The sequence below is a fragment of the Neisseria meningitidis genome (genome assembly GCF_022869645.1).
GTDB lineage: Bacteria > Pseudomonadota > Gammaproteobacteria > Burkholderiales > Neisseriaceae > Neisseria > Neisseria meningitidis.
Window position 1 is genome coordinate 2118959 of record NZ_CP064367.1, and the last position, 57671, is coordinate 2176629.

Sequence of the window (57671 nt, forward strand, 5' to 3'; positions counted from 1 at the left end):
CGATATGGTATTGCATCAGGTGGAAAAGCCGCTGCTGGTGTGCGTGATGGAGCAATGCGGCGGTAATCAGTCCAAAGCCTCCGTCATGTTGGGGCTGAACCGCAATACCCTGCGTAAGAAGCTGATTCAACACGGTTTGTTGTGAATATGTCGGCAACCGTCCGTATCTTAGGCATCGACCCGGGCAGCCGCGTAACGGGTTTCGGTGTCATCGATGTCAGGGGGCGCGATCATTTTTACGTCGCCTCCGGTTGCATCAAAACGCCTGCCGATGCGCCTCTGGCAGACAGGATTGCCGTGATTGTGCGGCATATCGGCGAAGTCGTTACTGTTTACAAGCCTCAACAGGCGGCAGTGGAACAGGTGTTCGTCAACGTCAACCCTGCATCGACGCTGATGCTCGGTCAGGCTAGGGGCGCGGCATTGGCGGCATTGGTCAGCCATAAGCTGCCCGTTTCGGAATACACGGCCTTGCAGGTCAAACAGGCGGTAGTCGGCAAGGGTAAGGCGGCAAAAGAACAGGTGCAGCATATGGTGGTGCAGATGTTGGGACTTTCGGGAACGCCCCAGCCGGATGCCGCCGACGGTTTGGCGGTGGCGCTGACCCACGCCTTACGTAACCACGGGCTTGCCGCCAAACTCAATCCTTCGGGGATGCAGGTCAAGCGCGGCAGGTTTCAATAGTTTCAGACGGCATTTGTATTTTGCCACCTGAAAAGAAAATGTGTATCGAGATGAAATTTATATTTTTTGTACTGTATGTTTTGCAGTTTCTGCCGTTTGCGCTGCTGCACAAACTTGCTGATCTGACAGGCTTGCTCGCCTACCTTTTGGTCAAACCCCGCCGCCGTATCGGCGAAATCAATTTGGCAAAATGCTTTCCCGAGTGGGACGGAAAAAAGCGTAAAACCGTGTTGAAACAGCATTTCAAACATATGGCGAAACTGATGTTGGAATACGGTTTATATTGGTACGCGCCCGCCGGGCGTTTGAAATCACTGGTGCGCTACCGCAACAAACATTATTTGGACGACGCTCTGGCGGCAGGGGAAAAAGTCATCATCCTGTATCCGCACTTCACCGCGTTCGAGATGGCGGTGTACGCGCTCAATCAGGATGTTCCGCTGATCAGTATGTATTCCCACCAAAAAAACAAGATATTGGACGAACAGATTTTGAAAGGCCGCAACCGCTATCACAACGTTTTCCTTATCGGGCGCACCGAAGGGCTGCGCGCCCTCGTCAAACAGTTCCGCAAAAGCAGCGCGCCGTTTCTGTATCTGCCCGATCAGGATTTCGGACGCAACGATTCGGTTTTTGTCGATTTCTTCGGTATTCGGACGGCAACGATTACCGGCTTGAGCCGCATTGCCGCGCTTGCAAATGCAAAAGTGATACCCGCCATCCCTGTCCGCGAGGCGGACAATACGGTTACATTGCATTTCTACCCTGCTTGGGAATCCTTTCCGAGTGAAGATGCGCAGGCCGACGCGCAGCGCATGAACCGTTTTATCGAGGAACGCGTGCGCGAACATCCCGAGCAGTATTTTTGGCTGCACAAGCGTTTCAAAACCCGTCCGGAAGGCAGCCCCGATTTTTACTGACTACGTAAAATTACAAAACATATCAGGCGTTTCGAGTCGAAACTCCTGATTGTTTTTTTAAATGCGAAATGGTAGATTATATGAACAGATTTCATTTGATAATCGCTGCTATTTAAGTATCTCAAAAACAATATTTTTAAGACTTGGTCGGAAAATTCGAAGCAGGTTTTGGAAGAAATACCGCAAACCCATGAATATCTGCAGACAATCTAGTTAATATATTAAAATTAATTTTCTTTAAAAACATAGCGTTATAAATAAATATTTAATATATGCTTTTCATATTTCCTTTAATATTTGACATTTTATGCTTAAATTTAAATATAAATCAAAATTAAATTTATATTTATTAAAATATTTAAAATAAAAATTCATATATTTAATATTTTCAGCAATTTTATAAAATTAATGTTTTGACATTTATATTGTAAAAAATGCTTGGCAAAGCGTAGAAAATGGCGTACATTTCGCTACATGGAATTACACGACAGGCAGGAAATGCCGTCTGAAAGGATTTTCCGGTCAATCTTGCGATTGGTCGGGGTTTCATCGGAAACGGTGAAACAAAAGTTTGCCGGCGTAGAGTTGAGCTATGCGGGCAAAGCCGCAGGCGAAAGCCTGTATTGTTTGTGAAGCGTAAATCTCTGATTTGAGGTATTGGGGCAATCCTGTGGGGGGTTGCCTCTTTTTTTATCCGCCTTTTAATGACACAATAGGCGCAAGTCTGTTTTAAATACAAGGTGCTGTCATGACCACGATTTTGGCTTTCGATATTGAAACCGTACCCGATGTGCAGTGTATCCGTACGCTGTATGACTTGCCGTCCTCGCTGCCCGACGATGAAGTGGTGCTGTTTGCCCAGCAAAAACGCCGTGCTCAGACGGGTGGGGATTTTATGCAGCATCATCTTCATCAGATTGTGGCGATTTCGTGCTGCATGCGTTGGGGGCAGGATAAAGTCCATGTCGGTACAATCGGCGAGATGGATGACGGCGAGGAAGTGGTTATCGCCAAATTTTTCGAGTTGATTGAAAAACATACGCCGCAACTGGTCAGTTGGAACGGCGGCGGTTTCGACCTGCCGGTTCTGCATTACCGTTCGCTGCTACACGGCATCAACGCCGCGCGCTATTGGGATATGGGCGACGGCGATTTCGGCGACAGCCGCGATTTCAAGTGGAACAACTACATCAGCCGCTACCACCAACGTCATTGCGATTTGATGGATTTGCTCGCGCTTTACCAGCCGAGGGCGAATGTGCCGTTGGACGATATGGCGAAACTGTGCGGTTTTCCGGGCAAGCTGGGTATGGACGGCAGCAAGGTGTGGGAGGCGTTCCACGCGGGCAGGCTGAAGGAAATCCGCAATTATTGCGAAACTGATGCGGTAAATACCTATCTGATGTATCTGCGTTTCTGTCTGGTCAGCGGCAGATTCGACGCAGACGAATACGAAATGGAAATCAAGCGGATCAGAAACTATCTCTCCGCCCAAACAGAAGACAAACCGCATTGGGCAGAATTTGTCCAAGCGTGGAAATAAAGATTGAAATTAAAACCGGTTGTTTGACGGTGCGTCCGCACTGATGTTTCGGTTTCATACGGCATATCGGTGCAGGGTTTGCCCATGCCGTCTGAAGCCTTTTCCAGTCAAACAAAATAACATTGAAAGAAAAAAATGAGCAAAACCGTGCATTATCTCAAAGACTATCAAACGCCCGCCTACCATATTCTCAAAACCGATTTACATTTTGATATTAACGAACCGCAAACCATTGTGAAGTCGCGTTTGACGGTCGAGCCGAAGAGGGTGGGAGAGCCGCTGGTGTTGGACGGTTCGGCGAAACTCTTGTCCGTCAAAATCAACGGCGTGGCGGCGGATTATGTGTTGGAAGGCGAGACGCTGACGATTGCGGACGTGCCGTCCGAACGCTTCACCGTCGAAGTGGAAACCGAAATCCTGCCGGCGGAAAACAAATCGCTGATGGGGCTGTATGCGTCCGCCGGTAACCTGTTTACCCAGTGCGAGCCGGAGGGCTTCCGCAAAATCACGTTCTATATCGACCGTCCGGATGTCATGTCCAAGTTCACGACCACCATCGTCGCGGACAAAAAACGCTATCCCGTTTTGCTCTCCAACGGCAACAAAATCGACGGCGGCGAGTATTCAGACGGCCGCCATTGGGTGAAATGGGAAGACCCGTTTGCCAAACCGAGTTATCTGTTTGCTTTGGTCGCGGGCGATTTGGCGGTCACGGAAGACTATTTCACCACCATGAGCGGCAGAAACGTCAAAATCGAGTTTTACACCACCGAAGCGGACAAGCCCAAGGTCGGCTTTGCCGTGGAATCGCTGAAAAACGCAATGAAGTGGGACGAAACGCGCTTCGGTTTGGAATACGACTTGGATATTTTCATGGTCGTCGCCGTGGGCGATTTCAATATGGGTGCGATGGAAAACAAGGGTTTGAACATCTTTAACACCAAGTTCGTCCTTGCCGACAGCCGTACCGCCACCGATACCGATTTTGAAGGCATCGAATCCGTGGTCGGACACGAATATTTCCACAACTGGACGGGCAACCGCGTGACCTGCCGCGACTGGTTCCAGCTTTCGCTGAAGGAAGGGTTGACCGTGTTCCGCGACCAAGAATTTTCCGGCGACCGCGCCAGCCGCGCCGTGCGCCGTATCGAAAACATCCGCCTGCTGCGCCAGCACCAGTTCCCCGAAGACGCAGGTCCGACCGCACATCCGGTGCGCCCCGCCCGATATGAGGAGATGAACAATTTCTACACCATGACCGTTTATGAAAAAGGCGCGGAAGTGGTGCGGATGTATCACACCTTGCTCGGCGAAGAGGGCTTCCAAAAAGGTATGAAGCTCTATTTCCAACGCCACGACGGACAGGCTGTTACCTGCGACGATTTCCGCGCGGCGATGGTGGACGCGAACGGCATCAACCTCGACCAATTCGCCTTGTGGTACAGCCAAGCAGGTACGCCGGTTTTAGATGCTCAAGGGCGTCTGAAAAACAATGTGTTCGAGTTAACCATCAAACAAACCGTGCCGCCCACGCCCGATATGGCGGACAAACAGCCGATGATGATTCCCGTCAAAATCGGGCTGCTGAACTGCAACGGCGAAGCGGTGGCATTTGATTATCAGGGCAAACGCGCGACCGAAGCCGTGTTGCTGCTGACCGAAGCCGAACAGACCTTCCAGTTCGAAAGCGTAACCGAAGCCGTCGTTCCCTCGCTGCTGCGCGGGTTCAGCGCGCCGGTGCATCTGAACTATCCGTACAGCGACGACGACCTGCTGCTTCTGCTCGCCCATGACAGCGACGCCTTCACGCGCTGGGAAGCCGCACAAACGCTCTACCGCCGTGCCGTCGCCGCCAACCTTGCCGCGCTTTCAGACGGCGTCGAGTTGCCGAAACACGAAAAACTGCTTGCCGCCGTCGAAAAAGTCATTTCAGACGACCTCTTAGACAACGCTTTCAAAGCCCTGCTTTTGGGTGTGCCGTCTGAAGCCGAGCTGTGGGACGGCGCGGAAAACATCGACCCGCTGCGCTACCATCAGGCGCGCGAAGCCTTGTTGGATATACTTGCCGTCCGCTTTCTGCCGAAATGGCACGAATTGAACCGTCAGGCGGCGAAGCAGGAAAACCAAAGCTACGAGTACAGCCCCGAAGCCGCCGGTTGGCGCACGCTGCGCAATGTCTGCCGCGCCTTCGTCCTGCGCGCCGATCCCGCGCACATCGAAACCGTTGCCGAGAAATACGCCGAAATGGCGCAAAACATGACCCACGAATGGGGCATCCTGTCCGCCGTCAACGGCAACGAAAGCGATACGCGCAACCGCCTGCTGGCGCAGTTTGCCGACAAGTTTTCAGACGACGCGCTGGTGATGGACAAATATTTCGCCCTCGTCGGCTCAAGCCGCCGCAGCGACACCCTGCAACAGGTTCAAACCGCCTTGCAGCATCCGAAGTTCAGCCTCGAAAATCCCAACAAAGCCCGCTCGCTCATCGGCAGCTTCAGCCGCAACGTCCCGCATTTCCACGCAGAAGACGGCAGCGGCTACCGCTTCATCGCCGACAAAGTCATCGAAATCGACCGCTTTAACCCGCAGGTCGCCGCCCGCCTGGTGCAGGCGTTCAACCTCTGCAACAAGCTCGAGCCGCACCGCAAAAACTTGGTGAAACAAGCATTGCAGCGCATTCGGGCGCAGGAAGGATTGTCGAAAGACGTGGGCGAAATCGTCGGCAAAATTTTGGATTGAGGCCGTCAAACAGAAAAACAATGCCGTCTGATATAGTTACACACACGTTTTATCATCACTTCCCCATCGTTTTATTACGCAATGGCAAAACGGCCGCAAAGTCATATTAATTATAGTGGATTAACAAAAATCAGGACAAGGCGACAAAGCCGCAGACAGTACAGATAGTACGGTAAGGCGAGGCAACGCTGTACTGGTTTTTGTGAATCCACTATATTGCTAGAAGTGCACCGATTAAGGTTAATTAAAATACGACCCTTATCCCAATATTAAGAAAAACAGCAATCAAAATAAACTTGATTGCTGTTTTTCAGTTTAAGCCATGAATGTAATTAGGCTCCTTATGCAGATGGCGTTACCAATAACGGCTGCTGTACGGATTGTATATTGGCATCCACATTTCCTCCTGTCGCAGCAGTATTAGAACCGAACACAGACATAGACTGTACCAAATTATTGCCAGCATTAATATACTTGGCAAAATCTGGATTACTGATAGCTGCATCATCAAAGACAAATGTATCTACACGATGGTTTTCACCATAGAAAAATCCGGAAATACGTACGTTGTCTTGTTCAGAAGCGCTAAGCACCAAATCACTTCCGGAACGGATAAAATGAACATCTGCTGCTTTAAATCCTTTAAAGTGCATAGTGTCAGAGTTTTTATCCACATGGTAATTATAGACCGTATCCTGACCGAAGCCTTTGCCGAAGACATAAGTATCCGAACCGCTGCCGCCCTCCAAGTAATCATTACCGGCACCGCCGATCAGAGTGTCGTTACCGTCTTCGCCGTTCAAATGATCATTGCCTTCGCCACCATTCAGTGCATCGTTACCATTATAGCCGTACAGGGCGTCGTTGCCTTCTCCTCCATTGAGCGTATCATTGCCATTGCCACTGTAGATACTGTCGTTGCCTGCATCACCATTCAGCAGGTCATCCCCGTCGGCACCGTACAGATAGTCATCGCCCAATCCGCCATTTAAGGTATTTCCGGATTGGTAGGCATACAATCTGTCCGAACCGTCGGTGGATTGCTGTACCAGTTCTTTGACAGTGGCAACATCCAGTACTTTGCCGTTATCGAAATGAATCTCATCGATACGGTAAGCACCTGAGCCATCGTTCTGGAAATAGGACTGAACAGTCACTTGTCCACTGTCGTCTTTTGCCTTGATAAGAAGATGGTTGCCCTCTCGGGTAAAAGTCAGCATATCGGCTGTAATACCGTCGGTAAAGCGGATGATGTCTTTGCGTCCGGTAGCGTAGTCGTAATTATAGACCGTATCCTGACCGAAGCCTTTGCCGAAGACATAAGTATCCGAACCGCTGCCGCCCTCCAAGTAATCATTACCGGCACCGCCGATTAGAGTGTCGTTACCGTCATTACCATATAAAGAAACATTTTTATTATGACCAAAGCCTACATTTTGCAGGATATCATCTGCTTGCGTACCCGATGTTTTAGCTAATAATGCAACGGTCTCCTGACCCAACACTTTCTGGTAATCTTCAAATTTACCTGCTTTTTTTGCCTCCTCCACATAATCGGCCATTAGTCTTCGACCTTCATACCAAGAACGAAGTTCGCCATATGCAAGCATCTCGGCCAAATCCACAAAAGCTTTTTGCGGATTAGTTTCTTTGACATGGTTAAATGCTTGAACAAGACCACTAAAATCCAAAGTGAACGTATCATTTTCCATTTTGAAACTGATTTGATTCAAATATGGCTGCAAACGGGTTTGGAACAACAGGTTTTGGTAGATGTTTTTGGCGAGATGGTCGTATGTATCGTTGGTTACTTTGACGATATTAAGCGCGTCTTCTTCGCTCATGTAATAAAGCGTGCTGGAATCCTGCCCCGTGTAGGCATCAAGCACGGCAATGCGGTCGCGGGCGGCGTCAATAGCTGCTTTAGCTTTATCAGAAAGGGAAACTAAAGCGTTCTTTTTTAGTTGTGCTACTTGGGATGGTGTCAGTGCAATACCTTCATTAGCCGTTTGCGTCCAATCGGTTGAAAGTCGCATTGGCGATTTTTTGCCCCAGTTCGAATCGGTTTCCGCCCATTTGTGAATCAAATTATCTAACAATGCCAACTGTGCTTCTTTAGTTTCGGCGGCAGAATAAGCTTTCAGCATATTGGCCAAATCACCGGACAATGCGGCAGCTTCGCGCAAATCGCGCAGACGACCAATGCCCGCAAGATTGGCGGCTTTTGCCTGTTCGGCAGTGAGTTCCACTTTGTCTTTGAAGCGGCTGTGCAGATTGTCGGCTGCTAAAAGTAAATCCCCCATTTTTGCGGTTGTACCGTTTGTTTTGGTATAGCTGCCTTGCTGAGCCAAAGTGTTACCGTTACCGAGATTTTTATTTACATCTTTATAGGTGAGATCCAAAGATTGGATACCCAATTCTTCAAGGGTACGCAATTCATTAGCTTGGGAAATGCCGTCCTGGTTGAGATCCTGCCATACACGCAGGGTTTAGAATGCGGCGTCTGCCGCGTTGATGATGTTGTCGCCGTTTGAATCCAATTCGGCCAAAGCCGCGTAGCCGTGTTTGGCAAAAGAACCGTCTGCCAGTTTGGTATTGTCGCCGAAGAGTTCCGCACCGTTGTCGATGATGCCGTTGCCGTTCAAATCGCGGACGAGTAAACCGTCATCGGCAGAAACCCAACCGGTGGCGGTGCGGATGCCTTGGTTGCGGTGGTCGAACAATGCACCTGAAAAGCCTTTGGTGGCAACGGTTTCTATACCGTCACCGTCCAAATCCAGGGCAAGGGGGTCGTAGACATGATATTTGCCACGGCGATAAGAATCGAATATGTTACCCCAAGGTTTCAAGCATTCGTGTCCGTTATCAAACCAGCCGCGCGTAGGATCTGGCTTACCTAACCATTTAAATTGTCGCCTTCCATCTCTTTCGGTAAGAATCCAACAACGGTTTCTGTCCAATTCTTTCCACAGATTCCAGCCGTCGGGCAGCCAGTCGTATACCCAACGAGACCAGTCTTCAAATAGCTCATACCCAAAACCTTTCCAGTTGTCAAAATTATAAAATTCCTCTGTAGATATCGTACCAGTATCTCCTGTGGCAATAGCCGTTGCTGCAATTATATCTCCAGCAATTGCTAATGGAATCCCCCAACTCTGCATATTTCCATTCTTCTCTATTAATGTACTTCCTAACCCTCCCAATGAATATAAATCCGCTAAAATATTTTGAAAACGGTTGATATTAACTTTACCATCTTTATGCTCCTGAATAGCTGAAGATATATTTCCAGAGAGACGGCTTGCAATCACAGAGGCATTTGTTCCGTTTACAATATGCGATGACGTACTACCTGGTGCAATATTACTAGCCAAATTACCAAATGCTAATAATGCACTATAACCAGCTTGTTTGTAATATTCATTACGTTTCGAGATATCTTTCTCATTTTTTGCAGAAACTAAATTAGCAACCATATTTCCAAATTCTGCTAACGCGGATGAGCGTGCGCTCATAAAATTACCAAAACTATTCCAACTCATTGAAGTAAGTCCTATATAAAAGCAAATTAAATTTTAAATATAAAATAATTAATACGATACAAACACTGTTTTCAATAAGAAAAAATGTTTTATACTTATCTAACAAGTACAAACTTTTGTTTCCATCATTAATTTCAAATATTACATTATCTATAAAATCTCCTTGAGGTTGATTATAAAAATAAATTTTAACAGGTTTTTTTGCAAATTTTATAAAATTGGCACATGGAGCATATGAATGAATACCACAAACCAAGCTTAATCTTATGGATTTATTTTTAACATCAGATGCAACTACATCAATATAAGGTGTTTCTCTAATTACCCTACCATATCTATGATTATCTTTTAATTTAGCATATCCATTTGAGTCATAAACATAATTATAACTATCATGTGGTTTTATCACCCCAGTAATCGAGGATATATTTTGTTCCTTTATTTGATGCTCAAATTTATAAAATTTTATATTTATCATACTAATATGAATTACCATCCATATAATAATAGAAATCGGCAATAAAAACAATAATTTGTTTTTTATGTTTTTTTCTAAAAATAATAAATTTACAGCAAGAAAGACGTTTGCAAAAAACAAAAACGCAAAAAAATCAAATAGAAAAACAAAATAACCAAACACTATATTAATTACTATCAAGGCTATATGTAAAACTATAAATACTAGTAAATAATTTTTATTTTTCATATGTCTCATTAAATAAAATATAGCTGGTATGATTTAGTGAATATCAATTTAGTGGCATAGAGTGTATACTCATCGTATTCACTCTCTCAGTCTTCAGGCTGCCTGAAAAGCCTTTGGCGGTGACTGTTTCTATGCCGTCGCCGTCCAAGTCTAGGGCGAGGGGATCGTAGACGTGGTATTTTCCATCACACGCAGAAAATTTTTTGCATTGTTTAGTATCACCACTACCAATCATTGTTACTCTCCTTGAGTTTAAGTCAAACAAAAAATGAAATTCAAATACTCTCTCTTAACTTATTGAGATCAATCATCAATATAAATAAAAAATATAAACTACCAGAATAACCAAAGCCACGAAAAATTTTTTCCAATATTTCACTATTTAAACAAAAAGCACCGCATACCCACGTTGATGATTCCGAAATAAAACACATCCATATTTCCATTACTGCCAACCATGACACTACTATCCTAATCAAAAATACTTTTTTATCTGCCCAAGCACTTTTTATATTTAACAATACAATATGATTTTGTAATTTAAAATCTAAGCTTTGCATTTTTCTAACCAGTGCAAACAAACAACCAAGCGCAATAAAAAAAGATTGGTAGGACTGGTAAAAAGGTAGAAATAGAATATTTAAGACCAATGAATAGATCCACATATACCTATTTGTTAAATTATTAATAAATTCTTTTTTGTTATCCATAAAATTTCCATAAAATATTGCGCTGATATTGCACTGAGTTTATTAGCAAACAACGTAAAGAAAATATTTATTATGATAAGTGTTTTTTAAGTTTCATTTTCAAATGATGGCGCGTAATAAAAAGTTTCACAAATCCGTTTTTCAGACTATCTAAGTATCTATTTTACAATCTATTTCAATAATCGTTATGTCTTAACAACTCTTCTTGGCATTATAGATGCTCACTCATATCATTTAATGATACTCTTGATTAATCTTTATGCGATTTAGCGAAATTAAAATTTCTCTTTTTTGTTTGAGGCTGTACTAGATTAGCAGATATGTTACCCCCGAAATATGAAGATAACACACTGCAAATTAAAGAAAAAAGTACAGAAAGAGCTGCTCCGTTTTTTTGTACTCGAAGTTACCGCCCGTTCTGCTGCCGATATTTTGGGTATCCATCCCAATTCGGCAGTCCTGTTCTACCGCAAAATCCGTATGGTCATCAGCCATTATCTGGCCTTGGCTGCCAATGAGGTTTTCGAGGGCTCTGTCGAGTTGGACGAAAGCTATTTCGGCGGACGGCGTAAAGGCAAACGTGGTCGCGGTGCGGCAGGAAAAGTGGTTGTCTTCGGCATTCTGAAACGTAACGGACGGGTCTATACCGTTGTCGTAGATAATGCCAAGTCCGATACTTTAATGCCTGTTATCAAACAGAAAATCATGCCGGACAGCATTGTTTATACCGACAGCCTGAGCAGTTACGACAAGTTGGACGTAAGCGGTTTTATCCATTACCGCATCAACCATTCCAAGGAATTTGCTGACCGTCAGAACCACATAAACGGCATTGAGAACTTTTGGAATCAGGCAAAACGCGTCTTGCGCAAATAGAACGGAATTGATCGCAAATCTTTCCCGCTGTTCTTGAAAGAATGCGAATTTCGATTTAACTTCGGCACACCGTCCCGACAGCTAAAAATTTTGCGGGATTGGTGTGGAATTTAGGGCTAATCTAGTACAGCCCCCTTATTTTTTAAGGTTTTGTACTTTATCTTAAGCATCCCAACTCAGCTTGAAACTATAAAACCGCGTGTCTGCCTGCCGAAAGTTCGCACCCTACACACGCAGGCTGCGCTTGTTTTTTTGGGATGTAGGGTAGGCATTATGCCCACACAGTTTCAGGCTGCCTTGAAATATGAAACGCGTGGGCAGCAAGTGCCCACCCTACGCTTGCTCCATAAGACATAATCAACTGTGCAATAAATTGTATAAGAGGATTATATTTGTACATAATTTTTATCTCTATGTTTCTGATTGGTTTATGATATTCGAAGCCTCCTTAGAATTTAAGTAGATAGTTTTCCTTGTCACTTCGCGCGTTGCTTGTCATTGATAATAAGTCACTTTACTCCTTTCTTGAAAAATCGTCAAGAACAGTTATCAATCTTTAAAATCTATTTAAAACAAAAATATACAGATATTTCAGGCTGCCTGAAACACAAAAAATAACATTATCCGACCGCAACAGAGTTCGGAGCAGCCTGCACCTTAACCCTGTTCCTTAACGGTATGCAGGAGGCACGAGAGGTGCGAGGCATCCTCATCTAACTCGATTCCTAAGCCGTTTTACCTTCCTGAAACGAGAACTTTTCCATACTTTCTCTTTACAATTCCCATATATATCCTTACAATGCGTTCTGCTGTTTTATTTATATATTTCTTTCTACTTAATATATTCCTTTTCCAGCCAGCCGTTATCCACATCCAATCTAACTATATTTTATTTATGTCTATCGTATCCGCACCGCTCCCCGCCCTTTCCGCCCTCATCATCCTCGCCCATTACCACGGCATTGCCGCCAATCCTGCCGATATACAGCATGAATTTTGTACTTCCGCACAGAGCGATTTAAATGAAACGCAATGGCTGTTAGCCGCCAAATCTTTGGGATTGAAGGCAAAGGTAGTCCGCCAGCCTATTAAACGTTTGGCTATGGCGACTTTACCCGCATTGGTATGGTGTGATGACGGCAACCATTTTATTTTGGCTAAAACAGACGGTGGGGGTGAGCATGCCCAATATCTAATACAGGATTTAACTACGAATAAGTCTGCGGTATTGTCTTTTGCCGAATTTTCTAACAGATATTCGGGCAAACTGATATTGGTTGCTTCCCGCGCTTCGGTATTGGGCAGTTTGGCAAAGTTTGACTTTACCTGGTTTATTCCGGCGGTAATCAAATACCGCCGGTTGTTTTTTGAAGTATTGGTGGTGTCGGTGGTGTTGCAGCTGTTTGCGCTGATTACGCCTCTGTTTTTCCAAGTGGTGATGGACAAGGTGCTGGTACATCGGGGATTCTCTACTTTGGATGTGGTGTCGGTGGCTTTGTTGGTGGTGTCGCTGTTTGAGATTGTGTTGGGCGGTTTGCGGACGTATCTGTTTGCACATACGACTTCACGTATTGATGTGGAATTGGGCGCGCGTTTGTTCCGGCATCTGCTTTCCCTGCCTTTATCCTATTTCGAGCACAGACGAGTGGGTGATACGGTGGCTCGGGTGCGGGAATTGGAGCAGATTCGCAATTTCTTGACCGGTCAGGCGCTGACTTCGGTGTTGGATTTGGCGTTTTCGTTTATCTTTCTGGCGGTGATGTGGTATTACAGCTCCACTCTGACTTGGGTGGTATTGGCTTCGTTGCCTGCCTATGCGTTTTGGTCGGCATTTATCAGTCCGATACTGCGGACGCGTCTGAACGATAAGTTCGCGCGCAATGCAGACAACCAGTCGTTTTTAGTAGAAAGCATCACTGCGGTGGGTACGGTAAAGGCGATGGCGGTGGAGCCGCAGATGACGCAGCGTTGGGACAATCAGTTGGCGGCTTATGTGGCTTCGGGATTTCGGGTAACGAAGTTGGCGGTGGTCGGCCAGCAGGGGGTGCAGCTGATTCAGAAGCTGGTGACGGTGGCGACGTTGTGGATTGGCGCACGGCTGGTAATTGAGAGCAAGCTGACGGTGGGGCAGCTGATTGCGTTTAATATGCTCTCGGGACAGGTGGCGGCGCCTGTTATCCGTTTGGCGCAGTTGTGGCAGGATTTCCAGCAGGTGGGGATTTCGGTGGCGCGTTTGGGGGATATTCTGAATGCGCCGACCGAGAATGCGTCTTCGCATTTGGCTTTGCCCGATATCCGGGGGGGAGATTACGTTCGAACATGTCGATTTCCGCTATAAGGCGGACGGCAGGCTGATTTTGCAGGATTTGAACCTGCGGATTCGGGCGGGGGAAGTGCTGGGGATTGTGGGACGTTCGGGGTCGGGCAAATCCACACTCACCAAATTGGTGCAGCGTCTGTATGTACCGGCGCAGGGACGGGTGTTGGTGGACGGCAACGATTTGGCTTTGGCCGCTCCTGCTTGGCTGCGGCGGCAGGTCGGCGTGGTCTTGCAGGAGAATGTGCTGCTCAACCGCAGCATACGCGACAATATCGCGCTGACGGATACGGGTATGCCGCTGGAACGCATTATCGAAGCAGCCAAACTGGCGGGCGCACACGAGTTTATTATGGAGCTGCCGGAAGGCTACGGCACCGTGGTGGGCGAACAAGGGGCCGGCTTGTCGGGCGGACAGCGGCAGCGTATTGCGATTGCCCGCGCGTTAATCACCAATCCGCGCATTCTGATTTTTGATGAAGCCACCAGCGCGCTGGATTATGAAAGTGAACGAGCGATTATGCAGAACATGCAGGCCATTTGCGCCAACCGGACGGTGCTGATTATCGCCCACCGTCTGTCCACTGTTAAAACGGCACACCGGATCATTGCCATGGATAAAGGCAGGATTGTGGAAGCGGGAACACAGCAGGAATTGCTGGCGAAGCCGAACGGATATTACCGCTATCTGTATGATTTACAGAACGGGTAGAAGGCGGGGGATGGGCGTGTAGGCTGCTTTTTTCGTAACGTTCTGCGTTTTCAGACCGTCGTTTACTGGGTTTACTGACTGAAATGAAACCAAAGTGCAGGCTGCCGGAAAGACTTTTTCTGTCTTTTTAGGCAGCCTGCACTTCTTTTTCACTCATCTAGAGACCTTTGCAAAATTCCCCAAAATCCCCTAAATTCCCACCAAGACATTTAGGGGATTTTCCATGAGCACCTTCTTCCGGCAAACCGCCCAAGCCATGATTGCCAAACACATCGACCGGTTCCCACTATTGAAGTTGGACCAGGTGATTGATTGGCAGCCGATCGAGCAGTACCTGAATCGTCAAAGAACCCGTTACCTCCGAGACCACCGCGGCCGTCCCGCCTACCCGCTGTTGTCCATGTTCAAAGCCGTCCTGCTCGGACAATGGCACAGCCTCTCCGATCCCGAACTCGAACACAGCCTCATCACCCGCATCGATTTCAACCTGTTTTGCCGTTTTGACGAACTGAGCATCCCCGATTACAGCACCTTATGCCGCTACCGCAACCGGCGGCGCAAGACGACACCCTGTCCGAATTGCTCAAACTGATTAACTGCCAACTGACCGAAAAAGGCCTAAAAGTAGAGAAAGCATCCGCCGCCGTCGTTGACGCCACCATTATTCAGACCGCCGGCAGCAAACAGCGCCAGGCCATAGAAGTTGACGAAGAAGGACAAGTCAGCAGCCAAACCACACCGAGCAAAGACAAAGATGCCCGTTGGATAAAGAAAAACGGCCTCTACAAACTCGGTTACAAACAACATACCCGTACCGATGCAGAAGGCTATATCGAGAAACTGCACATTACTCCCGCCAATGCCCATGAGTGCAAACACCTGTCGCCGTTGTTGGAAGGGTTACCCGAAGGTACGACCGTCTATGCCGACAAAGGCTACGACAGTGCGGAAAACCGGCAACATCTGGAAGAACATCAGTTGTTGGACGGCATTATGCGCAAAGCCTGCCGCAACCGCCCGCTGTCGGAAGTGCAAACCAAACGCAACCGATATTTGTCGAAGACCCGTTATGTGGTTGAACAGAGCTTCGGTACGCTGCACCGTAAATTCCGCTACGCTCGGGCAGCCTATTTCGGACTGATTAAAGTGAGTGCGCAAAGCCACCTGAAAGCGATGTGTTTGAACCTGTTGAAAGCGGCCAACAGGCTAAGTGCGCCCGCTGCCGCCTAAAAGGCGGCCCGGATGCCTGATTATCGGGTATCCGGAGAGGATTAAGGGGGGATTTGGGTAGAATTAGGCGGTATTTGGGGCGAAAACAGCCGAAAACAGCTGAAAACAGCTGAAAACCTGTGTTTGGGTTTCGGCTGTCGGGAGGGAAGGGAATTTTGCAAAGGTCTCAAATAGTACGGAATCGATTCACTTGGTGCTTCAGCACCTTAGAGAATCGTTCTCTTTGAGCTAAGGCGAGGCAACGCTGTACTGGTTTAAATTTAATTCACTATACTGCTGAAGTCGTGAATTAAATGCTAAATATCTAGCAAAAAAGTGCGGTCAAAATTTACCGCACTTTTCGTTTCGAACAATCGAATTATTTAATCACGCCACATGCCATACGTGGGCCGCCACCGCCAAGTGGAGCTGGATGATCGGAGTGATTATCACCACCCGTGTGGATCATAATAGAGTGACCGCGAACATCATCTAAATGTTTAAGACGTGGTGCTAAAACAGGATTTGTTGCTGTGCCATCATGCAATACAGTTAATGCAGGTAAATCACCTAAGTGTGCATCATCTTGCCATGGGTAACCATGTTGTTTTGCACCTTTAGGATCCCAGTGACCGCCTGCGCCTAAACCAGCTGTCAATTTACCTTCTTTTTCTTTTGGCTCACAGCTTGGGTTTTCATGGATGTGGAAACCATGTAAGCCTTCGCTTAATCCTTGTAAATCAGGGGTAAACACAAGACCATAGTTAGATTCAGTAATAGTCACTGTACCCACATCTTTGTTACCGTTTACTGGATCAAGTTGTTGCACTTTCACTTCAATAGAAGCACCTTTAGGTATCGTATTATGCTCGTGTGCTTGCGCAACACTAACTGAACATACTGCACTAACCGCTAGTGCTAATAAGGTTTTCATATTCATTGCAATCTCCTTTATTGCAGTAAAAACTCGCGACTATTTTAGTCAATTTTGTTTTAAAAGCCGATAAATTTTTACGAAAATTTTACATTAATTGTTATTTGCAGAAAATTAGAACCCGTTATCACGTCTTGGATAAATGCCAAAACCATTGTGATTCCGAGAATTAAAAAGAAAAATTTCGGAATCCTCATCCTTTTCTGAAACCTGATTGCGGTATCCATGGCTTTGTCTTTGTCATTTAAGTTTGTGTTCATGTTTTTGACCTTCTTTGCTTTTTAAATCCTTTTTAAATTGCCGACTTCTTCCGTTCCAAATGTCCCATTTGAACATTATCCCGCCGCCTAAAATACGACCCAAATTCATCGGTTGTTCTTGCTGCGATACCTGCAAACAACAGTTCAATGGGTTTATTTTGTTTATTCTAACCTATTACCGTTTAAATAAATTTCCAAAGGCTTGGGCAAACCGTAATCTTTCAAATGCGCCGGCTTTATCCAAATGCCGTCTGAAGGGCTTTCAGACGGCATTTGTGCTTCAAAGGGCGTAATCAATAGCAGCCGGTGCGTCAGGCGGTGGGTCAGGGCGGTTTGTTCGTCCATATCTGCCATGGTCAGGGAGAATTTGGCGGCAAAGTCGGAAAGCCCGTTCAAACTTTCAAAACACGGCACGCAATACAGCCCGCCCCAAATGCCTTTGGCGGGGCGTTTTTCCAGCAAAATCGCGCCGTCCCGGTTGCGGACAATCAGCCAGTAAAGCGGCAGGGTCGGTACTTCGGCGGCGGTTTTTTTGCGCGGCAGCTCGGCGGTGCGGTTTTGCTTTTTCGCTTCGCAGATGTCCGCCATCGGGCATTGGTGGCACAAGGGTTTCGTCCGTTTGCACACGGTCGCGCCCAAATCCATCAAACCTTGTGTATAGGCAGGCATATCGGCGTTTTCAGACGGCAGCAGGCTTTCGGCAAGTGTCCAGAGCGAGTTTTCAAATTTTTTGTCCTGCGGATTGCCGTCGCGGGCGAACACGCGGCAGAGTACGCGTTTGACGTTGCCGTCCAAAATGGTTTCGCGGCGGTTGAAGGAGAAGGCGCAAATGGCGGCGGCGGTGCTTCTGCCTACGCCGCAGAGGGTTTCCAAGTCTTTGCGCTCCGACGGAAACGTGCCGCCGAATTGTTCGACGACTTGTTGCGCGGCTTTGTGCAGGTTGCGCGCGCGGCTGTAATAGCCCAAGCCCGCCCACAACGACAACACTTCGTCTTGCGGCGCGGCGGCAAGCGTCTGAACGGTCGGGAATTTTTCTAAGAAACGCGGATAGTAGTCCAACACGGTGGCGACCTGCGTTTGCTGGAGCATGATTTCGGAAAGCCAGACGCAATAAGGGTTTTTGACCTGCCAAGGGAGGTGGTGGCGACCGTGTTGTTTTTGCCAGCGGATGAGCCGTTCGGAGAAGGGGATGGGTGTGTTCATTAATATCAATCGGTGGTTTTATTTATATTTAAAACAGTATGTTATTGTATAACATTGTGAAAATAATTCTTATTGACTTATTTTTTGTAGGGGCATATAACTCATATAAGGAAACTTTATTGCGGTATTGAAATTATTTATCAACAAGCAAGGAGTATCAGCATGAAAGCAATGGTTTATCACGGCGCAAACGACATCCGTTTTGAAGAAAAACCCCGTCCGCAGATTATCGATCCGACCGATGCGGTGGTGAAAATCGTCAAAACCACGATTTGCGGTACCGATTTGGGTATTTGGAAAGGCAAAAAAACCCGAAGTCGCCGACGGCCGTATTCTCGGTCATGAAGGCATCGGTATTGTAGAAGAAGTCGGCGAGGCTGTAAAAAACATCAAAGTCGGCGATAAAGTCATTATTTCATGCGTCAGCAAATGCTGTACTTGCGACAACTGCAAAATCCAACTTTATTCGCATTGCCGCAACGGCGGCTGGATTTTGGGCTACATGATTGACGGCACGCAGGCAGAATACGTCCGCACGCAGGCAGAATACGTCCGCACGCAGGCAGAATACGTCCGCACGCCTTATGCCGACAACAGCCTCGTGCCGCTGCCCGACAACGTCAACGAAGAAGTCGCCCTGTTGTTGAGCGACGCTTTGCCGACCGCACACGAAATCGGCGTGCAATACGGCGATGTCAAACCCGGCGACACCGTATTCATCGCAGGTGCCGCTCCTGTCGGTATGTCCGCCTTGCCGACCGCCCAACTGTACAGCCCCGCCGCCATCATTGTTTGCGATATGGACGAAAACCGTTTGAAACTGGCGAAAGAGTTGGGCGCAACCCATACCATTAACCCTGCTTCCGGCGATGTAAGCAAGCAAGTTGCCGCTATCGTCGGCGAAGACGGCGTGGACTGCGCGATCGAAGCCGTCGGTATCCCTGCAACTTGGAATATGTGCCAAGACATTGTGAAACCCGGCGGCCATATCGCCGTTGTCGGCGTACACGGTCAATCCGTTGATTTCAAACTGGAAAAACTGTGGATTAAAAAGCTTGCCATCACTACCGGCCTGGTAAACGCCAATACCACCGAAATGCTGATGAAGGCAATTTCCAGCAGCTCCGTCGATTACACCAAAATGTTGACCCACCGTTTCAAATTCAGCGAATTGGAAAAAGCCTACGACGTGTTCAAACACGCCGCCGAAAATCAAGCGATGAAAGTGGTTTTGGAAGCGGATTAATCGGCGTTGAATCAGTTGTTTTTTAAGCGGATGCCGTCTGAATGCGTTTCAGACGGCATTTTTTCAGCCGCGTAGTATGGGCTGTCCGGCTGCTGTCGAATGAACTGAACGTTATTTTTATTATGCGGAAGGCGGATGGGCATTTTAGGGGCGGTATGTCTGATCAGTGCTGCCGTGTATGCCGACTGTGCCCTCAATCGGCAAAATGCCGTCTGAAACGGGAAAGGTTTTTCAGACGGCATTTTTACGATGCGAATCAGGCTTTGGGTTTCAACGCCGCCGCTTCTTTGGCGAGGCGGGTGATGGTGTCCCAGTCTTTGTTTTTCACGGCTTCTTTCGGTGTCAGCCAAGAGCCGCCGACGCACAGGACGTTGGGCAGTGCCAAGTACTCGGGCGCGGTGGCGAGGCTGATGCCGCCTGTCGGGCAGAAGCGAACATCGGCGTAAGGGCCGTACAGGGCTTTGAGCATGGCTTTGCCGCCGACGACTTCGGCGGGGAAGAGTTTGAGGGTGTCGATGCCGTGTTCCAAAGCCAGTTGGATTTCGCCCGGGGTGGCAACACCGGGAATCAGGGGGATGCCGCTGTTGTGGCCGGCTTTGGCGAGGGATTCATGCAGCCCCGGGCTGATGGCGAAAACCGCGCCTGCGTCTTCGACGGCTTTGAGCTGTTCGGGATTGGTTACCGTACCTGCGCCGACGATGGCGTTGGGCACTTCTTTGGCAATCAGGCGGATGGCATCGAGGCCGACAGGGGTGCGCAGGGTGATTTCGAGGGTAGGGATGCCGCCTTCGACAAGGGCGTGGGACAAATCGATGGCGGTGCTTAAGTCGTCAATCGCCATTACCGGCACAACTGCGCCGGCGGTCAAAATTTCGCGGGGGGTCAGTTTGGACATTTCGGTTCTCCGGGTGGAATGGGGTATTTTATTAAGATGGGACAGGTTGTAGGTCGGATTCAAGAAACCGACATCTTGGACGGCTGTGTCGGATTCGAGAATCCAACCTACGTCTATCTTAAAACGCTTGAATAATTTTTCAGACGGCCTTCGGTCTGAAAAGGCCGTCTGAAACGCGCATCAGGCAAATTCGCCGCCGAAACTCATGGCACCGGTTTCCGCGCTGCTGGTCATGCTGCGGAAGTTGGCGAAGAGTTCGCGGCCGCAGCCTTGTTGGTTCGCGCCCAAGTCGATGCTTTCGACTTCGCGGGCATTCCATTCGGTTTCGTTAATCAGGACGTTGAGTTCGCCGCTAACGGAGTCGAAGCGGATCAGGTCGCCGGTACGGATTTTGGCGATGTTGCCGCCCATCAGGGCTTCGGGCGTCATGTGGATGGAGGCCGGAACTTTGCCGGATGCGCCGGACATACGACCGTCGGTCAGCAGTGCCACTTTGAAGCCGCGGTCTTGCAGGATGCCCAAAGGCGGGGTCAGTTTGTGCAATTCGGGCATACCGTTGGCGCGCGGGCCTTGGTAGCGGACGACGCAGACGAAATCGCGTTCCAACTCGCCGCGTTCAAACGCAGCCAATACTTCGCGTTGGTCGTTGAACACGATGGCAGGCGCTTCAATAATGCGGCAGCCTTCGCGCACGGCGGACACTTTAATCACGCCGCGTCCGATGTTGCCTTTCATCAGGCGCAGACCGCCGTCGGGGGAGAACGGGTTGTCAGCTTTGCGCAGGATGTCGTCGTTGCCGCTGGTTTCGGGGGCTTCGCGCCATTCGAGTTTGCCGTCGATGAGGAAAGGCTCTTTGGTGTAGTGGCGCATACCGTGTCCGACGATGGTATCGACATCGTCGTGCAACAGGCCTGCATTCAGCAATTCGCGGATAACGAAAGGTAGGCCGCCGGCAGCGGTAAAGTGGTTTACGTCGGCTTTGCCGTTGGGGTACACACGGATCAGCAATGGGATGATGGAAGAAATTTCGTCAAAGTCGTCCCAGTTCAAAATCACGCCGGCGGCGCGTGCCATGGCAACGAGGTGCATGGTGTGGTTGGTTGAGCCGCCGGTTGCCATCAGGCCGATTAGGGCGTTGATGAAAGATTTTTCGGTCAACATTTCACCCAATGGTTTAATCGTGCCGTTTTTGATGCCGCGCGCGAGGTGTCCGGCGGCATAGCGGGTCAGGGCTTCACGCAGGTCGGTGTAAGGGTGGACGAAGGCGGCGGCAGGCAGGTGTACGCCCATCATTTCCATCATCATTTGGTTGGAGTTTGCCGTGCCGTAGAAAGTGCAGGTGCCCGGGCTGTGGTAAGAACCCATTTCGCTTTTCAAAAGTTCGTCTCGTCCGACTTTGCCTTCGGCGAAAAGCTGGCGGGTGCGGGCTTTTTCTTTGTTGCCGATGCCGCTGGACATCGGGCCTGCGGGGACGAAGATACCCGGAATATGACCGAACGAAAGCGCGCCTATCATCAAACCCGGCACGATTTTGTCGCATACGCCCATAAACAGGCTGCCGTCAAACATTTGATGCGACAGACCGATAGCGGTACTCATGGCGATCACGTCGCGGGAAAACAGCGACAATTCCATACCGGCGTAGCCTTGCGTGATGCCGTCGCACATGGCGGGTGTGCCGCCGGCGACTTGGGCGGTCGCGCCGTTTTTCTGCGCTTCGTCTTTAATTTGGTCGGGGAAGTCTTTAAACGGCTGGTGTGCGGAAACCATGTCGTTGTAGGCGGTGATGATGCCTAAGTTGGGGACGGTTTCCTGGAGCATTTCGATTTTGATGCTTTTGGGCATAGAGGCATAGCCGTGCGCCAAGTTGGAGCAGCCGAGCTGGTTGCGCTCTAAGCGTCCCATTTGTTTGGCACTGTGGATTTTCGCCAGATATTTTTCACGCGTCGGACGGCTGCGTTCAATAATGCGCCCGGTGATTTCGGCGAGTTTGGAGTGGATAGGAGTAGTGTTCACGGTCGGTCTCCTGTCGGAACGGGGGGTATTGGGGATTTGTTTGTGCGTTTCTGATTTTTTGTATTGGGTGTGGGGCATTTGGCGTTTCAGACGACCTTTCAAACCTTACAAGGGGTCGTCTGAAAACCTCACTATAGTGGATTAACTTTAAACCAGTACGGCGTTGCCTCGCCTTAGCTCAAAGAGAACGATTCTCTAAGGTGCTGAAGCACCAAGTGAATCGGTTCCGTACTATCTGTACTGTCTGCGGCTTCGTCGCCTTGTCCTGATTTTTGTTAATCCACTATATTTTAAAAGGTATACCGTCTGAAAGTGGGAAGCGGGTGTTATTATAGTACAAAATTTGTAATTTTGTTACAAAAAAAATCAGACATCGAAAAGAAATTTGATTTAAATCGCAGAATCTTTCGATTGTTGTAACGGAATAGGGGAAACCTGCCCGATTTTTGGACTAGGTCAAATAAATTGTAAAAATGGGAATAGACAAAAAGTGTAGCGGTGTGTAGTATTACTACTCATTATGCCGCCTGCCTTTGTTTCCGATATTGCGATGCAGCGTGATGGGGAAAACAGGTTTCAGACGGCATCGAAAAATTCTTTCCTGACGAGATAATGCGATGAGTACACAAACAAATTTTGATTTGGTGTTGTTCGGTGCGACCGGCGATTTGGCAATGCGCAAACTTTTGCCCTGCCTGTATCAGGCGCACGTGGCCGGTTTGCTTCATCCCGAAGGTCGTATTTTGGGTGTGAGCCGCAGCGAATTGGATACCGAAGGTTTTCTGGCGAAGGTGGAAACCAGTTCCAAAATCCATGTGAAAGAAAATTTTTCCGATGAGGCTTGGGCATCGTTTGTCGAACGTCTCGCATATCTCAAAGTCGATGTTACGCAGCCGGACGATTTTGCTGCTTTGGGCGATTTGGTCAAAGCGCGCAAGAATACTGAAAATGTCGTGATCTACCTCTCAACTGCGCCGAAATTCTTTGCGCAAGCCTGCGAGAACCTTGCTGCGATCGGTTTGAATGCCGACAACGTGCGCGTGGTTTTGGAAAAACCGTTGGGTACGGACTTGGCTTCTTCCCAACAAATCAATACTGATGTTGCGCGTTATTTCAAAGAAGGGCAAATTTACCGCATCGACCACTACCTTGGCAAAGAAAGCCTGCAAAACCTGCTTGCGCTGCGTTTTGCCAATGTAATGTTCGAGCCGCTGTGGAACAATAAATATATCGAAAGCGTGCAGTTGACCATCGCCGAACAGCTCGGTGTGGAAGAGCGCGGTGAGTTTTACGACATTACCGGCGCGTTGCGCGATATGGTGCAAAACCATTTGATGCAGATGTTGTGCATGACTGCGATGGAAGCCCCCGCCAGCTTGGATGCCGACGCGGTGCGCGATGAAAAAGTCAAAGTCATCAAGTCATTGAAGCCGCTGACCGTCGAATCTGTCAATGAAAACGTCGTGCGCGGACAATATACCGCCGCCAAAGGCATGAACGGCTATCTTGAAGAAATCAACGTTCTGCAAGACAGCTTTACCGAAACCTACGTCGCCATTAAAGCCGAAATCGAAAACGAACGCTGGAAGGGCGTTCCCTTCTACCTGCGTACCGGCAAGCGCATGGCGGGCAAAGTGGCGGAAATCGTTTTGAACTTCAAAGATTTGAACAGCCATATTTTTGAAGGCAGCCGCACCGCGCCCAACCGGCTCGTTATCGAGTTGCAACCATATGAATCCGTGCGCCTCTATACGCAGATGAAAACCCCGGGGGCAGGAAATAAGGTCGAAACCGTGCCGCTGGCAACCGATTTGGGCAAAGCATTGGAAAGCCGCCGCGCGGAAGCTTACGAGCGCCTGCTGCTGGATGTGATTAACGGCAAACTCGCTTTGTTTAACCGCCGCGACGAACTTGAAGCCGCGTGGGAATATGTGATGCCGATTTTGGAAAACTGGACAAATAACACCACGCCGCCGCACGGCTACGGCGCACACTCGTGGGGGCCTGAAGCCGCGCGCGAACTATTGGCGCGCGACGGACACAAGTGGCACGAAGAGCAGTAATACAATAATGCGTTCAGACGGCATGGGGTTTGAAATGCCGTCTGAACGTAAGTAAAGCAGTATAGTGGATTAACAAAAATCAGGACAAGGCGACGAAGCCGCAGACAGTACAAATAGTACGGCAAGGCGAGGCAACGCTGTACTGGTTTAAATTTAATCCACTATAAAAAGCAGTCCCGATATTTGGTATCAAAAGCATAAACAACTGTTCGGCCGACATATTGCTCAACCCGTTTCCATAACGGAATATGCCGTCTGAAATAAAAAAAGGACACAAATATGTTTGTTTGGCACGAATACGAAAATGCGGCAGAAGCGGCGCAGTCTTTGGCTGACGCAGTGGCGGATGCTTTGCAGGGCGCACTGGACGAGAAGGGCGGTGCGGTGTTGGCAGTTTCCGGCGGACGTTCGCCGATTGCATTTTTCAACGCCCTGTCGCAAAAAGATTTGGATTGGAAAAACGTCGGCATCACCTTGGCAGATGAACGCATCGTGCCGACCGTCCACGCCGACAGCAATACCGGTTTGGTGCGCGAATACCTGTTGAAGAACAAAGCGGAAGCGGCAATGTGGATTCCTATGGTGGAAGACGGAAAAACTGAAACCGAATTACATCCCGATGCTGTTGTCGATTATGCACTGAAACATTACAAACAGCCCGATGTTTTGGTTTTGGGTATGGGAAACGACGGGCATACGGCTTCGATTTTCCCGAAAGCTCCGCAGTTTCAGACGGCAATCGACGGTTCGGCAGGTGTCGCGCTGGTGCATACCACGCCCGTTACCGCGCCGCACGAGCGCGTCAGTATGACCTTGGATGCGATTGCCCATACGGGGCATGTGTTTTTGGCGATACGGGGCGAAGAGAAAAAAGCCGTGTTCGACCAAGCCGCACAAGGCGAAAACCGCGAATATCCGATCAACCTCGTTTTGAACCATCAAGGAGTGAACTGCCATGTCTTCTACGCCGAATAAACAAGCCGGATATCCCCGACTGGTCGCCGATATCGGCGGGACGAATGCACGCTTTGCGCTGGAAACCGCGCCGCGCGTCATTGAAAAAGCCGCCGTGCTTCCGTGTAAAGACTACGATACGGTTACCGATGCGGTGCGTGCCTATCTGAATCAAAGCGGTGCAACAGCCGTACGGCACGCGGCATTTGCCATCGCCAACCCGATTTTGGGCGACTGGGTGCAGATGACCAACCACCATTGGGCGTTTTCCATCGAAACCACCCGTCAGACTTTGGGGCTGGACACCCTCATCCTTTTGAACGACTTTACCGCGCAGGCATTGGCGGTAACGCAGACTTCAAGCAAAGACCTGATGCAGGTAGGCGGGCAAAAGCCTGTCGAATTTGCCCCCAAAGCCGTTATCGGCCCCGGTACCGGCCTGGGCGTGAGCGGATTGGTGCACAGCCACGCAGGCTGGGTGGCTTTGGCGGGCGAGGGCGGGCATACCAGTTTCCCGCCGTTTGACGATATGGAAGTGCTGATTTGGCAGTACGCCAAAAACAAATACGGCCATGTTTCCGCCGAACGCTTTTTGAGCGGCGCGGGCTTGAGCTTGGTTTACGAGGCTTTGGCTGCAAAACAGAAAGCCAAACCCGCCAAACTGATGCCGTCTGAAATCACGGAAAAGGCTTTGAGCGGCGCGTCGCCTTTGTGCCGTCAGACTTTGGACATCTTCTGCGCCATGCTCGGCACGGTTGCTTCCAACCTCGCCCTGACGCTGGGCGCGCGCGGCGGCGTGTACCTGTGCGGCGGCATTATTCCCCGCGTGTTGGAATATTTCAAAACTTCCCCGTTCCGCAGCCGTTTCGAGAACAAGGGCAGGTTTGAAGCATATCTTGCCGCGATTCCCGTGTATGTCGTCTTGAGCGAGTTTCCCGGAATTTCCGGTGCGGCTGCGGTTCTCGACAACCATTTGAGAAACGTTTAACCACAGCGGCTCCTTGCAGCGGGGCTGCATTATCGAAGGGCATATCATTATGTTAAGCAAAATCAGCGAATCACTGGCAAACCTTTCCGGTGCGGAACGCAAAGTCGCCGAATGTGCATTGGCGGAACCCAAATGGTTCGTCCATGCCGCCGTTGCCGAAATTGCCGAACGTGCGTCCGTCAGCCAGCCGACCGTCATCCGATTCTGCCGCAGCTTGGGTTATAAAGGGCTGCCCGAGTTCAAGCTCGCCTTGTCCGCCAGCATCGGTCATGAGGGTATGCCCTATGTCCACGAAGAACTCAACGCCGACGACGATATGGCAAGCGTGGTCGAGAAAGTGTTGGGCAATGCCGCCGCCTCGCTGTTGGGCGAACGCCGCTTCCTGAAAGAGTCGGAGCTGGAAAACGCCATTGCCACGCTGATGCACGCCCGTCGCGTCGAGTTTTACGGTGTCGGCAATTCCGGCATTGTGGCACAGGACGCGCAGCATAAATTTTTCCGTTTCGGCATGTCCACCGTCGCCTATGTCGATACGCACACGCAGCTGATGGCGGCATCTGTTTTGAGCGATCAGGATGTTTTGGTTGCCATTTCCAACACGGGTTCGTCTATCGAACTTTTGGATGCGGTCAGCATCGCCAAAGAAAACGGCGCGTCTGTCATCGCACTGACCCGCAACGATTCGCCTCTGGCGCAACTTGCCGACTGCGTGTTGAGCGTTGCCACACAGGAAAATGCCGAACTCTACACGCCCATGGTTTCCCGCCTCTTGCAGCTTGCCGTCATCGACATTCTCGCCATCGGACTTGCCCTGCGCTTGGGCGATGCTGCCAGCCTGCAATTGCAGAAAAGCAAAAAAAGCATACACAACAAGCACATCGATTACGACAAAGATTGACCTTCAGACGGTATCCCACAAATGCCGTCTGAAATGCCGAACAACGGTCGTCGGCGGCTTGCGGCAGTTTCCGGCAGCCTTTTCATCCCACAACAAAAAACCTCATTCAGGAGCATATAGATGAAACACCTTCACGACTTACCCGCATGGTCGAAATTGTGGAACCACTTTGACGACAGCAAAACATTGCATATGCGCGAAATGTTTGAGCAAGATCCGCAGCGTGCGGAACGCTACTGGCTGCAGGTCGGCGGACTGACGCTGGACTACTCCAAAAACCGCATCAACGACGAAACCATGTCGCTTTTGTTCGAGTTGGCGCATGAAGCCGGCGTGCCGGAGCGGATGCGGCAGATGTTCCACGGCAAAAAAATCAATACGACGGAAAACCGCGCCGTCCTCCACGTCGCCCTTCGCAACCGCACCAATTCGCCGATTGTGGTTGACGGTGAAGATGTGATGCCCAAAGTCAACCGCGTTTTGCAACGTATGGGCGAATTTGCACACGAAGTCCGCAGCGGAAGCTGGCTGGGCTATACCAACCAAGTCATTACCGACGTTGTCAACATCGGCATCGGCGGATCGGATTTGGGCCCGCTGATGATGTGTACCGCGCTCAAACCTTTCGGTCATCCGCGCCTCAATATGCACTTCGTCTCCAACGTGGACGGCTCGCAACTGCGCGACGTATTGTCCAAAGTCCACCCCGAAACCACGCTGTTCATCATCGCCTCCAAAACATTTACCACGCAGGAAACGCTGACCAACGCGCTGACCGCGCGCGAATGGTTTTTGAATCATGCGGGCGACGAAGAAGCCGTTGCCAAACACTTCGCCGCCGTTTCCACCAATCAAAAAGCCGTCGCCGAATTCGGCATCGACACCGCCAATATGTTTGAATTTTGGGATTGGGTCGGCGGTCGGTACAGCCTGTGGTCCGCCATCGGATTGCCGATTATGCTGTATCTCGGCGAAGAAAACTTCATTGAAATGCTCAACGGCGCGCACCTGATGGACCAACACTTCATCAACACACCGCTCGAGCGCAACCTGCCCGTCATTCTCGCCCTCATCGGCATCTGGTATATCAACTACTACGGCGGCGGCAGCCACGTCATCGCGCCTTACGACCAACATTTGCACCGCCTGCCCAAATTCATCCAGCAGCTCGATATGGAAAGTAACGGCAAACAGGTTACGTTGGACGGCAAAGCAGTCGGACACGAAACCTCGCCGATTATCTGGGGCGAAACGGGCATTAACGGCCAGCACGCCTTTTTCCAACTGCTGCACCAAGGCACGCACATTACCCCCATCGACCTGATTGCCTCGCTTGAAAAACGCAGCAACCTGCCCGGACACCACGAAATCCTGCTTGCCAACGTCTTCGCCCAAGCAGAAGCCTTTATGCGCGGCAAAACCCCCGACGAAGTCCGCGCCGAACTCAAAGCGCAGGGTATGGATGAGGCGCGCATCGAAGAGCTGGTCCCGCACAAAACCTTCTCCGGCAACCGCCCGACCAACCTCATTCTCATGGACAAGGTCAACCCGCGCAATATGGGCAGCCTGATTGCCATGTACGAACACAAAACCTTCGTACAAGGCATCATTTGGGGCATCAACAGCTTCGACCAGTGGGGCGTGGAACTCGGCAAACAACTGGCTAAAACCATTTTGGGCGAACTGACCGGCGAAACCGGGTCGCAAAAGCACGACAGCTCGACCGAACGCCTGATCAACCTCTACCTGCAGACCAACCGCAAATAAAACCTGCGGAAAAATGCCGTCTGAACGCCGACCGTTTCAGACGGCATTTTTATCGAACAGGAAAACCGTCGGTAAACTTGCAGAGCGTGTGCAATCCCGATATGATGGTTTGCATAAATTTAAACATATATGTTCCGCAGCTATGGCACTGATTAAAGAGCCGTTGGACAAAGCGAAACAAAGGAACGAAGAACTTGAAGCGGCAGAAGAAGCGGCGGCGCAGGAGGCATTGGGTCGGGAGCAGGAAGTCGACCGCGTATCCGAATGGGAAGAACGCTACAAGCTGTCGCGCAGCGAGTTCGAGCAGTTCTGGAAAGGATTGCCTCAAACCGTACAGAATAAGCTGCAAGCCTCACAGAAAACATGGAAAAGCGGGATGGATAAAATCTGTGCCAACAATGCGAAAGCTGAAGGTGAAACGCCAAACGGCATAAAATTCAGCGAACTGGCATGCAAAACGGCGGAAACCGAAGCACGCTTGGAAGAGCTGCACAACCGTAAAAAAGCCCTTCTCGACGAAATGGCCAGGGAAGCGGACAAGAAAGAACTGCCAAAGCGGCTCTGAACAGCGCGGTTCAGGCAGTGCCCGCCGATATTGCCGAAACCGTTATGCCCGAGTACCGCAACTGACAAAACGGTTTGAATGCCAAATGCGCCGACGGCGACGAATACGGCGTGGCACAATCTGACTGCCGTACCAGAGAAATCAATGCGAAAACCAAAGAAATCCAAGGTTATCTGATTGACTGAAACTTGGATGCGGGAATGTCGGCGGCTTTTGCGTTTTTGTCGTTTTTATAGTGAATTAAATTTAAACCGATACAGCGTTGGCTCGCCTTAGCTCAAAGAGAACGATTCTCTAAGGTGCTGAAGCACCAAGTGAATCGGTTCCGTACTATTTGTACTGTCTGCGGCTTCGTCGCCTTGTCCTGATTTTTGTTAATCCACTATATCTTTTTCCACTTATCTGCGCTTTCACTATTTGCCCTTTCAGGCTGCGGGCATAGGGACGGAACAGGTAGCGGTCAAATCCTGTTTCATCCAAATAAACACGTTGGTAGTCGGAAAATTCGGCCAGCTGTGTCAAATAATGCGTTACTTTGGCCGGGTCTTGTTCTTTGTAAGTGGTGGTCTTTTTTTGCGCGTTATCCCCATCTGTTTGAGTGCATAGCAAATGGTGGCTGCCGTACAATCAAAATGTTTGGCGATTTCATGCAGATAGGCATCCTGGTGTTGCCCAACATATTGAGCCGGTTTTTGCCTATCCGATTTGACGGCATTTAGACCGGTAACTTGATGTTTTAGGCTGCCTGTTTGTTTTTTAAGGCGAATTCACAGGTAAAGCGTGTTTCTTGACAAGTTAAACGTTGCTGCGGTTTGGCTGATGTTTTTGCATTGTTCGTAATATAGTGGATTAAATTTAAACCAGTACGGTGTTGCCTCACCTTGCCGTACTATTTGTACTATCTGCGGCTTCGTCGCCTTGTCCTGATTTAAATTTAATCCACTATAGTTTAAAGCTTTGTTTCTTAAGTCCGCAGAGTATGCCATGGTTAGACCTTCAAAGTTGAGTATTGTACTATTTTGTTTTTGGGGCTGTCCTAGATAACTAGGATAAACTCGATTTTACTAATTGTTTTAAAATGGAAATTTGAACTTTTATCTCACTGTTGTTAAAACGCCGTTCGTACCCCTTTAAATACAGCTCAAAATGCGCTTTGGGAATGCCGTCAAACTTGCGTAAATGACGTTTTGCCCGGTTCCAAAAGTTCCCAATTCCATTGATATGGTTTTGTCGTTCAGCAAAATAACTTTCATCTGCTTCTACTTTGCCGTCAAACATTTCCAAATGCGGACTGTTTTGATAAATAAGTAATCGTAAACGATGAAAATAATAGGCTGCGGTATTTTTATTAACGCCTACTAACTCTGCTGCCGTTCTTGCAGTTACACCTGCGACAAACAGTTCAATGAGTTTATTTTGTTTATACCGGCTTAGACGACTTTTTCTCATAGGGGCAACTCTAACTTAATTTGAATTTCCCTAGTTATCTAGGACAGCCCCTTGTTTTTAATTGACTATAATCCGCTATATTGTGAGAAGCTGGATGACGGATGAGGGATAAAATAAATGCCGTCTGAATCTTCAGACGGCATCGGGAGATGATTTTCAGTTCTCGACTTCCGGTTCGGTTACATTGGAAATTACAGAAGCGTCGGAGAGTTCGGATTCGTCTTCGGCAACACGTTCCAGCGATACCAAGGTTTCGCCTTCGTCCAAGTTAATCAGTTTCACGCCTGCTGCGGCGCGGCCGGTTTCGCGGATTTGTTCGACTTTGGTGCGGATAAGTACGCCGCCGCTGGTAATCAGCATCAAATCGTCGGTTTCGCCGACCAAGGTTGCGGCGACCAAATCGCCGTTTCGCTCGCCGGTGTTAATGGCAATATTGCCTTGCCCGCCTTTGTTTTTGCGGCTGTAATCGGCAATCGGGGTGCGTTTTCCGTATCCGTTGGCGGTGGCGGTTAAAACTTGCAAACCGCTTTCTTCGGTTTCAGGGGCGAAGGTAATCAGGCTGACGATTTTGCCGTCGGCAGGCAGGCGCATACCGCGCAAACCGCCGCTGCCGCGACCGGACGGGCGAACACCGTGTTTGCCGCTCGGCAGTGCGTTTTCGCTGTCGGCGGTTTCATCTTCGATGCCGTCTGAAATTTCGGTTTCGATGTCGGCATCTTCCGCTTCGTCGTTGCCGGATTTTTCCCAGTATTCGTTGAAGCGGATGGCTTTACCTAAGTTGGAGAACAGCATGATGTCGTCCGCACCGCCTGTTTGCGCAGCGCCGACGAGGTAGTCGCCTTCTTTGAGCGCGATGGCTTTAATGCCTTGGGCGCGGACGTTTTTAAAGGCGGAAAGTTGGACTTTTTTCACCAGTCCCTGCGCGGTGGCGAAGAAGACGTATTGGTCTTCGGGGAACTCGCGTACTGCCAGAATCGCGCTGACTTTTTCGCCTTCTTCCAACTGGATGACGTTGTTAATCGGACGGCCGCGGCTGTTGCGTCCGCCTTCGGGCAGTTTGTAAACCTTAATCCAATGACACTTGCCCAAATTGGTAAAGCACATCAAATAATCATGCGTGTTGGCAACAAACAGGGTTTCGATAAAGTCTTCGTCTTTGGTGGCAGCCGCCTGTTTGCCGCGCCCGCCGCGACGCTGCGCCTGATAGTCGGTGGTCGGCTGGGTTTTGATATAGCCGCCATGTGTCAGGGTAACGACCATTTCGCGTTGCGGAATCAGGTCTTCATCGGCAATGTCGCCACCGAACGGGTTGATTTCGCTGCGGCGTTCGTCGCCATAGTTGGTTTTGATTTCTTCCAGTTCGTCGCGGATGATTTGGGTAATGCGTTCGGGTTTGGAGAGGATATCCACAAAGTCGATGATTTTACCCATCAGGTTTTTGTAGCTTTCGACAATTTCTTCTTGATCGAGGCCGGTCAGGTTTCGCAGGCTCATGCGTAAAATAGCATCTGCCTGAATCTCGCTCAGGTAATAACCTTGTTCTTTCAAGCCGATGTTTGCAGCCAATCCTTCCGGACGCATCATTTCCAAATCCAGACCGGAACGCGTCAGCATTTCTTCAACGAGGCTGCTGCGCCAAGGGTGCGCAAGCAGTTTGTCTTTGGCCTCGGCTGCGTTGGGCGATTCTTTGATGAGCTTGATGATTTCATCGATATTGGACAGTGCGACGGCTTTGCCTTCGGCAATATGCCCTTCATGGCGTGCCTTCTTCAGCCGGAAAAGCGTACGTCGGGTAACGACTTCGCGGCGGTGGCGCAGGAATTCGGAGAGAATCTGTTTCAGGTTCAACAGGCGCGGTTGTCCGTCGACCAAAACCACCATATTGATGCCGAAACTGTCTTGCAGCGGAGTCAGTTTGTAGAGTTGGTTTAAGACGACTTCGGCATTTTCGTTGCGTTTCAGCTCGATAACGACGCGCATACCGGATTTGTCGGATTCGTCGCGGAGCTCGGAAATGCCTTCCAGTGTTTTTTCCCGAACCAAATCGCCGATTTTCTCGACCAGCTTGGCTTTGTTGACCTGATAGGGGATTTCGTCGATAACGATGGCTTCGCGTTCGCCGTTTTTGCCTATGGGTTCGATATGGGTCTTACCGCGCATAATGACGCGGCCGCGGCCTGTTTTATAGCCTTCGCGCACGCCGCTCAAGCCGTAGATGGTTGCCCCGGTCGGGAAGTCGGGGGCTTGGATAATGTCGATCAGTTCGTCGATTTCGGTGTCGGGTGCATCGAGCAGGCGCAGGCAGGCATTGACGGTATCGGAAAGGTTGTGCGGCGGGATATTGGTCGCCATGCCGACGGCGATGCCGGACGAGCCGTTGACGAGCAGTGTGGGGAAACGGGTCGGCAGTACAAGCGGCTCGTGTTCGCTACCGTCGTAGTTCGGGCCGAAATTGACGGTTTCTTCCTCAATGTCTGCCAGCATTTCGTGGGAAATTTTCGCCATGCGGATTTCGGTGTAGCGCATGGCTGCGGCGGCAAGCCCGTCCACCGATCCGAAGTTGCCCTGTCCGTCTATCAGCACATAACGCATAGCGAAATTTTGCGCCATACGGACGATGGTGTCGTATACGGCGGTATCGCCGTGGGGGTGGTATTTACCGATGACGTCGCCGACGATGCGCGCCGATTTTTTGTAGGCGGCATTCCAGTTGTTTTTCAATTCGTGCATCGCGTACAGTACGCGGCGGTGTACCGGCTTGAGACCGTCGCGAACGTCCGGCAGCGCGCGCCCGACAATGACGCTCATGGCGTAGTCGAGATAGCTTTTGCGCATTTCGTCTTCAAGGCTTACCGGCAGGGTTTCGAGGGCGAATTTGTGGTCGTGGCGGATGGTTGCGTCGGTCATGGTTTCAATGTTTCGTATGGCAAAAAATTGTTGCTTATTTTAGCATATTTTGACGCGGAACGGTGCGGCGGTTACGCCGTCTGAAACACGGTGCGGATTATAATGCCGAGGAAATTTCGTTGCGGAGTTTGTCGAGAAACCTGCCTTGGCGGACTTGTTGTGCGGCGGTGTCGTAATCTTGTCGGGCAAACGACTGTTTCAGACCGCAGAACAGTTTTTCTTGTTCGTCGCGGATTTCGTTGTCGAGATTTTTCAAGGATTCAAGGTCTTTGCCCGCCCGTGCCTCCATCAGCGTTTCGCGCCATTCCATTTGCTGCATAAGGAATTCGGAGGCGAAAGAGGTATGCTCCGGCGCGTCGGCATCGATGCCCGATGTTTTCAGCAGGTAGGCGGCGCGGTCGATAGGGTTTTTCAAGGTGCGGTAGGCATCGTTGATGGTGGAAGACATCATCACTGCCTGCTTTTGCTCAAAGGCGGAAGCTGAAGCGAATTTATCGGGATGGAAACGGGCGGCCAAGGCGCGGTAGGTTTGTTCCAAGTTTTCGGTGTCGATATCGAAAGCGGGTTCAATCCGGAAGAGGGTGAAATATTGGGACATAGTAGGATGATAAATGTAAGATTTTGGCAGAAAACTGTTTTTGCCTTATAATCTGCAGCTTCTTAAACGAAAGGACTGAATATGGGCGGCAAAGTGCAGCACAATAAAGGCAAAATACGCGACAATGCTTTAAAAGCCTTAGTGAAATCCGATTTGTTCCGGCACAAGGTGGAACGGAAAAGGAAAGGCAAAGGCAGCTACAACAGGCAGGAAGCGAAAAAATGGCGGGACGGTTTTGATACTGTCCCGCCATTTTTATGTCTTAAACATGGAAGCTTTCGCCGCAGCCGCAGGAGTCTTTGACATTGGGGTTTTCAAATTTGAAACCTTCCTGCAAACCTTCTTTGGTGTAATCGACTTGTGTGCCGTCCAGATAAACCAGGCTTTTCGGGTCGATATAAATGCGTGCGCCGTGTCCTTCAAAAATCAGGTCGTCGCCATCGGCTTCATCGACAAATTCAAGGTTGTACGCCATCCCCGAGCAGCCGCTGGTTTTCACACCCAAGCGTACGCCCAAGCCTTTGCCGCGTTTGGCGAGATAGTCATTGATGTGTTTTGCGGCATTCTCGGTAAGGGTAATCATATTTCTTCCTTGTTGTATCGCCCCGGACAGACCTGAAGCGGCGGGTGGTTCGGACGGCATTGCGGGACGATGCCGTCTGAAGGGCTTTATCTGTTTTCCTGACGTTTGCGGTAGTCGGCAACGGCCGCTTTTACCGCATCTTCAGCCAAGATGGAGCAGTGGATTTTTACCGGCGGCAATTCCAACTCCTCGGCGATTTCGCTGTTTTTGATTGCCAGCGCGTCATCCAGGCTTTTGCCTTTAACCCACTCGGTAATCAGGCTGGACGAAGCGATGGCGGAACCGCAGCCGTAAGTTTTGAATTTCGCATCTTCGATGATGCCTTCATCGTTCACTTTGATTTGCAGGCGCATCACGTCGCCGCAGGCCGGTGCGCCGACCATGCCGGTGCCGACAGATTCGTCGTTTTTGTCGAAAGTACCGACGTTGCGGGGATTTTCGTAGTGGTCGATTACTTTATCGCTGTATGCCATGATGTGGTTTCCTTAATGTTTTGATGATTTAAGTGGTTTGTTTGCCGGTTTTCAGACGGCCTGAGTTAGATTTTGCACGCTCCGCCTTCACAGCCGTCGTCGTTTTCCGAATCGACGCCGCCTTCCACGGTAACGCCGTCGAAATCGTCAAGCAGGTTGTCGAGGTTGTCCAAATCTAAATCTTGTTCGTTCATATTTTTCTCTTGATTGCTTTGTTTTTGGAATGCCGTCTGAAGGTTCGGATGGCATGTTGGTACGCTTTAATGCGCCGCCCATTCAATCGAGTTCAAATCAATCCCGTCTTTGAACATTTCCCACAACGGCGACAGTTCGCGCAGTTTGCCGATTTTGGATTTAATCAGTTCGGCGGCAAATTGCACTTCTTCTTCAGTGGTCATGCGACCGAAGGTGATGCGCAGGGACGAGTGCGCCAATTCGTCATTTCTGCCCAATGCGCGCAGGACGTAGCTGGGTTCGAGCGAGGCGGAGGTGCAGGCGGAGCCGCTGGATACGGCGAGTTCTTTCACTGCCATAATCAGGCTTTCGCCTTCGACGAAGTTGAAGCTGACGTTTAGGTTGTTCGGGACGCGATGTTCGAGGTCGCCGTTGATATAGACTTCTTCGATGCCTTCGATACCTTTGAGGAAAATATCGCGCAGTTTGCGGTAGTGCGCCATATCTTGTTCGAGTTCTTCTTTGGCGATGCGGAAGGCTTCGCCCATACCGACGATTTGGTGGGTCGGCAATGTGCCGCTGCGGAAGCCGCGTTCGTGGCCGCCGCCGTGCATTTGGGCTTCGAGGCGGACGCGGGGTTTGCGGCGGACGTACAGCGCGCCGATGCCTTTGGGGCCGTACACTTTGTGCGCGGACATCGAGAGCAGGTCGATTTTGGCGGCTTCGACATCGACAGGCACTTTGCCGCAGGCTTGTGCGGCATCGACGTGGAAGACGATTTTGCGTTCGCGGCAGATTTCGCCGATGGCGGGAATGTCTTGCACCACGCCGATTTCGTTGTTTGCCCACATTACGGAAACGAGGATGGTGTCGTCGCGGATGGCGGCTTTGAGTTCTTCCAAATCAATCAAACCGTTTTCTTGAACGCCGAGGTAGGTTACTTCAAAACCTTGGCGTTCGAGTTCGCGCATTGTATCTAAAACGGCTTTATGTTCGGTTTTGACGGTAATGAGGTGTTTGCCTTTGGTTTTGTAGAAGTTTGCCGCGCCTTTGATGGCGAGGTTGTCGGACTCGGTCGCGCCGCTGGTGAAGACGATTTCTTTGGGGTCGGCATTAATCAGGGCAGCGATGTCGGCGCGGGCTTTTTCGACGGCCTCTTCTGCTTCCCAGCCGAATGCGTGGCTGTTGGAGGCGGGGTTGCCGAAGGTTTCGGTCAGATAGGGAATCATTTTTTCGGCAACGCGTTTGTCAACGGTGGTGGTGGCGGCGTAGTCGAGGTAAACGGGGGTTTTGACGGTCATGGTTTGCTCTTTCTTTTTCGGGTGTTATTTAATGGATGTGTGTAAATTGGACGACGCGGCTGCCGTCGCCGTTGTTTTTCTGTTCGATGATGCTTTGCAGGGTAACGCTGCCGAGGTAGTCGTTGATGGTTTTGTTTAAATTCTCCCAAAGGTCGTGCGTCAGGCAGGGCGCGCCGTGGTGGCAGTTGGCTTTGCTGCCGCATTGGGTTGCGTCCAGCCGGTCTTCGGCGGCGGCGATGATTTGGGCGATGTTGATGCGTGCCGCCGGTGCGGCGAGGATGTAGCCGCCGCCGGGCCCGCGCAGGCTTTCAACAAGTCCGGCGCGGCGGAGTTTGCCGAACAATTGCTCGAGATAGGAGAGGGATATGTTTTGGCGTTCGCTGATGGCACTGAGTTTGACGGCGCCGGTTTGCGCGTTCATCGCCAAATCCAGCATAGCGGTAACGGCAAAACGCCCTTTGGTGGTCAGTCTCATGGTGGTGGTTGCCCGTGTCGGCTTTTTTTATAGTGGGCGGAATTGTCCAATATCTGAGTGTTTCAGTCAAGTATGGGGGCGGATTGCGCGATTGGCTGTTTAAATCGGCAGATTGATTGATTTTTAATATTTTGATTTTAATATATTATTTTTGAATTCTAAACCTTATGCCGCTTGAAGTGGGAGCGGCGGCGGGTGCAGTAAATGTTGAAATGATTTGCCTTATAATCAATATTGATATACATTATCTATTTCATATAAAGTTATTCAGGTATTCAGGGGGCGACAAATGAAACGTGATTTGAGCAAAATGACCTGCATCGAAGACTTGCGCCGCGTTGCCAAGCGCAAAATGCCGCGTATGTTTTACGATTACATCGATTCGGGTTCGTGGACAGAAACTACCTACCGTGAAAACACTTCGGATTTCAAAGACATCCGCTTCCGACAAAAGGTATTGGTCAATATGGAAGGCCGAAGCCTGGAGACCAAAATGATCGGGCAGGATGTGAAAATGCCGGTGGCGATTGCGCCGACGGGTTTCACGGGTATGGCACACGCCGACGGTGAAATTTTGGCGGCGCGGGCGGCGGAGAAGTTCGGCATTCCGTTTACGCTGTCCACGATGTCTATCTGCTCGATTGAAGACGTTGCCGAGAACACTTCCGCACCATTTTGGTTTCAGCTTTATGTGATGCGCGACCGCGAGTTTATGGAAAACCTGATTAAGCGCGCGAAGGATGCCAAATGTTCGGCATTGGTATTGACCGCTGATTTGCAGGTTTTGGGGCAACGCCACAAAGACATCAAAAACGGCCTGTCCGCGCCGCCGAAACCGACCATCGCCAATTTAATCAATCTGGCGACCAAGCCCGAATGGTGTATGAAAATGCTGAACACGGAACGCCGCACGTTCCGCAATATCGTTGGACACGCCAAAAACGTCGGCGATTTGTCCTCGCTGTCTTCATGGACTTCCGAACAATTCGACCCGCGCCTGAGCTGGGACGACGTTGCACGCATTAAAGATTTGTGGGGTGGCAAGCTGATTATCAAAGGCATTATGGAACCTGAAGATGCGGAAAAAGCAGCGAAAAGCGGTGCGGACGCATTGGTCGTTTCCAACCACGGCGGCCGCCAGCTCGACGATACCGTGTCCGCCATCAAAGCCTTGCCCGACATCGTTAGTGCAGTCGGCAGCGACATCGAAGTTTGGATGGACAGCGGCATCCGCAGCGGTCAGGATATTTTGAAGGCGTGGGCTTTGGGTGCGAAAGGTACAATGATAGGTCGGGCGTTTCTGTATGGTTTGGGTGCGTATGGTGAAGAAGGCGTAACCCGTGCGCTGGAAATCCTGTATAAAGAAATGGATATATCTATGGCGTTTACGGGACACCGCGATATTCAAGATGTCGATGCTTCGATTTTGAGAGGCAAAGATTGGGGCAGGGAAACGGTTTAGATACTGAAAAATACGATGCCGTCTGAACACAGGGTTCGGACGGCATTAAAATTTGGCTGTATTTTAATAATGTGTTGATTAAATATCTGACAAAACGCCCTTTTGTAAAGGAAGTTTTGTCAAACGGGGTTGCCTGCAATGCACTACTTCATTTTTTCAAGCGATGCCGCACCTAAAGGGAATGACTCCGTAAATTGTCCATTTTTCTGATGATCAGTAAAAAACGGTAAACCGATCAAACGATAATGCGGTGTATCTTTTTGCAGGATCTTATCCATCCCATATTCCACAGTGATGGCTTCTAAAAATTCTTCTTTCCATCCATCAGTTTCCACTAAATGCTCACCTTTGGGCTCAATGAAAATTTGGTAATGCAAAAAGTCCTTCACGCCATTGGAAGAAGATTTTTGTTTATCTTTCAGCAATAAAATAAAGTCCGGCATAAATCCTTCACCATCGGCAAAGTTATTCAATTTAAACACTTCTTCATTACGGATTAAATGAACGTCATATTTAGATTTCAAATCGCCCAAACGCGCTGAAATAAATTGAATTAACGCTTCTTCCAAACCCGTTCCGGCAAAATTATTCATCACATACCAATCATTTTGCGTGGCAATAGTCGTTTTTACATCATCTTTTTTGACCCATTTTTGTTTTGGCGTGCCGAAAATTTCCCATAATTTTTTAGGTGTAAATTCTTTTGTACCGATAAACGGCATATCACTTTCATTCAGATGTTTTTCAACCATTTCCAAGATTTTCAGGCAGCCTGCAAGTTTATCGTCCAAGCGAACCTGTTTGTCTTGCCCTAATCCTAAAAATTCAATTTGCCAGTCTTTCAACAAGTTATTTTGCAATTCATTGCGATTTTGAATGTCGAGCTTGCTTTGCAAACGGTTGAAATGGAATAAAGATTGACTATTTTTCCCTTTGATATGTAATGCTTTATTGAAAATGTGCCGCTCCATTTCACTCATTTTTATGGTTTGAGTAAAATTATTTTGTGTGCCGATTTGTCGGGCTGTTTCATCATTTTCATCGGCTGTAAATTGCGTTTCCTGCAACAGTTGATTACCGTGAACTTGGAATGAAAGCGTTTGCGGATTGGCTTGCAGGCTGTCTGCATTATTGCTTTTGGCGTTTGGGTTGGGGATTTTTTTATTCGCCCAAATTAACAACTCTCTAAAATCCTTATTATCGGCAAATTCAGATTTGAGTTTAAATGTTGCCAACACCTTATCATCGTCTTTTTCAGGCAAATAACCGTCTTTTCGCAACTCATTTTTCAGTTCTGAAATATAGCGGGATTGCTCATCGTGCGTGTAATAAAACAATTCTTCCAAGATACGCAATTCGTGTTGCATGTCGTTGTCAAATTTGCGTTTATTCGGCTGTTTACCTTCAAACGCAAATGGAAAATAACGCACGCCACGACCAATCAACTGCTTTTCCGATACGGTAGCGGCAGCCGTTTTGCCTGATTTTTTATTTGAACCACCGCCATTTTGCCCTTCATACAAACGCACAATATCAAACAAATTCAGAACGTCCCAACCTTCGGTTAATCTATCTACCGTAAAAATGGCACGGATTGGATTATCAGCCGCTTCCAAATTGTTTAGCAATTTTTCGGTTTCGCTGTCGGTTTTTTCAGTTTTGTTTTTGTTGGTTTCGGAGTTGGTAATAATCACATTATGTTTTTGATAATTTTGTTTCACCCAATTTGCCAAATGTGCAAACCCAAATTTATTGTCCTGCATAAATTTTAGGGCTTGTTCGGTTCGGGTTTTGCCTTGTTCGTTGGCGTTGTCGCTATTATTCAGGCTGCCTGAAAACGTATCTAAAAACTCAAAATCATCCGCTTGTACATTTTCTGCCCAATTTAAAAATGCCGAATAATCCGCTTTTGATTCATCAATCGTCTTACTTCTAAACAACATCACAGGCTTGAAATTGGCAATGCCGTATTTCAACGCGATTTGATGGCGATACCAAGCAAATAATAAAGCGTGCAACACCCGCTCTTTCTTATTCAGCGTACTGGATACCAAATTGATTTCTTTGGTATAACCTTTTTGCAAAAACTCTTTTAAGCCAAATTTTGTGATGATTTTGTCCGCATATTTTTGTTGCACGTCAGCATTTTCAGGCAGCGTGGCGGTAAATTCCAACAGCACATTTTGGCCGGGATTGCCATTTTTATTGAGCAACAATTCCAAAACCATATGCTCCCAGCCTTTGCGTTCAATTTCGGCATTGCCTGCATTGGCTTTTAATTCCACTTCCAAATCCAACTCGTCTTGTTTTTTGCCTTTGGTTTGTGCGTTTAAATGGTGTGCTTCATCGCCCAGCATCACAAGGTTCAATTTGTGCAAATCTGCCAATGTGGTTTGGTTTTCTCGCTCGGTGTGGATATCGTTATACAGTTTTTGAATGCTGGTAAATTTAATTTCAATGCCGTCTGAATGTGGGCTGAACATTTCCACTTTGCGAATAGGAATTACCGTATCACCTTGCAAAATCTTCTCGGTAAATAAAAATTTTGCGTGCGCCGGGTCAATAAAATTATTTTCCGTTTTATCCACGATATTATTTTGATTGACGAAAAACAAAAAATGCCGATAACCTTTTTCAAAATAATACAAAATCAACGCCGCCATCATCATCGTTTTGCCAGCACCTGTTGCCATATTGAACAGCAAATGGGTAGGGCGGTTTTTGATGTCAGGGAAATCCTTTAATTTTGAAGCGCGGTCAAAAATCACAAAGTTTTCTAAAGCCGATTTTTGCCATTCAAAAAACGGATATTTTAAATTGCGTTCTACAAATTCAGGCAGCGCGAAAAAATCTGTCTGTTCTATTTCTTCCAGCGTTGATTTGCGGTCTTCCACCCAATCAAATAACGTTTTATTATTCGCCATCTTTTTTCTCCGCTTGATTTTTTGCTGATTGATAGAATTCACGGCTTAACGCTTTATCGTCATCATTTAAGCAACCTGCAAATTGCTCATCATCCATTTCGGATAATGAAACATACATTTGATTTAAATCCAACATTTCAAGCACCATTTGTTTTTGTTCGTCTAATGCCAAGGATTGAAATTCAGGCTCTTGAATGATTTGACTAAATTCATTTACGCTGACGTTGTATTTCAAGAAATAGCGTTCGCATAAACCTTCAAACAGCGTTTTGATGCCGTCTGAATCTTCGCAAGCCAAAATTTGTTGTTTTGCGGTTTCGTTAAATGGGGCAAGTTCGGCATAAACAAACTCGCCACCACCTTGCCAATTCACGGCTTTGGAAATACCGCCTTGCTCGCCATCAATCACTTTTTTCAAGCGTTCAACGGCAAGCGTTTCAATATAATCCATTTGTTCAATACCGATATATTGGCGGTTCATTTTGTGGGCAACGGCGGCGGTTGTGCCACTGCCTAAATGGTAGTCTAGGACGATGTCGTTTTCGTTGGTTGTGATGGTAATAAAATCTTGGATAAGTTCTTCTGGTTTAGGATTTTTAAATGCCTTTTCACCAAAAAGATTTTTCATCTGTTCAGTTCCATTACCACTACTGTATTCAGGTTTATAAAAAATAGTTTTAGGTTTTTTTGTAGGTAAATCATCTAATTCAGGTCTTTGTTTTTTATACAAGGAAATTCCATTTTTAGATTGGCTAACAATAATATCCGTCTGCAGCCTTGCCTTATTCTTTATTGAATACCCCCAACGCCAACGCCCCCATTGTTTATTAGCAATAGGTAAAATAAAATTGTATCCAAGATTTTCGTATTTCTCTTTTAGTTTTTGAATAAAATCATCATTGAATACTTCTAAATCTTTATTATAGATTTGAGAAAATTCTTCATCTGTAATTGTACTAACTGTGTTATTTTTTACCAAAAAAGGATAGAACATTTCAGGTCTATCTTCTCTTTTATCTTCGGTTCCTGTTGCTCGCATTGGAGCTCCTTTTTTATAAAACCCAATTTCATCTTCTTCCCATTTCTCTAAAAAATTATCTTCATCTATTGGAAATTCATAAAAAGTAGATTTATCTTTATTTTTAGCAAAGACTAGTGTGTATTCGTGAGTGCCTGCAAAAGCATATTCATCATTATTACCTTTTAAATTCATAATAGTGGGTAAATTTCCGATAAAATTTTCAAATCCAAAAATTTCATCTAACAAAATCTTTAAATAAGCATTTCCGTCATCATCAATGGAAATAACAATAATCCCATCATCAGTTAATAATTCTTTGGCAATTGATAAACGATTTTTCATAAATGTAAGCCAAGTAGATAATTTAAAGTTAGTGTTATAACCAAAACTATCTTGTTGTTTCTTTTTAACAAAATAATAAGGCGGATCAATATAAATCAGCTTCACTTTGCCTTTAAACTGCTTGGCAAGCGAATGCAGGGCAATCAGATTATTGCCTTTGATAATAAGATTTTCGGCCGGTGTGCCGTCTGAATGGCGTTTGATTTCGCCAACCGCTTGTTTGCCGTCTGCGGTATAGCGAGAGAATTTTGAGAATGCTTTTGCGTCAAAAAGTCGGTCAATTTCATCAAAAGCAAGCGTTTGATTAAAAAAGATTTCTTGTCTTTTTCGGGTTAATTTGGTGTATAATTGGCTGGCTGGCTGTTATTGCGTTTAAAATAAATTTCTTCGCCTTCCTCGGTGCTTTGTCCGCCATTTAACACACAATCTTTAAACGGAAAATCCAACACAATATCACTGCTGTCTTTCAAAAAGCGGTTGCTGTCCGTCAAACCAATGCGGTTGGCGTATTTTGTGTAGGAATTATTGACGCTGTGTTTGTCCAAGAAAAAACGGAAATCCTGCAATTTAAACACCAGCACACCATTCACTTCCACAAAGAAATGGCGTTTTAACTCATCATTACTCAATAACAAACCGATAATGGTCGGGTCGGTTTTTTCCACCAAATCCAACAGGATGTTTTTGGCTAAAATGGTTTTTTCTTCGTTCGCCCATACTTTTTCGTGTGGTAGTAGGGCTTGGGTTAATTCGGTTTGAATGTCTGTCTTCATCGTTATAAATCCTCATCAGTTATTTTAATGTGCCATTCTTGTGTAACGGCAAATGGCTTTGCAAATAGATTCTAATAAAATCAATTATTTGATGTCTTTGCTGTTTCCGGGGGCGTTCGCAAAGTTGCGATAAGCGGGGCGGGTGTCCGAGTGTGTCGTGATTTTGCGGAAATATAGTGGATTAACAAAAATCAGGACAAGGCGACGAAGCCGCAGACAGTACAAATAGTACGGCAAGGCGAGGCAACGCTGTACTGGTTTTTGTTAATCCACTATATCAACACATTATTCAAACACAGCCCGTATTTTTAACCGTCGTTCAGGCGGCGGATGCCGCCGTGTTCATCAGGCGCAAGGCTTTCAGACGGCATATTTCCTTTTGATATTCCGCTAGACCGACAAAGCGGCCGTTTTCCGTGTAAACGCGTACCGGCGTATCGGAAGGTAGGTCTTCCTCGAAACGCGGCCGCTGCCCGCAGCGGAGCATATGGACGGCATAATCGTTTAAAACGGTTTGGGGAAAATGGGCAACCAATACGTCGCAGGGCAGCAGCAGGCTGTCGCGTTCTGTTTCGTCCAAGTTTGCCAAGGCTTCGAGCGTGTGGCTTTGGGCGATGGTAAAGCCGGCGGTTTCGGTGCGGCGCAGGGCGGTCAGGTGGGCGAACGTGCCGATGTGTTTGGCGATGTCTTCGCTGAGGGTGCGGATATAGGTGCCTTTGCTGCAACGTACGTCGATGACGGCTTTGGGCGCGTCAAATTCGGCAATATCGATGGCGTAAACGGTAATGTCGCGCGCCTTGCGTTCGATGACGATGCCTTTGCGGGCGTATTCGTACAGCGGTTTACCTTCGTGCTTGAGCGCGGAAAACATCGGCGGCACTTGGCGGATGTTGCCTGTCAGTGCTTGGCAGGCCGTCTGAAATTCGGCTAAGGAAATATCGGCGCGGGCGGTGGCAACGATTTCGCCTTCGGCATCGCCCGTGCTGCTGGCTTCGCCGAGTTTCAGTGTGGCGGTGTAGGCTTTGTCGGCATTAATCAGATATTGGGCGAACTTGGTCGCTTCGCCGAAGCAGACGGGCAAAAGCCCGGTTGCCAAAGGATCGAGCACGCCGGTATGTCCGGCTTTTTCGGCGCGGAACAAGTGCCTCGTTTTTTGCAGGGCGGTGTTGCTGGAAAGGCCTTCGGGTTTGTCGAGAAGAAGAACGCCGTTGACCGGGCGTTTGGCGGGTTTATTGGTCATATTAATTAGGGAATATTAATGTTCAGACCGTCTGAAAGGGTTCGGACGGCCTGCGTGTCAGCTTAATTCTTCATTCAATAATTCACGAACAGAGTGTTTTTCATCAATTAGATCAACGCTGATTGCATCAAAGCCATTTCGTTTTAATGAGTCAAAACTAATGATTCGACCATCAATTAAGGGGACTTGTCCTTCAGAATTGACGAAATCTTCATATTCATCTTCATAGTCTATATTGTAATAAAGATGGATCAGAACTCGGTAAGTATACTCATCCAAATCAGTTAACGTTCTGTTTTGCTTTTGATTTGGACTATATTTGTCGCAAAACATAGCGTTATAGCCATGTTCCGCGCCATCAAACAATACGATTTCATCGCCGCTTACAGCTTCTACTGCCACAATTTTTACCGGAGCCTTATCAGTATCGGTCATCAATCCATCAAAAGGCTCTCCATAGTAACGGATGTGGAAAGTATCTCTACCTTGGCAGGATAATGAAAAGCAACGATGCACGCCTTCAATTTGCAGGCTGTCACTATGTGCATAGGCGGCTAAATGTTCGGGAATCAGATTGTTCATTTTAGCAGTATCAGTCTTCAACCGGTTTTTCCGCCGCCACTTGATCGATAAGGGCGGACAGGTTCAAACCGCGTTCCAACGATTCGTCGTATTTGAAATGCAGCTCGGGGATTTTGAACAGCTTGATGCGTTTGGCCAATTCGCTGCGGAGGTGTCCGCGTGCGTGTTCCAGCACTTCTTCCGTAATTTCGCGCGCATCTTGGTTTAAAACGGTGTAGAACACGGTGGCGTGGCTGTAATCGCGGGTAACTTCGACCTCGTTGACGGTGATGAAGCCGGCGCGGGGGTCTTTCAGTCCGGTACGGACGAGTTCGGCAAGCTCGCGCATGATTTGTTCTTTGACACGGTCTTGGCGGGCGTAGCCGCGTTGGGGTTTTCTCATGAATATCCTCAGATTTCAGATTTGGTTTCAGACGGCATTTTTGCCGCCGGGGCGGTTGCGAAAGGGCGTATTATAGCCTAATCGGCGGGATTTTAAGGTAATACATTGATAAGAACGGATATAGTTATTATACTTGGCAACCCGAACGGCACGTGCCGTTTTCTGTAACGCATACATTGTAAAGAAAGCCATGTCCAACGAAAACCGTACCTGTTCCTTTTGCGGAAAATCCAAATCACACGTCAAACATTTAATTGAGGGCGAAAACGCCTTTATCTGTGACGAATGCGTCTCAAACTGTATTGAAATATTGCATGAAGACGGAAATGACGGCACGCCTTCGGAAAGTGCCGGACAGACATCGGAAGAGCCCGGCAAGCTGCCCACGCCCGCCGAAATCGTCGCCAACCTCAACGACCACGTTATCGGTCAGGAACAAGCCAAGAAAGCCTTGGCGGTGTCGGTGTACAACCATTACAAACGCCTGCGCCACCCGAAAGCCGGAGCTAATGTCGAATTGTCGAAATCCAACATCCTGCTTATCGGCCCGACCGGATCGGGTAAAACCCTGCTGGCGCAATCTTTGGCGCGCAAACTGGATGTGCCGTTCGTGATGGCAGATGCAACCACGCTGACCGAAGCAGGTTATGTCGGCGAAGATGTCGAGCAAATCATCACCAAACTCTTGGGCAAATGTGATTTCGATGTCGAAAAAGCCCAGCGCGGCATTGTCTATATCGACGAAATCGATAAAATTTCACGCAAAAGCGACAACCCGTCGATTACCCGCGACGTATCTGGCGAAGGTGTGCAACAAGCCTTGTTGAAACTGATTGAAGGTACAGTGGCCAGCGTTCCGCCCCAAGGCGGCCGCAAGCATCCGAATCAGGAATTTATCAACGTCGATACCACCAACATCCTGTTTATCTGCGGCGGCGCGTTTGCAGGCTTGGAAAAAGTCATCCGCCAGCGTACTGAAAAAGGCGGTATCGGTTTCGGTGCGTCCGTTCACAGCAAGGACGAAAATGCCGACATTACCAAGCTGTTCGGCATCGTCGAACCGGAAGACTTGATTAAATTCGGTCTGATTCCGGAATTAATCGGACGTTTGCCCGTGATTGCAACACTAGAAGAACTGGATGAGGACGCGCTGATTAATATTTTGACCGAGCCGAAAAATGCTTTGGTCAAGCAGTATCAAGCCTTGTTCGGTATGGAAAATGTCGAGTTGGAATTTGAAGAAGGCGCATTGCGTTCCATCGCGCGTCAGGCAATGGAGCGCAAAACCGGCGCGCGCGGCCTGAGGTCCATCGTCGAACGCTGCCTGCTCGATACGATGTACCGCCTGCCTGATTTGCAAGGCTTGAAAAAAGTGGTGGTCGGTAAGGCAGTCATCGAAGAGGGCAGGGAACCGGAATTGGTGTTCGAGTCCTGATGGCAAACAAAACCGCTTCGGAACGTTGAACCACGTTTCCGAAGCGGTTTTTTGTTTTTGATGCCTAGGGGCGGTTTGCGGCGGCAAATTCCGTCAGCACGTGTTCCAAACGCCGCAAACCTTCCGCCGTATCCTCATCGTTCAACAGCAGCGAAGGCGCGAAACGCAATACGTCCGCACCCGCAACCAAAATCATCACGCCGTGTTTCAAGGCGGCGGCGGTTATTTCGGATGCGCGTCCGCGATAAGGCGCGTCCAACACGCAGCCGAGCAGCAGTCCCATCCCGCGAACCTGTGAGAACAAGCCTGTTTTCCTGCCCAAATCCAGCAATGCCGTCTGAAGTTTCTGCCCCTGGCTGCGGACGTTGTGCAAGGTTTCCGGCGCGTTGATGATGTCGAAGGCGCGGCTGCCGACCGCGCACGCCATCGGGTTGCCGCCGAAAGTCGAGCCATGCGTGCCCGGTTGGAAGGCGGCGGCAATCGTTTCTGTCGCCAGCATCGCGCCGATCGGAAAGCCGCAGCCCAAGGCTTTTGCCGAACTCAAAATATCGGGAACAACGCCGTAATGTTCATAGGCAAACAGCCTGCCCGTATGCCCCATCCCGGTTTGAACTTCGTCCAAAATCAACAACGCATTGTGCCGGTCGCACAGACGGCGCGCGGTTTGCAAATATTCCGCAGTGGCGGGCAGGATGCCGCTTTCGCCCTGTATCGGCTCGATGATGACCGCGCAGGTCTGTTCGCCGACGGCAGCTTCCAGCGCGGCAATATCGTTGAACGGAACGTGCGTAATGCCTTGCGGCAGGGGTGCATAATCCTTGCTGTATTTCGGCTGACCGCCGACGGACACGGTAAACAGCGTGCGTCCGTGAAAACTGTTGATACAGGCGACGATTTCGCTTTTTCCTCCGCCGAAACGGTCGCGGGCGTATTTCCTCGCCAGCTTCAACGCCGCCTCATTCGCTTCCGAGCCCGAGTTGCAGAAAAAAACCTTGTCGGCAAAACTGTTTGCAACCAATTTTTGCGCCAATTCCTGCGCCGGCCGCGTCGTATAGATATTGGAAATGTGCCACAGCTTGTGCATCTGCGCGTTTAAAGCATCGACAAGGGCAGGGTGGCAGTGTCCCAGCGCATTGACGGCGATGCCGCCTGAAAAATCAATATATTCACGCCCTTCCGTATCCCAAACGCGGCTGCCTGAAGCGCGTTCGGGAATCATCGGTGCAAAGGCGAAATTGGGGGTCAGATAGTTTTGCATAATTGCTCCTGATTGCGGTTTTGCTCGGGATTATGCACCGTTTTTCAAAGCAGATAAAGGGAAATTGCCGACAATATCGGGCAGCGGTAAAAATAAACCGAAATATTTTCAATCGGATAGATGGAAAATCAAAAAAAATTCGATAAAATGCTTGAGGCGCGGCAGCGTTTTGATTTAGAATCTCCCCAATATTTTTATCTTCAGACGGCATTTCATCATGCAAGGCAAAAAATTTACAACCGCTTATTGCTATTGGTACCACACAGACGTGCGGTACTTTTTTGCGCTTGCTTGAAATCCATCCCATACGCAAAACAGGCCGCTCGAAAACGGGGCGGCTTTTTTGTTACCTTCACACAGGTCGCCCGATTCGGCAACACACGACAGAATCAGGAAAATGACCATGAATGCAATGCCCCAAACCGCCGCACAAAACGAAACCCTGCACACTTGTAGCATTATTGTCGATGATGCACGGGATTTTTCCCCCATGCTTCTCGATGCAGGGCGGGACGACACACTCATCAGCGAATCGATGATTCCGCAAATCCGCACCGTTGCCGCCCTGATAGCCGCCGAACGGCACGATTTCAGCCGCAGCAGCCCCGCCGAGTTTACCGATGCCGCCGATTTTTTTGCCGCACGGATTTTGGTTTTGGGCGTGCGCCGCTTCCATCTGGACGTATCGCTGCTTCAGATTTTGAAAACCGCCAACAGCCGCGCCCGCCGTTTTGCCGAAAAACACCGCCTGTTTTTCACACCCGCGCAAGCCGAATTGAGCCTGAACAAACACAAAAACCGCCGCCTGCTGACCGTAGAAACCGAACACGAAGTCGAAAACAAAGGCAACCCAGTCGCCAACAGCCTCGCATTTGTCCGCAAACTGCACACCCTGCCCCTGTAAACATCACGATTTGCCGGCAGAATGCTTGCCAAAATTCCCGACGGCGATACAATAAAACCGATTTTCCACCCAAACAGGACACACATGAAAAAAATCATCGCCTCCGCGCTTATCGCAACATTCGCACTCGCCGCCTGCCAAGACGACGCGCAGGCGCGGCTCGAACAGCAGCAGAAACAGATTGAAGCCCTGCAACAGCAGCTCGCACAGCAGGCAGACGATACGGTTTACCAACTGACTCCCGAAGCAGTCAAAGACACCATTCCTGCCGAAGCACAGGCAAACGGCAACAACGGGCAACCCGTTACCGGTAAAGACGGGCAGCAGTATATTTACGACCAATCGACAGGAAGCTGGCTGCTGCAAAGCCTGGTCGGCGCGGCGGCAGGCGCGTTTATCGGCAACGCGCTGGCAAACAAATTCACACGGGCAGGCAACCAAGACAGTCCCGTCGCCCGGCGCGCGCGTGCCGCCTACCATCAGTCCGCACATCCCAATGCGCGCACCAGCAGGGATTTGAACACGCGCAGCCTCCGTGCAAAACAACAGGCGGCGCAGGCGCAGCGTTACCGCCCGACAACGCGCCCGCCCGCCAATTACCGCCGCCCCGCCATGCGCGGTTTCGGCAGAAGGCGGTAAATCCGGCGTGCCAATGCCGTCTGAAGGGCTTTCAGACGGCATTTTTGTATTTGTTAGGGACATTGTTATGTTGCCGTTTGATTTTTAGACGGCATTTTGTTTCCAAGAGTTTGATGTCGGGATGGCAATTCTGATTTACGTGCGTTGGCAGGGCGGCATTGTCATGCCGCCGTTGGGTTTTCAGACGGCATCATATCGAACCGTCAGGTCGTGGGGTGAGCATTCTTGCCCACCGTTGCAAGGGCGGGATTTTTTGGTGAACAGGAATGCCCACCCTGCATCTGAAACCCTTCTGCGTCATTCCCACGCAGGAAGGAATTTAGATATTTGAATTTACAGAAATTTTCAATCGTTGCCAAAGCGGAAAAGGGTTTTTATAGTGGATTAACAAAAATCAGGACAAGGCGACGAAGCCGCAGACAGTACAAATAGTACGGAACCGATTCACTTGGTGCTTCAGCACCTTAGAGAATCGTTCTCTTTGAGCTAAGGCGAGGCAACGCCGTACTGGTTTTTGTTAATCCACTATATTGCAGATTAATCCTTTGGGTATCAAAGCCGGGCGGTGCTGAAACATTGCAAAAATGCCGTCTGAAACTCGAAATCGGTTTCAGACGGCATTGGTTTATGCGGCAGGTTGGGGCTTAGCGGTCTTTGTAACGGCGTTCGCCTTTGCCTGCAAAAGAATCGCCGGCTTTGCGTTTGCCTTTGAAGCCTTCGCCGGTTTTTTTGAAACCGTCTCTCTTAAAGCCTTCTTTCTTGAAACCTTCGCCGCGCGTTTTGCCGCCGAAGCCTTCTTTGCTCGGTTTATGATCGCCGCGCCAACCGCCGGATTTACGATCGCCCCAGCCGCCTTTGCCTTTCGGCTTGCCGCCTGCGGATTTGCGTTTGCGGGTCGGTTCCATGCCTTCGATGGTCAGTTCGGGCAGTTTTCGGTTAATGTATTTTTCGATTTTGTGGACTTTGACGTATTCGTTCACTTCGGCAAACGTAATCGCAATACCCGTGCGGCCTGCGCGGCCGGTGCGCCCGATGCGGTGGACGTAGTCTTCCGCCTGTTTCGGCAGGTCGTAGTTGATAACGTGGGTAATGGTCGGTACGTCGATACCGCGTGCGGCAACGTCGGTGGCAACCAAAATTTTGCAGCGGCCTTTGCGCAAATCCATCAGCGTGCGGTTGCGCCAGCCTTGCGGCATATCGCCGTGCAGGCAGTTGGCGGCGAAACCTTTTTCGTACAATTCATCCGCGATGACTTCGGTCATGGCTTTGGTGGACGTGAAAATCACGCATTGATCGATGTCGGCATCGCGCAAGATATGATCGAGCAGGCGGTTTTTGTGGCGCATATCGTCGCAGTACAGCAGTTGTTCTTCGATTTTGCCTTGGTCGTCCACGCGTTCGACTTCGATGATTTCAGGGTCTTTGGTCAGTTTGCGCGCCAGTTTGCCGACCGCGCCGTCCCAAGTGGCGGAGAACAACAAAGTCTGACGGTCTTCCGGCGTGGCTTCGACGATGGTTTCGATGTCGTCGATAAAGCCCATATCCAACATACGGTCGGCTTCGTCCAAAATCAGCACTTCCAAGCGGGCGAAATCGACTTTGCCGCTTTGCATCAAGTCCATCAGACGGCCCGGCGTGGCGACAATCAGATCGACCGGTTTGCTCAGGGCGCGGGTTTGGTAGCCGAACGATGCACCACCGACGATGCTGACGGTACGGAACCAACGCATATTTTTGGCATACGCCAGCGCGTTTTTCTCGACTTGAGCCGCCAATTCGCGGGTCGGCGTCAACACCAACGCGCGCGGGCCTTTGCCCGGTTTTTCGCTGCGTTTGGTCAGTCGCTGCAAAGTCGGTAACAGAAAGGCGGCGGTTTTGCCGGAGCCGGTTTGCGCCGAAGCCATGATGTCGCGGCCTTCCAAAGCAAACGGAATGGCTTGCGCCTGAATCGGCGTCGGGCTTTCGTAACCCTCGCTGCTGACGGCGGACAAAATGTTTTTATCAAGGTTCAAATCGGCAAATTTAATAGACATGGCTATCCTTGGAAGACAACAACGCTCGCGTCCGAAAGGTTCAGACGGCCTGAAGCAGGGGAGGGTAACGATACGGGGAATGTGAAGTTACAGGGTTGTCGCAAGCGGCTTGCTTGTGGTTTACATCGACGGCAACCTGCACAGATACGCTTTGCAAAATCAAAGCAACAGAAGAAACGCGCCCGTAAGGGCGGTTTAGGTTGGAAGGCGATGGCTTCGTATGACAAGATAAGCGACGGATGGTATAGGGTTTGCCCGAAACGGTCAAGCAATCGGGCGTTAATTACAGTAAAATTGCCGTTTTCCACTTTATTCCGCCTGAAACCAATGACCGACATCACACCGTTTGCCAACCGCTTGGGCAAAAACATCAAACACCTTATGAAATGGGCGAAACGCAACGGCATCGAAGCCTGGCGCATTTACGACCGCGACATCCCCCAATTCCCCTTTGCTGTCGATGTTTACGGCGACCAAATCCACCTTCAGGAATACGATACCGGCTGGCTGATGCGGTCCGAAGAATACGAAGCGTGGCTTGCCGAAGTCTTGGAAGCCGTCGCCTTCGTTACCGGTTTTGCGCCCGAACAAATCCGCCTCAAACGCCGCGAACGCCAAAAAGGTTTGCAGCAATACGAAAAAACCGGCAAGGCGGGCGACGATTTCGTCATCACCGAAAACGGCCGCAAGTTTTGGGTCAACCTTGATAAGTATTTGGATACGGGGCTTTTTTTGGATCATCGAAACACGCGCAAAAAAGTCGGCGAAACGGCGGCGGGCAAACGTTTTTTAAACCTGTTTTCCTACACCGGCAGCTTCACTGTCTATGCCGCCACCGGCGGCGCGGCATCCAGCGAAACTGTCGATTTGTCCAACACTTATCTCGATTGGGCGAGACGCAATTTTGAATTGAACGGCATCGATACGGAACGGCACAAAATCGTCCGCGCCGACGTGTTCCAATATCTTCAGACGGCATATGGGGAAGGCAGGCAGTTCGACCTCATTGTGATGGATCCGCCCAGTTTTTCCAACAGCAAGAAAATGTCCGACATCCTCGACATTCAGCGCGATCACAAAAAGCTGATTGACGGCGCGGTGAAGCTGCTCGCTTCAGACGGCATTTTGTACTTTTCCAACAACCTGCGCAGCTTCGTCTTAGACGACTTGGTATCGGAACAATACGCCGTCAAAGACATTTCCAAACAATCCGTTCCCGAAGATTTCCGCAACAAAAAAATCCATCGGTGCTGGGAAATCCGCCACAAATCTTAAGGGTGCGAAAAAGCCGCCGGAATCTTCCGGCGGCTTTTTCGATTGCGCTTTATCAGGCGATAGAGGCTTCGACAAAGGCGGTCAGCTGACCTTTTGCCAATGCGCCGACTTTGGTGGCGACGACGTCGCCGTTTTTGAACACCATCAGGGTCGGAATGCCGCGCACGCCGAAACGGGACGGGGTGGCTTCGTTGTCGTCGATGTTGATTTTGACTACTTTCAGACGGCCTTCAAATTCGGCGGCAATGTCGTCCAAAATCGGGGCAATCATTTTGCACGGGCCGCACCACGGAGCCCAAAAGTCCAGCAGGACGGGGAGGTCGGATTTCAAAACATCTTGCTCGAAGGCGGCATCGCCGGTGTGTACGATCAATTCGCTGCTCATTATTTTTCCTTTTCGGTTGGGATTGGCACGATAGCGTGCAGGATAGGGCTTGGGCATAAAAATTTCAAGTGGGCGGGCGGGATAATAGTTTTTCTGTACCGCCCCAATCGCCTTTGCAAATTCTAAAAAAACGGTTCGGACAGTATTTTATTTTTGAAAATTACTTTTATTATCAAAATGTAAGGAATGTTTTTGAAGCTGTACAGAAACGCACGGGCGGTGTATGCTCCGTTTAAATAGATTCTTAAAGTATGAATGTTCAAAACCAAACCCGAAACCCTATAAATAAAAGGAACCCTGCCATGACTGATTTTTCCGTTTGGGAAACTGCTCCCTTTGGTGCAACCGTCGATCATATCCTGCAACGCTACCACAATGTACACCGTGCACAATTTGAAGAATTGGTGCCGCTGGCGCAAAAAGTGGCCCAAGTTCATGCCGATACCTTTCCGGCGGAAATTGCCGAGCTGCTTGCCTATATGCAGAACGAACTGCTGATGCATATGATGAAAGAGGAAAGGATGCTGTTTCCGATGATTAATCAGGGTGTCGGTCGGGGTGCGGCGATGCCCATCAGCGTGATGATGCACGAACATGAAGAACACGACCGCGCCATCGCAAGGCTCAAAGAGCTGACCGATAATTTCCAAGCGCCCGAAGGAGCCTGCGGAAGCTGGACGCGGCTTTACGCTTTGGCCAAAGAAATGGTGGAGGATTTGAACGACCACATTCATTTGGAAAACGATATTTTGTTTGCCCGCGTACTCGATTCTTAAGGGATAGGAGCCGGATATGTCAATGCCGTCTGAAACACGGTTTTCCGCTTCAGACGGCATTTCCACGTTTCAGCCCAACAATTCGGGCGGAATGCGGCACACGGGAATCGGGTTGATTTTGTGCTGCATCGCGCGGTGCAGCCGCGTATAGATTTCCAGAACTTCGCGCTGCCGCCCTTCAAAATCTTCGGGTTTGCGCGTGCCGTACACGCCCATTGCCCACTCCAGTTCGGGATAGCTTGCGCCCATCTGTTCTTCGTCGGTGCGTTCCGTATCCCACAGGCCGTCGGTCGGCGGGGCTTTTTGAATCGCCTCGTCCACGCCCAATGCTTCGGCAAGCCGGTAAACCTGGGTTTTGGTCAGGTCGGCAATCGGGCTGATGTCCACGCCGCCGTCGCCGTATTTGGTAAAAAATCCTACACCGAAATCTTCAATTTTGTTACCTGTCCCCGTAACCAGTAGTCCGTGTATCTGCCCGTAGTAGTACAGGGTCAGCATACGCAGGCGGCTTCTGGCGTTGGCGAGGGAAAGCGGCTGATTGTCAAATGCCGTCTGATGAACGCCGACGGTTTGTTCAAAGGTCTGGAAGGTGTCGGTCAGATCGACCGTTTGTGCGCTTACATTGGCATATTGCCGTTGCAGATTGCGGATGTGCAGCCTTGCCCGCTCAAGCTGGTCGGGGTGTTGGCGTATCGGCATATCCAGAAGCAGCGTGGTGCGGCCGGTGCGGGCGGCGAGTGCGGAGACGACGGCGGAATCGATGCCGCCGGAAACGCCCACGACAAACCCTTTTGCATTTGCCCGGGCGGCGTATTCGTCCAACCATCGGACAATATGTGTGATAACTGCCTGCGTATCCATTTTTCCTCCTGTCGAAAATATCCGCATCATAGCTTGTCGGCGGTGTAATTTGAATAGATTGAGGGCGGGTTGATGAATATTTTTCCCATTCCCCGCTTAAAAAAGTCATACGGGAAAAGGCGGGCGGCAAGATGGCGCGTGTTATAATATTGTTGACAATTTAGGCGGACTAATACCGCCTTAGGCTTCAAAACATATTCATATTTTTTATTATTTGATTGATTCTATGTCTGATTTTTTTCATTCTGACGTGTTGTCCGTTTCCGAGTTGAACGCATTTGCCAAAAGTCTTTTGGAAAACCACCTTGCCGGCCTGTGGATTGCGGGCGAAGTGTCCAACCTGACCCGTGCCGCCAGCGGACATTATTATTTCTCGCTCAAAGACAGCCGCGCGCAGGTGCGTTGCGCGATGTTCAAAGGTGCGGCGGCGCGTTTGGCGAAGCCTTTGAAAGAAGGCGACCATATCGAAGTATCAGGAAAAATCAGTATTTACGAGGCGCGGGGCGAATTTCAAATTACCGTGAATGAGGTGCGGCTCAAAGGTTTGGGGCAGCTTTACGAAGCCTACGAGCGGTTGAAGGCACAGTTGCAGGCGGAAGGCGCGTTTGCGGCGGAACGCAAAAAGCCGTTGCCTACCCGTCCGCAATGTATCGGCATCGTCACCAGCCTGGCAGCAGCGGCATTGCGCGATGTCGTTACCACCTTGAAACGCCGCGCGCCCGAAATTCCCGTTATCGTTTATCCGACACCTGTTCAAGGCGCAGGCAGCGAGTTACAAATTGCCCAAGCGATTAAAACCGCCTCGCAACGCGCCGAATGCGACGTGTTGATTGTCTGTCGCGGCGGCGGCAGCATTGAAGACTTGTGGGCGTTTAACGAAGAACCGGTCGTGCGCGCAATCGAAGCCTGCACGGTTCCCGTCGTCAGTGGCGTGGGACACGAAACCGATTTTACGCTTGCCGATTTTGTCGCCGACGTGCGCGCGCCCACGCCGACCGGTGCGGCGGAGCTGGTCAGCCCCAACCGCCAAGAATCGCTACATCGTCTCGCTCAGGCGCAAGGCCGTCTGAAAACCGTTTTGGAACAACGCTATTTCGATGCCAGCCAAAAACTCGACTGGCTTGCGCGGCAAATCCGTCATCCGCGCCAAAAACTTGATGAGCAGCGCGCTTCAATCGGCAAGCTGGCGCAAACGCTGTCTTACTCGATGAAGCAAAACCTCCGTGCCCACACCGCCCGTTTTGAACGCCAAACCCAAGCCCTGCAACATTACCGTCCTGATGTTTCCGTTTGCAAAAACAACATCGTCCGCCTTCAGACGGCATTGCCCGCCGCCTTCAGCCAACTGCTTACCCACCGCCGCCAAAGCCTGACCGCCCAAGCCGCATTGCTCGAAGCCGTTTCGCCGCAGCACATTCTGGAGCGCGGCTTTTCCGTCGTCAAAAACACACGCGGACAAGTCATCCGCAACGCCGATGTTTTGAAGCAGGGGCAGAAGCTGCACATTACCTTCGCCGACGGCGAAACCGACGTGCGCGTAAGCAAAGAACAAGGGCAGCAGGATTTGTTCGATTGCATTTAAACCCAATCGGAAAAACCGCTCCCCCTCCGCCGTCATTCCCGCAAAAGCGGGAGTCCGGAAGCGGAAAGCCGCCGGGGTTTATCAGAAATG

43 protein-coding genes and 10 pseudogenes (1 of these 53 cut by a window edge) are annotated in these 57671 nt (G+C 49.4%); 24 read left to right on the top strand and 29 right to left on the bottom strand.

The window, feature by feature from the left end:
- From IUJ45_RS10645 to pepN, 6 genes are all read left to right on the top strand, one after another.
- A protein-coding gene (locus IUJ45_RS10645; RefSeq protein ID WP_002213092.1) for a Fis family transcriptional regulator crosses the window boundary here: on the top strand, positions 1-145 show its 3' portion. The gene continues 95 nt to the left of window position 1, outside the view; the window shows 145 of its 240 coding nt (coding positions 96-240); its start codon lies off the left edge, out of view; its stop codon occupies positions 143-145.
- Positions 146-147: 2 nt separating this feature from the next.
- The gene (gene ruvC, locus IUJ45_RS10650) at positions 148-684 is read left to right on the top strand and encodes a crossover junction endodeoxyribonuclease RuvC (RefSeq protein WP_002245102.1); all 537 of its coding nucleotides are present in this window, start codon (positions 148-150) and stop codon (positions 682-684) included.
- Positions 685-734: 50 nt separating this feature from the next.
- Entirely contained in the window at positions 735-1604 is an 870-nt protein-coding gene (locus tag IUJ45_RS10655; RefSeq protein ID WP_002246253.1) for a lipid A biosynthesis lauroyl acyltransferase, read from the top strand.
- A 498-nt stretch (positions 1605-2102) separates the two neighbouring features.
- On the top strand, positions 2103-2237 hold the full coding sequence (locus IUJ45_RS11025) for a hypothetical protein (protein ID WP_002230645.1): 135 nt from the start codon (positions 2103-2105) through the stop codon (positions 2235-2237).
- Between the two features lie 115 nt (positions 2238-2352).
- Positions 2353-3147, top strand: a complete 795-nt coding sequence (locus IUJ45_RS10660; RefSeq protein ID WP_002246252.1) for a 3'-5' exonuclease — start codon at positions 2353-2355, stop codon at positions 3145-3147.
- Positions 3148-3282: 135 nt separating this feature from the next.
- The gene (gene pepN / locus IUJ45_RS10665) at positions 3283-5886 is read left to right on the top strand and encodes an aminopeptidase N (protein ID WP_002246251.1); all 2604 of its coding nucleotides are present in this window, start codon (positions 3283-3285) and stop codon (positions 5884-5886) included.
- Positions 5887-6227: 341 nt separating this feature from the next.
- Here pepN and IUJ45_RS10670 read toward each other — a convergent pair.
- The 5 genes and pseudogenes from IUJ45_RS10670 to IUJ45_RS10680 all read right to left on the bottom strand — a co-directional run bounded on the left by IUJ45_RS10670 (position 6228) and on the right by IUJ45_RS10680 (position 10844).
- Positions 6228-8846: pseudogene (locus IUJ45_RS10670) on the bottom strand (calcium-binding protein).
- Positions 8835-9197: pseudogene (locus tag IUJ45_RS11265) on the bottom strand (calcium-binding protein); the annotation flags it as partial. The pseudogenes IUJ45_RS10670 and IUJ45_RS11265, both read right to left, overlap by 12 nt.
- A gap of 217 nt (positions 9198-9414) precedes the next feature.
- A complete protein-coding gene (locus IUJ45_RS10675; RefSeq protein WP_002220794.1) occupies positions 9415-10134 on the bottom strand; it encodes a hypothetical protein in 720 nt (239 codons plus the stop codon).
- A 94-nt stretch (positions 10135-10228) separates the two neighbouring features.
- Positions 10229-10354 (bottom strand): annotated as a pseudogene (locus tag IUJ45_RS11270) (FrpA/C); the annotation flags it as partial.
- A 55-nt stretch (positions 10355-10409) separates the two neighbouring features.
- Complete coding sequence (locus tag IUJ45_RS10680) at positions 10410-10844, bottom strand: hypothetical protein (protein WP_002246249.1); 435 nt, start codon at positions 10842-10844, stop codon at positions 10410-10412.
- A gap of 336 nt (positions 10845-11180) precedes the next feature.
- Here IUJ45_RS10680 and IUJ45_RS10685 point away from each other — a divergent pair.
- The 3 pseudogenes from IUJ45_RS10685 (at position 11181) to IUJ45_RS10695 (ending at position 15979) form a co-directional block, all read left to right on the top strand.
- A pseudogene (locus tag IUJ45_RS10685) lies at positions 11181-11834 on the top strand (IS1595 family transposase).
- Positions 11835-12519: 685 nt separating this feature from the next.
- Positions 12520-14749: pseudogene (locus tag IUJ45_RS10690) on the top strand (type I secretion system permease/ATPase).
- 223 nt (positions 14750-14972) lie between these two features.
- Positions 14973-15979, top strand: a pseudogene (locus tag IUJ45_RS10695) (IS5 family transposase).
- 358 nt (positions 15980-16337) lie between these two features.
- Here the strand turns inward: IUJ45_RS10695 and sodC are convergent.
- Together sodC and mutY are read right to left on the bottom strand one after the other, a co-directional pair.
- Complete coding sequence (sodC, locus tag IUJ45_RS10700; RefSeq protein ID WP_002220801.1) at positions 16338-16898, bottom strand: superoxide dismutase family protein; 561 nt, start codon at positions 16896-16898, stop codon at positions 16338-16340.
- A 416-nt stretch (positions 16899-17314) separates the two neighbouring features.
- On the bottom strand, positions 17315-18355 hold the full coding sequence (gene mutY / locus IUJ45_RS10705) for an A/G-specific adenine glycosylase (RefSeq protein ID WP_002245965.1): 1041 nt from the start codon (positions 18353-18355) through the stop codon (positions 17315-17317).
- A 162-nt stretch (positions 18356-18517) separates the two neighbouring features.
- Between mutY and IUJ45_RS10710 the strand changes: the two are divergent.
- Positions 18518-19601: pseudogene (locus tag IUJ45_RS10710) on the top strand (zinc-dependent alcohol dehydrogenase family protein).
- Between the two features lie 11 nt (positions 19602-19612).
- On the opposite strand, the gene IUJ45_RS10715 reads toward IUJ45_RS10710, so the two are convergent.
- The 3 genes from IUJ45_RS10715 to edd all read right to left on the bottom strand — a co-directional run bounded on the left by IUJ45_RS10715 (position 19613) and on the right by edd (position 22512).
- Complete coding sequence (locus tag IUJ45_RS10715; RefSeq protein ID WP_153317799.1) at positions 19613-19843, bottom strand: hypothetical protein; 231 nt, start codon at positions 19841-19843, stop codon at positions 19613-19615.
- A 14-nt stretch (positions 19844-19857) separates the two neighbouring features.
- A complete protein-coding gene (locus tag IUJ45_RS10720) occupies positions 19858-20496 on the bottom strand; it encodes a bifunctional 4-hydroxy-2-oxoglutarate aldolase/2-dehydro-3-deoxy-phosphogluconate aldolase (protein WP_002225133.1) in 639 nt (212 codons plus the stop codon).
- 180 nt (positions 20497-20676) lie between these two features.
- Positions 20677-22512 (bottom strand): phosphogluconate dehydratase, encoded by a 1836-nt coding sequence (gene edd / locus IUJ45_RS10725; protein ID WP_002246988.1) that lies wholly within the window; start codon positions 22510-22512, stop codon positions 20677-20679.
- 617 nt (positions 22513-23129) lie between these two features.
- Here edd and zwf point away from each other — a divergent pair.
- The 6 genes from zwf to IUJ45_RS10755 all read left to right on the top strand — a co-directional run bounded on the left by zwf (position 23130) and on the right by IUJ45_RS10755 (position 29747).
- Positions 23130-24575 carry a glucose-6-phosphate dehydrogenase gene (gene zwf / locus IUJ45_RS10730; RefSeq protein ID WP_002246984.1) on the top strand — a complete coding sequence of 482 codons (1446 nt, stop codon included), beginning with the start codon at positions 23130-23132 and terminating at the stop codon, positions 24573-24575.
- Positions 24576-24854: 279 nt separating this feature from the next.
- Complete coding sequence (pgl, locus tag IUJ45_RS10735; protein WP_002213145.1) at positions 24855-25550, top strand: 6-phosphogluconolactonase; 696 nt, start codon at positions 24855-24857, stop codon at positions 25548-25550.
- Positions 25531-26517 carry a glucokinase gene (locus IUJ45_RS10740; protein ID WP_002249393.1) on the top strand — a complete coding sequence of 329 codons (987 nt, stop codon included), beginning with the start codon at positions 25531-25533 and terminating at the stop codon, positions 26515-26517. Before pgl ends, IUJ45_RS10740 begins: the two co-directional genes overlap by 20 nt.
- 49 nt (positions 26518-26566) lie before the next feature.
- Complete coding sequence (gene hexR, locus IUJ45_RS10745; protein WP_002213148.1) at positions 26567-27415, top strand: DNA-binding transcriptional regulator HexR; 849 nt, start codon at positions 26567-26569, stop codon at positions 27413-27415.
- Positions 27416-27535: 120 nt separating this feature from the next.
- Positions 27536-29182, top strand: a complete 1647-nt coding sequence (gene pgi / locus IUJ45_RS10750) for a glucose-6-phosphate isomerase (protein WP_002245967.1) — start codon at positions 27536-27538, stop codon at positions 29180-29182.
- Between the two features lie 13 nt (positions 29183-29195).
- Positions 29196-29747 carry a lysozyme inhibitor LprI family protein gene (locus IUJ45_RS10755; RefSeq protein ID WP_010981215.1) on the top strand — a complete coding sequence of 184 codons (552 nt, stop codon included), beginning with the start codon at positions 29196-29198 and terminating at the stop codon, positions 29745-29747.
- A 345-nt stretch (positions 29748-30092) separates the two neighbouring features.
- Here IUJ45_RS10755 and IUJ45_RS10760 read toward each other — a convergent pair.
- The 5 genes and pseudogenes from IUJ45_RS10760 to hscB form a co-directional block, all read right to left on the bottom strand.
- Positions 30093-30568: pseudogene (locus tag IUJ45_RS10760) on the bottom strand (IS630 transposase-related protein); the annotation flags it as partial.
- A gap of 18 nt (positions 30569-30586) precedes the next feature.
- A pseudogene (locus tag IUJ45_RS10765) lies at positions 30587-30694 on the bottom strand (IS5/IS1182 family transposase); the annotation flags it as partial.
- Positions 30695-30791: 97 nt separating this feature from the next.
- Positions 30792-31196 (bottom strand): DDE transposase, encoded by a 405-nt coding sequence (locus IUJ45_RS10770; RefSeq protein WP_002237096.1) that lies wholly within the window; start codon positions 31194-31196, stop codon positions 30792-30794.
- Positions 31197-31352: 156 nt separating this feature from the next.
- Complete coding sequence (gene gyrA / locus IUJ45_RS10775; RefSeq protein WP_002245969.1) at positions 31353-34103, bottom strand: DNA gyrase subunit A; 2751 nt, start codon at positions 34101-34103, stop codon at positions 31353-31355.
- 97 nt (positions 34104-34200) lie between these two features.
- Entirely contained in the window at positions 34201-34701 is a 501-nt protein-coding gene (hscB, locus tag IUJ45_RS10780) for a Fe-S protein assembly co-chaperone HscB (protein ID WP_002235901.1), read from the bottom strand.
- Positions 34702-34782: 81 nt separating this feature from the next.
- On the opposite strand from hscB, the gene IUJ45_RS10785 reads away from it, so the two are divergent.
- Positions 34783-35004, top strand: coding sequence for an alternative ribosome-rescue factor A (locus tag IUJ45_RS10785; RefSeq protein ID WP_002222321.1), 222 nt, complete (start codon positions 34783-34785; stop codon positions 35002-35004).
- Here the strand turns inward: IUJ45_RS10785 and iscA are convergent.
- The 5 genes from iscA to iscR all read right to left on the bottom strand — a co-directional run bounded on the left by iscA (position 34964) and on the right by iscR (position 37707).
- On the bottom strand, positions 34964-35284 hold the full coding sequence (gene iscA, locus IUJ45_RS10790; RefSeq protein ID WP_002216984.1) for an iron-sulfur cluster assembly protein IscA: 321 nt from the start codon (positions 35282-35284) through the stop codon (positions 34964-34966). The two genes, IUJ45_RS10785 and iscA, sit on opposite strands and share 41 nt — an antisense overlap.
- An 86-nt stretch (positions 35285-35370) precedes the next feature.
- On the bottom strand, positions 35371-35757 hold the full coding sequence (gene iscU, locus IUJ45_RS10795) for a Fe-S cluster assembly scaffold IscU (RefSeq protein ID WP_002213175.1): 387 nt from the start codon (positions 35755-35757) through the stop codon (positions 35371-35373).
- A gap of 65 nt (positions 35758-35822) precedes the next feature.
- Positions 35823-35951, bottom strand: a complete 129-nt coding sequence (locus tag IUJ45_RS11030) for a hypothetical protein (protein ID WP_002216985.1) — start codon at positions 35949-35951, stop codon at positions 35823-35825.
- A gap of 66 nt (positions 35952-36017) precedes the next feature.
- Positions 36018-37232 (bottom strand): IscS subfamily cysteine desulfurase, encoded by a 1215-nt coding sequence (locus tag IUJ45_RS10800; RefSeq protein WP_002237094.1) that lies wholly within the window; start codon positions 37230-37232, stop codon positions 36018-36020.
- Positions 37233-37260: 28 nt separating this feature from the next.
- Positions 37261-37707, bottom strand: a complete 447-nt coding sequence (iscR, locus tag IUJ45_RS10805; protein ID WP_002213178.1) for a Fe-S cluster assembly transcriptional regulator IscR — start codon at positions 37705-37707, stop codon at positions 37261-37263.
- A 289-nt stretch (positions 37708-37996) separates the two neighbouring features.
- Here iscR and IUJ45_RS10810 point away from each other — a divergent pair, with 289 nt between their 5' ends.
- Positions 37997-39169 carry an alpha-hydroxy acid oxidase gene (locus IUJ45_RS10810; RefSeq protein ID WP_002213180.1) on the top strand — a complete coding sequence of 391 codons (1173 nt, stop codon included), beginning with the start codon at positions 37997-37999 and terminating at the stop codon, positions 39167-39169.
- Positions 39170-39312: 143 nt separating this feature from the next.
- Here IUJ45_RS10810 and IUJ45_RS10815 read toward each other — a convergent pair whose 3' ends face one another.
- The 5 genes and pseudogenes from IUJ45_RS10815 to rbfA all read right to left on the bottom strand — a co-directional run bounded on the left by IUJ45_RS10815 (position 39313) and on the right by rbfA (position 46433).
- Positions 39313-42093, bottom strand: a complete 2781-nt coding sequence (locus IUJ45_RS10815) for a DEAD/DEAH box helicase family protein (protein ID WP_002245970.1) — start codon at positions 42091-42093, stop codon at positions 39313-39315.
- A pseudogene (locus tag IUJ45_RS10820) lies at positions 42083-44229 on the bottom strand (DNA methyltransferase). The gene IUJ45_RS10815 and the pseudogene IUJ45_RS10820 overlap by 11 nt, the downstream one beginning before the upstream one ends.
- A gap of 319 nt (positions 44230-44548) precedes the next feature.
- On the bottom strand, positions 44549-45469 hold the full coding sequence (truB, locus tag IUJ45_RS10825) for a tRNA pseudouridine(55) synthase TruB (protein WP_002237090.1): 921 nt from the start codon (positions 45467-45469) through the stop codon (positions 44549-44551).
- Between the two features lie 57 nt (positions 45470-45526).
- A complete protein-coding gene (locus tag IUJ45_RS10830) occupies positions 45527-46051 on the bottom strand; it encodes a hypothetical protein (protein ID WP_002237089.1) in 525 nt (174 codons plus the stop codon).
- A 10-nt stretch (positions 46052-46061) separates the two neighbouring features.
- Complete coding sequence (gene rbfA, locus IUJ45_RS10835; protein WP_002219120.1) at positions 46062-46433, bottom strand: 30S ribosome-binding factor RbfA; 372 nt, start codon at positions 46431-46433, stop codon at positions 46062-46064.
- A gap of 190 nt (positions 46434-46623) precedes the next feature.
- Here rbfA and clpX point away from each other — a divergent pair, with 190 nt between their 5' ends.
- Complete coding sequence (gene clpX, locus IUJ45_RS10840) at positions 46624-47868, top strand: ATP-dependent Clp protease ATP-binding subunit ClpX (protein ID WP_082308590.1); 1245 nt, start codon at positions 46624-46626, stop codon at positions 47866-47868.
- Between the two features lie 64 nt (positions 47869-47932).
- Here the strand turns inward: clpX and IUJ45_RS10845 are convergent, their stop codons facing one another.
- Complete coding sequence (locus IUJ45_RS10845; RefSeq protein WP_002246941.1) at positions 47933-49126, bottom strand: aspartate aminotransferase family protein; 1194 nt, start codon at positions 49124-49126, stop codon at positions 47933-47935.
- A 403-nt stretch (positions 49127-49529) separates the two neighbouring features.
- Between IUJ45_RS10845 and IUJ45_RS10850 the strand changes: the two genes are divergently transcribed.
- Positions 49530-50030, top strand: a complete 501-nt coding sequence (locus IUJ45_RS10850; protein ID WP_002235894.1) for a hypothetical protein — start codon at positions 49530-49532, stop codon at positions 50028-50030.
- An 84-nt stretch (positions 50031-50114) separates the two neighbouring features.
- The gene (locus tag IUJ45_RS10855; RefSeq protein WP_002245974.1) at positions 50115-50669 is read left to right on the top strand and encodes a hypothetical protein; all 555 of its coding nucleotides are present in this window, start codon (positions 50115-50117) and stop codon (positions 50667-50669) included.
- Between the two features lie 644 nt (positions 50670-51313).
- Here the strand turns inward: IUJ45_RS10855 and IUJ45_RS10860 are convergent.
- Positions 51314-52702 (bottom strand): DEAD/DEAH box helicase, encoded by a 1389-nt coding sequence (locus IUJ45_RS10860; RefSeq protein WP_002237086.1) that lies wholly within the window; start codon positions 52700-52702, stop codon positions 51314-51316.
- Positions 52703-53029: 327 nt separating this feature from the next.
- Here IUJ45_RS10860 and IUJ45_RS10865 point away from each other — a divergent pair, with 327 nt between their 5' ends.
- A complete protein-coding gene (locus IUJ45_RS10865) occupies positions 53030-53977 on the top strand; it encodes a class I SAM-dependent methyltransferase (RefSeq protein WP_002237085.1) in 948 nt (315 codons plus the stop codon).
- Between the two features lie 52 nt (positions 53978-54029).
- Here the strand turns inward: IUJ45_RS10865 and trxA are convergent, their stop codons facing one another.
- Positions 54030-54362 carry a thioredoxin TrxA gene (trxA, locus tag IUJ45_RS10870; protein ID WP_002245975.1) on the bottom strand — a complete coding sequence of 111 codons (333 nt, stop codon included), beginning with the start codon at positions 54360-54362 and terminating at the stop codon, positions 54030-54032.
- A gap of 302 nt (positions 54363-54664) precedes the next feature.
- On the opposite strand from trxA, the gene dnrN reads away from it, so the two are divergent.
- On the top strand, positions 54665-55138 hold the full coding sequence (dnrN, locus tag IUJ45_RS10875; protein ID WP_002229581.1) for an iron-sulfur cluster repair protein DnrN: 474 nt from the start codon (positions 54665-54667) through the stop codon (positions 55136-55138).
- Positions 55139-55207: 69 nt separating this feature from the next.
- Here the strand turns inward: dnrN and nadE are convergent, their stop codons facing one another.
- Positions 55208-56029 (bottom strand): NAD(+) synthase, encoded by an 822-nt coding sequence (gene nadE, locus IUJ45_RS10880; RefSeq protein WP_002229591.1) that lies wholly within the window; start codon positions 56027-56029, stop codon positions 55208-55210.
- 196 nt (positions 56030-56225) lie between these two features.
- Between nadE and xseA the strand changes: the two genes are divergently transcribed.
- On the top strand, positions 56226-57581 hold the full coding sequence (gene xseA, locus IUJ45_RS10885; protein WP_002229594.1) for an exodeoxyribonuclease VII large subunit: 1356 nt from the start codon (positions 56226-56228) through the stop codon (positions 57579-57581).
- The last annotated feature ends 90 nt before the right edge of the window (positions 57582-57671 follow it).

What these genes read in the sequence shown, in the direction of transcription:
- ruvC (WP_002245102.1), top strand. Translation starts at nt 148, where the DNA reads ATGTCGGCAACCGTCCGTATCTTAGGCATCGACCCGGGCAGCCGCGTA.
- IUJ45_RS10655 (WP_002246253.1), top strand. Translation starts at nt 735, where the DNA reads ATGAAATTTATATTTTTTGTACTGTATGTTTTGCAGTTTCTGCCGTTT.
- IUJ45_RS11025 (WP_002230645.1), top strand. Translation starts at nt 2,103, where the DNA reads ATGCCGTCTGAAAGGATTTTCCGGTCAATCTTGCGATTGGTCGGGGTT.
- IUJ45_RS10660 (WP_002246252.1), top strand. Translation starts at nt 2,353, where the DNA reads ATGACCACGATTTTGGCTTTCGATATTGAAACCGTACCCGATGTGCAG.
- pepN (WP_002246251.1), top strand. Translation starts at nt 3,283, where the DNA reads ATGAGCAAAACCGTGCATTATCTCAAAGACTATCAAACGCCCGCCTAC.
- IUJ45_RS10675 (WP_002220794.1), bottom strand. Translation starts at nt 10,134, where the DNA reads ATGAAAAATAAAAATTATTTACTAGTATTTATAGTTTTACATATAGCC.
- IUJ45_RS10680 (WP_002246249.1), bottom strand. Translation starts at nt 10,844, where the DNA reads ATGGATAACAAAAAAGAATTTATTAATAATTTAACAAATAGGTATATG.
- sodC (WP_002220801.1), bottom strand. Translation starts at nt 16,898, where the DNA reads ATGAATATGAAAACCTTATTAGCACTAGCGGTTAGTGCAGTATGTTCA.
- mutY (WP_002245965.1), bottom strand. Translation starts at nt 18,355, where the DNA reads ATGAACACACCCATCCCCTTCTCCGAACGGCTCATCCGCTGGCAAAAA.
- IUJ45_RS10715 (WP_153317799.1), bottom strand. Translation starts at nt 19,843, where the DNA reads ATGCCGTCTGAAAAACCTTTCCCGTTTCAGACGGCATTTTGCCGATTG.
- IUJ45_RS10720 (WP_002225133.1), bottom strand. Translation starts at nt 20,496, where the DNA reads ATGTCCAAACTGACCCCCCGCGAAATTTTGACCGCCGGCGCAGTTGTG.
- zwf (WP_002246984.1), top strand. Translation starts at nt 23,130, where the DNA reads ATGAGTACACAAACAAATTTTGATTTGGTGTTGTTCGGTGCGACCGGC.
- pgl (WP_002213145.1), top strand. Translation starts at nt 24,855, where the DNA reads ATGTTTGTTTGGCACGAATACGAAAATGCGGCAGAAGCGGCGCAGTCT.
- IUJ45_RS10740 (WP_002249393.1), top strand. Translation starts at nt 25,531, where the DNA reads ATGTCTTCTACGCCGAATAAACAAGCCGGATATCCCCGACTGGTCGCC.
- hexR (WP_002213148.1), top strand. Translation starts at nt 26,567, where the DNA reads ATGTTAAGCAAAATCAGCGAATCACTGGCAAACCTTTCCGGTGCGGAA.
- pgi (WP_002245967.1), top strand. Translation starts at nt 27,536, where the DNA reads ATGAAACACCTTCACGACTTACCCGCATGGTCGAAATTGTGGAACCAC.
- IUJ45_RS10755 (WP_010981215.1), top strand. Translation starts at nt 29,196, where the DNA reads ATGCCGTCTGAACGCCGACCGTTTCAGACGGCATTTTTATCGAACAGG.
- IUJ45_RS10770 (WP_002237096.1), bottom strand. Translation starts at nt 31,196, where the DNA reads ATGAGAAAAAGTCGTCTAAGCCGGTATAAACAAAATAAACTCATTGAA.
- gyrA (WP_002245969.1), bottom strand. Translation starts at nt 34,103, where the DNA reads ATGACCGACGCAACCATCCGCCACGACCACAAATTCGCCCTCGAAACC.
- hscB (WP_002235901.1), bottom strand. Translation starts at nt 34,701, where the DNA reads ATGTCCCAATATTTCACCCTCTTCCGGATTGAACCCGCTTTCGATATC.
- IUJ45_RS10785 (WP_002222321.1), top strand. Translation starts at nt 34,783, where the DNA reads ATGGGCGGCAAAGTGCAGCACAATAAAGGCAAAATACGCGACAATGCT.
- iscA (WP_002216984.1), bottom strand. Translation starts at nt 35,284, where the DNA reads ATGATTACCCTTACCGAGAATGCCGCAAAACACATCAATGACTATCTC.
- iscU (WP_002213175.1), bottom strand. Translation starts at nt 35,757, where the DNA reads ATGGCATACAGCGATAAAGTAATCGACCACTACGAAAATCCCCGCAAC.
- IUJ45_RS11030 (WP_002216985.1), bottom strand. Translation starts at nt 35,951, where the DNA reads ATGAACGAACAAGATTTAGATTTGGACAACCTCGACAACCTGCTTGAC.
- IUJ45_RS10800 (WP_002237094.1), bottom strand. Translation starts at nt 37,232, where the DNA reads ATGACCGTCAAAACCCCCGTTTACCTCGACTACGCCGCCACCACCACC.
- iscR (WP_002213178.1), bottom strand. Translation starts at nt 37,707, where the DNA reads ATGAGACTGACCACCAAAGGGCGTTTTGCCGTTACCGCTATGCTGGAT.
- IUJ45_RS10810 (WP_002213180.1), top strand. Translation starts at nt 37,997, where the DNA reads ATGAAACGTGATTTGAGCAAAATGACCTGCATCGAAGACTTGCGCCGC.
- IUJ45_RS10815 (WP_002245970.1), bottom strand. Translation starts at nt 42,093, where the DNA reads ATGGCGAATAATAAAACGTTATTTGATTGGGTGGAAGACCGCAAATCA.
- truB (WP_002237090.1), bottom strand. Translation starts at nt 45,469, where the DNA reads ATGACCAATAAACCCGCCAAACGCCCGGTCAACGGCGTTCTTCTTCTC.
- IUJ45_RS10830 (WP_002237089.1), bottom strand. Translation starts at nt 46,051, where the DNA reads ATGAACAATCTGATTCCCGAACATTTAGCCGCCTATGCACATAGTGAC.
- rbfA (WP_002219120.1), bottom strand. Translation starts at nt 46,433, where the DNA reads ATGAGAAAACCCCAACGCGGCTACGCCCGCCAAGACCGTGTCAAAGAA.
- clpX (WP_082308590.1), top strand. Translation starts at nt 46,624, where the DNA reads ATGTCCAACGAAAACCGTACCTGTTCCTTTTGCGGAAAATCCAAATCA.
- IUJ45_RS10845 (WP_002246941.1), bottom strand. Translation starts at nt 49,126, where the DNA reads ATGCAAAACTATCTGACCCCCAATTTCGCCTTTGCACCGATGATTCCC.
- IUJ45_RS10850 (WP_002235894.1), top strand. Translation starts at nt 49,530, where the DNA reads ATGAATGCAATGCCCCAAACCGCCGCACAAAACGAAACCCTGCACACT.
- IUJ45_RS10855 (WP_002245974.1), top strand. Translation starts at nt 50,115, where the DNA reads ATGAAAAAAATCATCGCCTCCGCGCTTATCGCAACATTCGCACTCGCC.
- IUJ45_RS10860 (WP_002237086.1), bottom strand. Translation starts at nt 52,702, where the DNA reads ATGTCTATTAAATTTGCCGATTTGAACCTTGATAAAAACATTTTGTCC.
- IUJ45_RS10865 (WP_002237085.1), top strand. Translation starts at nt 53,030, where the DNA reads ATGACCGACATCACACCGTTTGCCAACCGCTTGGGCAAAAACATCAAA.
- trxA (WP_002245975.1), bottom strand. Translation starts at nt 54,362, where the DNA reads ATGAGCAGCGAATTGATCGTACACACCGGCGATGCCGCCTTCGAGCAA.
- dnrN (WP_002229581.1), top strand. Translation starts at nt 54,665, where the DNA reads ATGACTGATTTTTCCGTTTGGGAAACTGCTCCCTTTGGTGCAACCGTC.
- nadE (WP_002229591.1), bottom strand. Translation starts at nt 56,029, where the DNA reads ATGATGCGGATATTTTCGACAGGAGGAAAAATGGATACGCAGGCAGTT.
- xseA (WP_002229594.1), top strand. Translation starts at nt 56,226, where the DNA reads ATGTCTGATTTTTTTCATTCTGACGTGTTGTCCGTTTCCGAGTTGAAC.